Raw genomic sequence first — 55,305 nt, 5'->3', positions numbered from 1 at the left:
CCCGAACATCTACCAAGACACGGACGGCCTCGATTTCGAAGCGATCGCCGACTCACAGCCGGACGTCATTCTCGCCGCCTACTCAGGCATCACGCAAGAAGACTACGACACGTTGACAGAGATTGCACCGGTCGTCGCCTACCAAGAGACGCCTTGGGTGTCATCATGGCAGGACACGGTCCTTTATGACTCGATGGCCATGGGCATGGAGGCAGAAGGCAAACAGTTGATTGAAGACACAGAGAAGCTCATCGCTGACAAGGCGGCTGAAGTACCTGAGATGGAAGGGAAGAAAGCGGCATTCGTCGCCCTCAGCCCGGACGATCTTTCGAAGTTCTACATCTACACGACGGGTGACCCGCGCGGTGCCTTCATCGAAGAGCTCGGCATGGAGTACCCGGCCAACATTACAGACCAGTTCGAAGAAGGCAGCTTCTACCTCGAGCTCAGCTCAGAGAACGCTGACATCTTGAACGACGTCGACATCTTCGTCGCCTACGGGAACGAAGAGACGTTGAAAGCACTTCAAGCTGACCCGCTCTACAGCAAAGTACCGGCCATCGAACGCGGCTCGGTCGTCATGATCGAAGATAACACGCCGCTCGCGGCTGCTGGGACACCATCACCGCTCTCGATCGAATATACGATTGACGACTATGTGAAACTCGTGTCAGAAGCACTCGCGAAAGTCGAGTAATCAAATGAATATGCCGAAGAAGTTACACACGCCGAAACGGTTCGGGCTCCTCCTCGTAGGGTCGCTCGTCCTGCTCGTCGTCTGTATGCTCGCTTCGCTTGCTTTCGGCTCACGGACAGTCGGATGGGATGAACTGCTTGACGGTTTATTCCGTCCGGCTGTTCAGTCGTATGAAGCGGACATCATCCGGCAGCGGGTCGTTCGGACGGTGTTCAGTTTCATGTGCGGGGCGGCGCTCGGCGTCTCGGGTGCTCTCATGCAATCGGTGACGCGCAACCCGATCGCCGACCCGAGCATTCTCGGGGTCAATACGGGCGCGGCGCTGTTCGTCGTCGTCGGGATCGCGTTCTTCAATATCTCGAGTGCGAGCGACTATATTTGGTTCGCGCTCGCCGGGGCGCTCTTGACGGCGGCGTTCGTGTTCGGCATCGGGTCGCTCGGTCGGGGCGGTTCGACGCCACTCAAACTTGTCTTGGCCGGCGCGGCGACGAGTGCGGCGCTCTCGTCACTCGTCATGGCCATCATGATCCCGCGCTCGAACGTCATGGACCAGTTCCGGTTCTGGCAAGTCGGTAGCGTCGGGGCCGGGACAATGGATTCGATCATGACGTTCCTGCCATTCTTTATCGGCGGTATCGTCATCGCCATCTTGGCGGCACCATCCCTCAACATCTTGGCGCTCGGGGAAGAGCTCGCCACAGGTCTTGGTGTCCGCATCGGCACATTGAAATTGATTGCCTCGTTCGCCGGTGTCATCTTGTGCGGAGCGGCAACGGCACTGGCTGGACCGATCGGCTTTATCGGTTTACTCGCGCCGCACCTCGTCCGCTTGGTCATCGGAGCGGATGAACGGTATATCATCCCGATGTCGGCACTCACCGGCGCGATTTTACTCACGTTCGCCGACGTGGCGGGCCGTTTGCTCGGCAGTCCCGGTGAACTTGAGGTCGGAATCGTCACAGCGTTCGTCGGGGCGCCGATTTTGATCGCGTTGACGATGAAAGTGAAGGTGCGTGGCGTATGAACAGTCAATCGATTCAACCCATCATTCAGAACAGTCGTAAGCGCCGGCAACGGACAGTCGTGACGACGCTCGTTTTGTTCGCACTCGCGCTCGCCTTGAGCGCAATAATGCTCATGCTCGGCAACACGATTTATCCGGTCGCGGACGTCGTCCGTGTCTTGTTCGGGGAACAAGTTCCGGGCGCCTCGTTCGCCGTCGGCACGATCCGTCTGCCGCGCATGCTCGCCGGCGTCTTCGCCGGACTCGCGTTCGGGATTGCCGGGACGGTGTTCCAGACGATGCTTCGTAACCCGCTCGCCAACCCGAACGTCATCGGCATCACGACCGGGTCGAGTGCGGCGGCCGTGTTCGGCATCGTCGTCCTACAGGCGAGCGATACGTTCGTCTCCATCATCTCGATCATCGGCGGGCTGTTGACCGTCCTCGCGATTTACTTCTTGTCAAAAGGCGCCGCCTTCTCCATCGGCCGGCTCGTCTTGGTCGGCATCGGGATTCAAGCGATGCTGACGGCGGTCATCAACTATCTGCTCCTCATCAGTCGCCAAAACGATGTCGGGACGGCGATGCGCTGGTTGAGCGGTAGCTTGAACGGGGTGAAGATGGAGACGCTCCCGCCGCTCATGATCGCGGTCGCGCTCTGTCTGCCCGTCATCCTCCGGCTCAGCCGACAGTTGCAGATTTTAGAGCTCGGAGAGATGACGGCGACGTCGCTCGGCGTCAAGACGAACCAGACGCGGGTGCTGCTCATTGTCGCCTCAGTGCTCATGCTCGCACTCGCGACGGCGACGACCGGACCGATCGCGTTTGTCGCGTTCCTCGCGGGACCGATCGCGAAGCGGCTCGTCGGGGACGGTCGCTCGACCATCATCCCGGCGGCACTCGTCGGCGTCATCTTGGTGCTCGCGGCCGATCTTATCGGCCAGTTCGCCTTCACGGCCCGCTACCCGGTCGGTGTCATCACCGGCATGGTCGGGGCGCCGTATTTGATTTATCTCTTGATCCGGATGAACCGGAGAGGGGAGCTATAACGAGAAATGAGCCACATCCGGCGTCGGATGTGGCTCATTTTTTAGTTTAGTAGGCGGTCCAACCACCGTCGATGGCGACGACTTGACCGTTGATGAAACTCGATTCGTCCGAGCCGAGGAAGAGGGCGAGTTGAGCGATCTCTTCCGGTTGTCCGACGCGTGGGTTGATCGCCATCCCGAGTTGCTGGCGACCGAACCCGGCCTGGCTCATGTTCGTCATCGTCGAGCCGATGTTCGTCGCGACCGCTCCCGGTGCGATCCCGTTACAACGGATGTTTTGGTCGGCATACATGAATGCCGTGTTCTTCGTCAATCCGACGACGGCGTGTTTCGACGCCGTATATGCCGCGCCGGCCCGAGCGCCGTACAAACCGCCGGCCGAGATATTGTTGACGATGACACCGTGCCCTTGCTTCGTGAACAAATCGACGGCGATGCGCATCGATTTCATGACCGACACCGTGTTGACGGCAAAGATTTTCTCCCAGCGCTCGTTCGAGATCTCACCGACGGGTTCCATCCCGTCCATGATGCCGGCGTTGTTGACGAGGATATCGACTTGACCGAACGTCTTCACCGTCTCGTCGAGCAACTGCTGGAGCGCCTCTTCAGACGTGACGTCCGTCTGGATGGCGAACGCCTCACCTGAGATGCTTTCAACGACGGCCTGCGCCCCGTCAAGATTCATATCCGAGACGACGACGCGGGCTCCTTCCTTCGCATATAGTTCCGCGATCGCTTTTCCCATTCCTGATGCTGCACCTGTGACAATTGCCACTTTCCCCGATAATCGCATGACTGTCTCCTCCTTTTATTGAACATGTGTTCAATAACTATTATAATAAATTTTAGAAAACGCTTACAATCATCAAAAAATGAGGAACTGTTGAGTAATCAACACTTTAGGTCATGACTGTTGAGAGGAATGTGCGAATCATGAAGCCGGACTTGCGTGTCATCAAAACAAAACGAGCGCTCCATGAGGCGCTCGTCGAATTATTGAAGAATCATTCGCTCGAACAAGTGACGATTTCAGCACTTTGTCGTGTGGCTAATGTCAATCGGGGTACGTTCTATCTTCATTACGGTCGAATCGAGGACGTGTTCGAGGAGTATTTCCAAGAGATCACGGCCGACCTCGCCAAATCGTACGAGGAGCCGTACCGTCATGTGAAGCTGCTCAATCCGCGCGAGCTCGAACCGTCGACAATCCGTATCTTTCATCACGTCCAGACGTACGTCGACTTCTATCGCATCGTCTTCTCGAAAAATGTGCCGCTCGCGTACTATTACATGTTGTTCGACGAAGTGCGCAAGTTACTCCTCCGTGACACGGCGTCACACAAGCAAGACGAGATCGACCATGAGTTGTTCTGTTCGTATCAAGCGAATGCCATCGTCGGGATGATCATCCATTGGGCCGAACACGACTTTGCGGCCACCCCGGACGAGATGAACGAGCAGTTGGCGAGAATGTTAAGACTCAAGTGAAAGCGTCAACAAAATTTCGTTGACATCTCTATCGCTTGAGGTGTATGCTAAAAATCCTGCCCAAAAAGAGAGGCCGGGAACTGGCATCAGTTCATTTCGAGTCAGAGAGGACCATGATCCCATGAACCAACAACAACTAGTCGAGCGTGCCCGCCAAGTGAAAGAGAACGCCTACTCGCCGTATTCGAACTTCCGCGTTGGAGCGGCGCTTCTCATGAAGGACGGTACGGTCATCGACGGCGTCAACGTCGAGAACGTCTCGTTCGGTGCGACGAACTGTGCCGAGCGTACGGCCATCTTCACAGCGGTCGCGCAAGGGTATAAAAAAGGTGACTTCGAAGCCGTCGCGGTGTCAGGTGACACGGTCGACTTCTTGCCGCCATGCAGCATCTGCCGCCAAGTGCTCGTCGAGTTCGGCGACCCGGACTTCAAAGTGTTGCTCACGAACGGCAACGCCGACGTGAAAGAAGTGACGCTTGAGGAGCTCGTCCCGCTCGCGTTCACAGAACTCGAGATGTAAGTAAAAACGCTGAGTCGCGCGACTCAGCGTTTTCTTATTCATTCGGTTCCCACGGATTGAAAAAGTTGTACGCGGGATGTACCCCTTCTAACGTCCGGAACTCATAGTCGCGTTCTTTCGCATAGCGGATAATCGTATCGAGCGCTTTCGGTGTCATCGAGTGATCGTGTGCCAAGATGATGGAGGCGATATTCATCTCGTAATTCGCCTCGAGCCGGTTGAACACACGCTGCTCGATCGGAGCGTTGTCTTTCTTATAGATATGGTCGAGACTGCCGACATTCCAGTCCCAAATCTCGAAACCGGCCTCGTCCATCGCTTGCCAATGCGCAGGCGTCATGCCTGCGTCACTACCGTAAATCGTACGGGCCATGTTCGTATGGATGCCTGTCACTTCATATATGAGACGTTGCACGTCCTTCATTTGACGCACGGCCGTCATCGGCGACGCATAAAACTCCTCGCGCACGTGTGTCATCCCATGCAAGGCGATGAGATGGCCTTCGGCGACGATGCGTCGGATGAGGTGCTCATTGCCCTTGATATTCTTCCCAAGAATGAAGAAGGTCGCCTTCACCCGATGCTTCTTCAAGACATCGAGCAGCGCGCCCGTCTTCCGGTTCGGTCCGTCATCGAGCGTCAAGTAGATGAGGTTGCGGTCGTTATAAGCTTTCGGTTTCGGAATCGCCGCCTGTGTGAGGGAGCTGATTAACAAAAAGATGGACATGAGCAAAATGACGCGTTTCTTCATTCTCATAAAACTCCCTCGAGGCAAAAAACGGGTGACATGGCATCGGTATGAAGCATAGAATATCACAAACAGAAGTCAAAGATGAAGCTAAAAATGCCCCTGACGTGGGAGGTCAGGGGCATCGTTTCGTTAGCGTGAAATCATCTCGCCGTCTTCAGGAATGATGAGTTGATCGGCGAAGTTGTGTGATGCCGCATAAGCACGTAAATCAGGACGCGATAGCTTCCAATGGTTGACCGCTTCCATATGGACCGCGATAATCGTCGCGGCTGGAGCCGCCTCATGCACATGGCGGACGTCCTCTTCGTTCATGACGAGCGACCCGCCTTCGACGAATTGGTTGTCCCCGGCGTTGACGACGATGACTGCTGGTTGATGCGCTTGAATCGTCTTGGCGACTTCGTCATACCAGACCGTGTCCCCGGCGACGTAGAGCGTCTGTTCCGCAGGGTGGGTGAAGACGACACCGCACACGAGACCGGCCATTTCTAAAATCGGTCCGCGACCGTGCTCCCCTGCTGTCTTCGTGAGGCTGATTCCTTCGAACGCTGTCGTGTCGCTCAACACGGTCACGTTCGTGAAGCCGTCGCCTTCGATGACAGTCAAATCGTCCTCGTTTTGCACGAAGAGCGGGATCGCTTTCGGAAGAACTTGTTTGGCGACCTCGTCGTAGTGGTCGAGATGCAAGTGGGTCAAGATGACGGCGTCGATGCCTGTCAGAATGTCGTCAATCGCGATTGGCAGGTCGGCCAATGGATTAGCGTCTTGCCGTTCCGAGTTCGGGAACGGGGGATAGGCGCCCTTCTCCCCGAGGAACGGGTCGATGAGGAACGTCTTTCCGGCGTATTCAACGCGGAGTGTGGCATTACGGATCAGTTGCACGTGCATAGAAAAATCTCTCCTTTTAGCTATAATGTATGTACAGTTTAACAAGCAGCCGTCGTTTCATACATTACACGAATCAAGTGTTTGGACGGATTGGCTTGAATCGTGAAAGGAGTCACCCATGCTCGATCCAACTGACCGCCTCATCATCGAGGCGCTACAGGCGAACAGCCGGATAACGATGAAAGAACTCGGGGCACACGTGCACTTGACCGGGCAGGCGACGGCGACGCGCGTCAAGAAGCTCGAAGACCTCGGTATCATCGAAGGATATACGATTCGCGTGAACGAGGACAAGCTCGGGTTACCGGTCCACGCGATGATCACCATCTTTACGTCGAGCACGTTCCACGACCCGTATCTCCTATTCCTCGAGGAGCACCGGCCGTACGTCCGCAATAACTACAAGGTGAGCGGGGACGGCTGTTACGTCTTGGAGTGCCGATTCCCGTCGAACCAAGAGCTGAACGCCTTTTTGGACGGGCTCAGTAAGTACGTCAATTATAAGTTGTCGATTGTCATTGACCGCTGACAGGCACGCGACCGATCCGGTCACGTGCCTGTTTTGTTTGGCAAGAGGTTGAGTTGATAAATCTGTTCGTCGTCTTCCATCGTGACATAGACGAAGTTCAACTTTCTCAAGAGGGCGATGGAGGCCTCGTTCGTCGGAAGGGCGCCGGCTTTGATTATCTCGGCTCCTCGGTCGGACAAGTGACGAATTAAACCAGACACAACTTCGGACGCATAGCCTTGGCGAGCGTGTCGGGGTGAGATCGTGTAGCCGATCCAATACGTCGTCTCCTCTTGCTGTACATACAAATCGCCAATCAATTCATGCGTCTCTTGTTCGCTGATGGCGAGTTGCATGCCTTGAGCGATAGCCTGATCACCGAGTAAAGAGCGTTCGTATGCTTCGTAAGTCAACCCTTTAAACGATTGGTGCTGCATCCATTCCAAGTCGTTCCGATATGCCATGAACGGTTCAATGTCATGTTGCTCGAACGGTCGGATGAGGCAGCGGGTCGTCGTAAATATCATCATGAATCCCTCCTGTGTCCTCTTAGTGTACCGTGCATCACCAGCAGGGGATAGTCGTAGAAAAGCCCCTCAATCCTCAGATTGAAGGGCGTGTTGTCAGTTCATGAACGACGGTGCTTTATAATTATGGACGAGCTTGATGAGTGTCGATGCGACGAGCCCGATAGCGAGTGGTAACGTGATGACGCCGATGCCTTGCTCGGTGACAATCATATTGCCTTCCTCATAGTAGCCTTTTAGATAGAACAGCCCTGATCCGATCGTCTCGTTTAGTTCGAGCGTCGAGACGTTGAGGTACACCATGATAGTGAACAATGAGATGACACTGATGGAGACGAATAGCGTGAAGAATGATAGCTTAGTAGTCATGGTAGCGCTCCTATACTGTTAGAATGAGTAATTTTAATTTACCATTAAATTACAATAATCGTATAAGCCAAAGGATTCATCCTTTTAAAGTGTTAGTCCCTGTTTCAAGTATGCCTTATACTGATTCGGGTATAATATAGATACAAAATCTTTTAAATAGGGGATATGACCATGGCTGCTATCTCTTTTGAAAAAGCTCGAAACAACTTGAAGCAAGTCTTGAATCAAGTGCACGAAAATAGTGAAACGATGACCATCGTCCGAAAGAATGGTCGCAATGCCGTCATCATGTCCGAGCAAGAATACAATCAATTGATGGAGACGATGTATCTGTTGCAGAGTCCTAAAAATGCCGAGCGGCTCTTTGACTCAGTTCGTCAGCTTCAACAAAAATCAATTTAAAATGGACTCACACCTTTCCCGGTATGAGCCCATTTTTTATTCATACATATCCCATAACCTTTCGGCGTGCTCCCGCATCATCTCTCTCAGTTCAGTCGGCTCTAAGACCTCGACTTCCGCCCCGGCCGCTAGCAATTGTCGCGACAAGAACGGGAGCTCGGCTTCCGGTACGTCCCACTCATTCTTTTCGCCGATATCGGGTAATACGTCTTCAAGTAGACGACGGCCAAGCGGGGTGATGGTGAGCCGAACGGTCACACCGATTCGTTCATCACTCGCCTCGAGGAGCATCGCCAAGTCGTCCGCTTCGAACGTCTCATCAAGTAGGCGCATCGCTTCGATCCGGTCGATGCGATATTGGCGCAGTCCGTACTCCGAGAGGCCGTACACGTACCATTTCAGATCGAGAAGCGCCATCCCGACCGGAGCGACGGTGAACGTGCGTGATCCTTTCGTCGTCGCGTATGTCATCTCGATATTCCGCCGTTGCTCGACCGCCTGAAACACGTCTTTCGTGAACGGGGCCGACGGGACGGTCTTATTCCCGAGCCAAAGGATGTTCTTTTCGAGCCAACCGATTTTCGTCTCGAGGTCGTGCGGCAATTCGTTCACGTACCAATCGGACAGCGTGTCCCGCATGTCACCGAATGGCACGTCCGGAATTTGTTCCATCCATTTGAGGGTGAGGTAGAGCGCAACCGCTTCCTGTTCTCGGAGCTGGAGCGGGGGCAAGAGCCGATTCGGCAACATTTCATAACCGCCACCCGTTCCAGGGACGCTCCAAATCGGATAGCCGAGTTCCTCGAGCGTCAGCATGTCGCGCTGAATCGTTCGAATCGAAGCGCCGGTCTCATGGGCGAGTTCATCCGCCGTAAACCGGCTTCCCCGGTTCAACAATCGAATCAAGTGCAGATGTCGTTTTTTCATCTCATCAATTCCCGTCAAGTTTTGTCGTGTTGATTGAGTAAGCTGAATGTATCACGAATCAAGGAGGAATTCACCATGTCAAACGTCGTCTTATATATCGCGACAAGTTTGGACGGAAAAATCGCCCGCACGAACGACCAACTCGATTGGTTGTTCGAAGTCGTTGGGCAAGGGGACAACGGCTACGCCGACTTCTTCCAAACGGTCGGTGCCGTTATCATGGGGCGTAAGACGTACGAGGAAGTGCTCCGGCTCGAGGACAACCATTACCCGTACGCGAACATCCCGAACTACATTTTGACGCGGAGTCCGGACCGGGAAGCCGAGCACGTCACGTTCACGGACGAGCCGATCGAACAGCTCATCGAACGATTGAAGCAAGACATCGACGGAGACATTTGGCTCGTCGGTGGAGGCGAAATCATCAAGGCCGCGATGGCGCATGACTTGATCGACAGCTATGAGATCGCCATCGCCCCGGTCGTATTAGGCGAAGGGATTTCCCTCTTCCCGGAAGGCACGAAAGAGACGAAGTTGAAACTGACGAGCCAACGCGCGTCGGGACAGTTCGTCATGGTGACATATGAGAAGGCATAAAAAATGATCCGTTACCGTAACGTTTGAGTAATTCCACGTTATGGTGACAGACCAAAAGTTATAAAAATTCAAATGCAAAACGGGATACAAAGTAGAGGATTGGAAGAAAGGTAACGACTAAACCGATGACTCTAGTTGCCTGTTTCAACTGCATGACTAAACCAATAAACCATACCCCGAATAGCAGCAACCAGTAGTAGCTAGACGCGGGTTGAGACCCTTCTGCCATGCCACTTATTCCAAGAGCGAAAATAGTGATCGCGGTAACGACTAATCCAGTGACGATGTTAATGATAATTAAAAACGCTTTATTCAATTTCTTTCCTCCCTTCAATCGCATTTATATCTTGTAAGATTGAAAGATACTTTGTCTACATCACTCAAACGATTTCTTTTTCTTTTTTGAAAATGCCGAGTAACAATAGAGTGAGTCCGATGAAGAAAATAAAGGGGAAGATAAGCCACATGATTAATCCAGCCCAAGCATTTTCGACACTGATTGCATAGGAGAGTCCGATCGAAAAAGCTAAAGCGGGTGAAATGGGAAGCATCAGAGCGATGCCCCATGTTTTAAATTTTGTCTTTCTCGACTCTCCCGTACTAAACCAATAAGCCACAAATGCACCTATACCTGCAATAATATATCAGATCGCAATAGCCATCTGATTACTCCCTCCTCTTTAACGTATTACGAAAATAAACGATTCTTAGGTAAGCTACGACAAGTTCAAACCTATTTATATTTTTCATATAAGCAATCCAACATCCTTTAATCATCTAGTTATTCAGCAAATGATTGTACTCTGACGATGAATAGATTCTAGCACCTCCAACTGAACCCATCAAAAAGCCGAGCTCTTGAAGGACTCGGCTTGTCTTATACATGCTTCCGCTGAAAATCTGAGATGGCCTCGTATTCTTCCGCGAGGTGTCGCGACAAGCGGATGTAAATCGGCAGCAACTCCCGGTAAACGGTCGTCGCCTCCATGTTCGGCTTATGTTCATGCGTCACTTGCGGCACGGCCGTGAAGTCGTCGATGTCGCCGAACGCATACTCGCCGAGCATGACGGCACCGAGACACGAGCTTTCATGGCTCTCCGGAACGACGACCGGCGTATCGAAAATGTCGGCCATCATTTGGCGCCATAGGCTCGACTGGGCAAAGCCGCCCGTCGCGTGAATCCGGTTCGGCGCACCCGTCAATTCGTCGAGCGCGAGCATGACCGTATATAAGTTGAAGATGACACCTTCGAGCACTGAGCGGATGAAGTGCTCGCGCTTATGGTGGATGCTCAAGCCGAAGAACGAACCACGTGCGTTCGAGTCCCAGAGCGGCGCCCGTTCACCCATCAAGTACGGGTGGAACAACAGGCCGTCCGAGCCCGGCTTGACCGTCTCGGCGATGCGCGTCAACACGTCATAGGCGTCCATGCCGAGCCGTTTCGCCGTCTCGACTTCGCTCGCCGCGAACTCGTCGCGGAGCCAGCGCAAGATGATGCCGCCGTTATTGACCGGTCCGCCGATGACCCAATGCTTGTCGGTCAAAGCATAACAGAAGATACGTCCTTTCGGATCCTCGACCGGCTCGCGGACGACCGTACGGATGGCGCCACTCGTCCCGATCGTGACGGCGACGACGCCTGGTTCGAACGCCCCGACACCGAGGTTTGACAACACCCCGTCGCTCGCCCCGATGACGAGCGGGAAGTCCCAGCCGAGCGTCTCAACAACATCCGATTTCAGCGTTACAATCTCCGTCGTCGGCACAAGCTCGGACAGTTGTTCCGGCGTGACCCCGGCGATGTCGAGCGCCTCCGCATCCCAGTCGCAGTTCTTCAAATTAAACAACCCTGTCGCCGAGGCGATCGAATGGTCGATGACGAAACGACCGGTCAGGCGATAGAAGACGTACTCCTTGATTGAGACGAACTTGGCCGCCTGGTCGACCACGTCCGGATGTTCCGCTTTCAGCCAACGCAGTTTCGACAGTGGCGCCATCGGATGGACCGGTGTGCCGGTGCGCATATGGAGCGCGCTCGCATCGAACTCGCGTTTGATCTCTTGCGTATACGGGTTGGCCCGGCTGTCGGCCCAGGTGATGCTGTGGGTGAGCGGGCGCCCGAACGCGTCGAGTGCGATCAAGCTATGCATCGCCGAACTGAATGAGGCGAAGCGGACGGGACCGTCGGCTTTGGCGCGGACGGCGGAAATCGCCTCGAGCACGGCCCCGTAGATGACGACCGGGTCTTGCTCGGCCGTCTCCGTGTCCGGAGTGAGGAGCGGGTACAGCACATTATGTACCGCGAGTAGTTGCTGGTTATGAAATAGGACGGCTTTCGTGCTCGTCGTCCCGATATCGACGCCAATGGTGTACACACACATCACTTCCTAACTTAAATGATAAACAAGCTGATCAAGAAGACGACCGCGAAGCCGGTCAATCCGATAATCGTTTCCATGACGGTCCACGACTTGAGCGTGTCTTTCACGTCCAAACCGAAGTACCGGTTGACGAGCCAGAAGCCCGAGTCGTTGACGTGAGACAAGACGGTCGCACCAGAGGCGATCGCGATGACGATGAGGCCTAGCGCGGCACCGGTGATATTTTGGATTTCGAGAAGCGGCGTGATGAGTCCTGCCGCCGTGACCATCGAGACGGTCGCCGAACCTTGGGCGACACGGACGACGGTCGCGATCAAGAAGGCGAGTACGATGGCTGGAAGCGGTGACCCGGCCATCATTTCCCCGAGCACGTCACCGACACCTGAGTCGATCAATACTTGTTTGAACACGCCACCGGCACCGGTGACGAGGATGATAATCCCGGCCGGTTCGAGCGCTTTTGTCGCGATCTCTTGGACTTCGTCACGCGTATAACCGCGGCGTGTACCGAGGAAGATGAAGGTGAGGAGTGTCGCGAGCGTCAAGGCGACGAACGGGTGACCCATGAACGTAAAGAACGTGCGGATAGCGTTGCCTTCTTCTAATAAGACGGCAGACAACGTGTTCGCGAGGATCAGCACGAGCGGAATCGAGATGAGCGAGACAATCATCTTGAAGCTCGGGAGTTCTTTCGACGTGTCGATCTCTTCGAACTCCATATAGTCCGGGATGTTGACTTGAATCTTGTTCGCAATATACTTCCCGAAAATCGGTCCGGCTAAAATCGCGGCCGGAATCCCGGCGATGACCCCGAACAAGATGACCCAGCCGAGCTCGGCGCCGATCAAGTTGGCGACGGCAATCGGACCTGGCGTCGGCGGGATGAAGCTGTGCGTGACGGCGAGACCCGCGAGGAGCGGAATCCCGTAGTAGAGGAGCGAACGGCCCGTCTTTTTGGCGAGACCGTAGACGATCGGGACGAGAATGATGAAACCGACGTCGAAGAAGACAGGCACGGCGACGATGAAGCCGGTGATGGCGAGTGCCCATTGCGCCTTGTCCTCACCAAACTTATTGACGAGCGTCTGGGCGAGGCGTTCTGCGCCACCCGATACTTCGAGCATCTTCCCGAACATGGCACCGAGACCGACGACGACGGCGACGAAGCCGAGCGTGCCGCCCATCCCGTTTTGAATCGAGACGATGACGTCCCCGAGCGGCATGCCGGCCGCGATCCCGACGAGTAGACTGACGAGAAGAAGTGAGACGAACGCGTGGAGCTTCGTCCGCATGACTAAGAATAAGAGCAAGAAAATCCCTGCGACTGCGATCAATATAAGTGTAGAGCCAGACATTATGTAGTTCCCCCTTTATTTTTCGTGTAACCGTTTACAAATATTTACAAAGGAAAAGGCCACCCCCGACCTTTTCCTTGCCGTTATTTCTTGACGACCGCATGGCCCCCGAACTCGTTGCGGAGCGCCGCGACGACTTTGCCGGAGAACGTGTCGTCCTCGAGCGAGCGATAGCGCATCATGAGCGACATGGCGATGACCGGAGCCGCCGCCTGTAGCTCGAGCGCCGTCTCGACCGTCCATTTCCCTTCCCCTGAGGAATGCATGACGCCGCGGATGTCGTCGAGCTTCGCGTCTTTCGAGAACGCGTTCTCGGTGAGTTCCATCAGCCACGAGCGTACGACCGATCCGTGGTTCCAGACGCGAGCGACCTGTTCGTAGTCGTAATCGAACGGGCTCTTCTCCAAGATGTCGAACCCTTCGGCGATCGCCTGCATCATGCCGTACTCGATGCCGTTGTGGATCATCTTCAAGAAGTGGCCGCTGCCGGCCGGGCCCGTATACAAGTAACCGTTCTCGACCGAGAGGTCTTTGAAAATCGGTTCGATCAATGGCCAAGCGTCGGCATCACCGCCGACCATCGTGCAGGCACCGTTACGGGCGCCTTCCGTGCCGCCGCTCGTTCCGCAGTCGAAGAAGCCGATGCCTTTGGCGCTGAACTGTTCGGCGCGTGCGACCGACAGCTTGTAGTTCGAGTTGCCACCATCGATGACGATGTCACCCGGCTCGAGTTTTTCGAGGAGTTCTGCGAGGACGGTCTCGGTGACGTCACCGGCCGGCACCATCGCCCAGATGATGCGTGGCGTCTCGAGCGAGTTGATCACGTCTTCAAGCGTCGGCACGATCTCGAACTTCGATGTCGCCTCAACGTTGCCGGCGTCCGTTCCGACGACAGTGTAACCGTGGTCGCTCAAGTTGAGCGCCAAGTTGTATCCCATCTTGCCTAATCCAATCAAACCGATTTGCATATCGTCACCTCTAAATCGAATTTTTTTCCATCTCTCCAATATAATATCAAATTAAATTCGATTTTCAATAGAGATTGCGGAATTTTTTTCGTTTATGGTATCTGATTTCGCATCGTTGTAAACTTAAAGTGAGTAAAGCAAAGAGGAGTGGTTTGCAATGGAAAAAACAAGGCTAACAATAACCATCGTAGTGATAGGCTTACTATTTCTTCTTTCAACGATTCCTATATATATGTTTCAACGTGAATTTTACATAAATAATCGTGTGGCAATTCGTAAGTTTTTTTATGGGGTAATATTGTTAGGTGTTGTACTATGGATTTTCGACAATTTCCCATTTGAAACTGTGCCTGAACTAACAATTTTTTTAGTTAGTGTCATCATCATAGACCTAATGATCTTCCAAACTCCTGACATTACTAAGTTTCTTACTAATGAATTAAAGCATGAACAAGTAGAAGAAACATTTGATAAGAACCGTGGAGCTTACGAGGATTTATTGTCGAAGCTAAATAAAATGAATGAAGTAATTGAAGATAACGAAGAATTTTTCCAAACAGAAGTAATGGATTTTACTGACCCAGAAAACTATGTAAGTTTTATTAATGACTATTTAGAAGATTTTATTCAAGAATCTACAGCCAAATCATATATATATTATATAGACCCTGATGTTCCACTCATCCAAGGAATCGAGAGTGCTTACAATGAAGTGTACAAACAATTTCCGTTTACTTACAGTCAATTAGGGATGCGCAAGTCTCATTTCTTCAAAAAATTAGCCGAAGGTTCGAGTATTGAAATTATGAAACAACCTCCTTTTACATTTTCAACCACAAAAAATTTTTTTGGTAGAAATAAGCTAACAGAATCTTCGGAGTCTTATATGTTTTTTGTATACTCCGGTGAGTATCATAGTCTTCTATTTCTATTAGCGTCGAATCAAGAATTTGGAGCAACGGGAGCAAACACTCCAATTATTCAAAATTTACTTCGAACTGCAGATATGTGGATTCAAAAACAGATACTGAAAGGAATTGATGTTGAGGAAAGGGACGATGAATTCAACGTATCAAGTATTGACGTTGAAGATGTTGAATAAAAAATGATAGAATAGGGAAAGAATTAATTATGAAGGAGTGGGGAAATATGACTTCGGCGACAAAGTCTTCAGAGAAAAGAAGGATTGATCAATCGTCTCAGAATATGTCGGATCTCCAGCGTATAAAAGTACCTACTCGTAATCCACATAAGCGCATTGCGAGAGGAAATGTAGAACGCTCCCTTGCGAGAATGAAAGCTAGAGAGCTTGAAGCATTAGGAAAGAGATATTAATAATTATTCGTAAGGCTAAAGTTTTCTTTAATATGGCTATGTTTTTTAACGAACCCCCCTTGCTATATATAGCGAGGGGGGTTCGTTGTATTTTTTTATTAAAAAGGTAGCCCACTAATTGGCACATTATGAGATGGAATACTCGGTCTTTGATTGCGGAATTTTTTTCGAAACGGTATCGTTAAAAGAAAAAAAGGGTGAGACATATGGAAACGATGAATGGCCTGGCCCGCATCCGTGGCGCCTACTCGACACTGAGCAAGAAAGAGCAACGCATCGCCGACTATATCTTGAAACAGCCCGAACGCATCATCCACCATACGATCAACCAAGTCGCCGACGACCTAGACGTCGCCGAGTCGACCGTGTTCCGCTTCTGCCAACGCGTCGGTTTTAAAGGCTATCAGGCGCTGAAAATCGCGCTCGCCACCGATGTCGTCGCACCGCTCCAAGACATTCATGAAGACATCTCGAACGAGGACACACCGCATGAGATTGCTGAGAAAATCTTCACGTCGAACGTGAAGACGCTCGAGGCGACACGACAAATCTTGGATGCGGCCACGCTCGACAAATCGGTCGAACTGCTGTTGTCCGCCCGTCGCATCGAGTTCTTCGGGAGCGGGGGTTCGGCCGTCATCGCACTCGATGCGTATCACAAGTTCATCCGGAGCGGATTGCTCGTCACGGCGAACTTGGAGTCGCACATGCAGCTCATGTCGGCGTCGCAATTGACGAACGAGGACGTCGCCGTCCTCATCTCACACTCGGGTGCCTCGAAAGACACGCTCGATGTGGCGAAAGTGGTGAATGAGCGCGGTGTCCCGACGATTGCCATCACCAACTATGCGAAGTCACCGCTGTCGAAACTGTGTGACGTCGCCCTCTATACCGTATCGCAAGAGACGGAGTTCCGCTCCGAGGCGCTCGCCTCCCGCATCGCCGAGCTCAGTCTGATTGACGCCTTGTTCACCGTCGTCATGATGCGACGTGGGGAAGAGGGAAGAGAATCGCTCCAAAAGATGCGCGAAGCCATCTCGCTCCGGCGCATGTGAAAAGGCTGACCCTCGGGCCAGCCTTGTTCTTATTTCCCTTTGATTTGATCTGCGACTTTCTTGACGACTTTTTCGACACCGCCCGCCGGGGCATCCAAATCGTGATGGAGCGTCTTGTCCGGGATGTCCATGACCGGTTTCTGGCCTTGTGGGGCCGGGTCGCTCAAGTAGACGAAGTCGCCCGCACCGTCCGGCGCGCTGCCGGTCGCCCACTTGCCTTGGCTCGACTCGTTGCCTTCTGACAAGTCCCAGAATTCGAGGCCGTGCTTTTCAGCTTCTTTCTCGTCCTTCGCCGGGAAGCTCGCCGGTACGATGACGCCGTTCTTCTCTTCAAGCTCATCGATTGCTGCCATCCATTGGTACTGGTGGTAACGGTCACGGGCGAGCATCTTACGGAACACTTTGCGGACGCCTTCGTCTTTCGTCATATGATATAGACGAGCGACTTGGAGACGTCCTTGCGTCTCGGCATGTAAGTTCGAGCGCATATCGGCGAGCAAGTTCCCGCTCGCGACGATGTACGACCCGTTCCACGGCACCCCGTTCGAGTTCGTCGGTAGTCCGCCGAGCCCGCTGACGATCAAGTGTTGCGGGTTCATCCCGCCAAGGATTGCTGCTGTCGCCGGGTCTTTCGCTGCCTCGGCCTGGTCGTCCGGTGATGCACCGTCGAGCAGTTGCGAGATGAGGGCACATAGCATCTCGACGTGACCGATCTCCTCGGTCCCGATGTCCATGAGCATATCCTTATACTTCTCTTCCCCGCGACAATTGAAGCCTTGGAATAAGTACTGCATCATGACGGTCATTTCCCCGAATTGACCGCCGAGCACTTCTTGGATTTGACGGGCGAGCTGCGGATCGGGACGATCGACTTTTACTTCGAACTGCAATTCCTTCTGATGGCGAAACATAGAACTCCTCCTTTTTTTGTACAACTGGTAAATGCACGACAAAGTTATAGTTCCACTCTCGAAAAGATTGAAAACCTAAATTTTTGAAAAGATTTGGAAGATACAGGCGGGGGTATTCTTTTGAAAAGAAGTCTTGAAATGACTCGGAACAGGGTTATCGTTCACCAAATCGTGGAATTAATATACACTGAGTCAAAAAAGACAGAGACGAGAGAGGAATTAGCTATGAACAGGATTGATTTCATATCAACCGAGCACTATAACGTGTTCAAACGGTTGGTAAGGCAGCTGACGGACCCGGGGGCCGTCGGGAACGAATACTTTTCTGCCTTGTATGTCATCGCCGGCAACGAGCGCGTCCGTGACGTGTTTCTTCCCTATATTGATTTAGAGGCGGGGAGAATCCGCACCGCGACGATCATCGACAATCATTCGTTCGAGAAACCGACGCTCGTCCTCGTCAAACTCGTCATCCATCTATACAACAATAAAGAATGGGTGCTGCCGGCCGAGTTGATTACGTTGCCGGAGTTAGATTATCAGCTTGCGATGCAGGCGATCACGCTCTGCCGTGACCAACAATTTGATGAAATCGTCATCCCGACAGAGGAAGAGACCTGAACGAGGTCTTTTTTTTGTTTTCTATCCGCAAATGAAGGGTAATTCAACCATGCATTCAAAACACGTGAATCGATATGGAGGAGGGACACGCATGTTACAAGATTTTCCGAAGTCATTTTGGCGCGACGTCGAAGTGAAGACGTTGAAGCCGCTCGACAAAAACGTCCAAACCGAGGTCGTCGTGGTCGGGGCCGGCATCGTCGGGGTACTCGCCGCACTTCAGTTGGTCGAACGAGGGAAGCAAGTCGTCTTGGTCGAGGCGGCCCGTTTCGCGACGGGCACGACCGGTTACACGACGGCCAAAGTGTCGGCTCAGCACGGCGTCGTCTATACCGAACTGGTCAAGTCGATCGGGGAAGAGAAGGCGCGGCTCTATTACGACGCGAATATGGAAGCGCTCCGTTTCCTCGAGGAGCAAGTCGACACGCTGAACATCGACTGTGACCTCGAGCGCCAGCACGCGTACATGTACTCACTCACGTCATCGAGCTCGGCGAAACTGCTCGAGAAAGAAGAAGAGGCGTACCAACAGCTCGGGATTGATGGGGGCGACGCGACGGATGAGGTGAACGGTCTGTTGCCATACGAGGTGAAAAAAGCAACCGTCATGCGCGACCAGCTCCAGTTCCATCCCGTCAAGTACTTACGTGGGTTGATGGACCGCTTCCTCGAGCTCGGTGGGACGCTCTATGAGATGACGCGGGTGACGGGAATCGAATACGGGACGCCGAACCGGCTTGAGACGATCACGGGCTACACGATCGAGGCACAAGACGTCGTCGTCGCCACGCATTTCCCGTTCAACGATTTCAAAGGACTATATTTCGCGAAGATGGAGGTCGAGCGTTCATACGTTGTCTCGGCTGAGCTTGAGACGTTCCCGGAAGGCATGTTCATCAGTGTCGACAAACCGAGCCGTTCAATCCGACATGTCAAACTTGAGAACGGTAAAAAGATGGCCTTGTTCGGTGGGGAGAACCATTTGACGGGTCATAAGCAAGAGACGCAGACCTGTTACGATAAACTAGGGGAGTTCGGGACACGTCATTTCGGTGCCGAGACGTTCACCCATCACTGGTCGGCCCAAGACTTGATTCCGCTCGACAAGGTGCCGTATATCGGCCGGATGACGAACGACACGCCGCACGTCTTTGTCGCGACCGGATTCTCGAAATGGGGAATGAGCCAGGGAATCGTTGCGGCACGCCTCGTCGCCGACTTGATCACGAAACAATCGAACCGCTATGAGGACTTGTACGACCCGACCCGGTCGAAATGGAAGCTCGCGGATGCGGCCCGGTTCATCAAGACGAATGCCGACGTGGCGAAAGAGCTCGTCAAAGGCAAATTGAAGCCGGCGGACAAAGCATTAGAAGAACTCGGTTTCGACGAAGGGGCGATCGTGAAGCATAACGGCGAACACGTCGCCGCTTACCGTGATCCTGACGGTCATGTCTCGCTCGTCGGTTCGGCCTGTACGCACATGGGTTGTACCGTCAACTGGAATCAGGCGGAGCGCTCATGGGACTGCCCATGTCACGGCTCGCGCTTCAAACCGAGCGGGGAAGTGATTGAAGGACCGGCCGTGAAATCACTCCCGTCCAAAGCTTGACATCGAACTGTAAATGTTTCTAGAAAATCATAAAGGTGAACCGTTCAATTAGAAAACGGGGTTCCTACTTCGATTCTGAATAGATTGTTCGACTCTCGTTCTGTTCAAGATATAACGATTGTAAAACAATTCGTTTCAATGCGAGCAGAGTTGGAAAAGAGATACATGTACGCGCGCCACTATACCAGGGGAAGGAGGAAACACCGATGCAAGTAAATCATGGAAAAGCACTAAGTATCAAACTAGGAGCTTTGCTTGTCGTATTTATCGCCATCTTGACGCTCGGGTTTGATGTGCCATGGTATCATGCCGCATGGATTTCGATCGCGGTTGGACTGATCGCCTATGGGGTGGGCGACATGTTCGTGTTACGGAAGTTCGGAAATCTGGTCGCGACGGCGGCCGACTTTGGTCTCGTCTTCTTCTTGACCTGGTTCTTCCTGTGGATTCTCGACTTCGATATCGGGACAGAGACGAGTTTTGTGTTGCTCGCGCTCTATACGGCTCTCGCGACCGCGGTCGTCGAGTTTGTGTTCCACGGTTGGTTGCTCAAACATAAACGAGAAGAGGCACACGCCCATTCGACACGATAAAAAGGAGGAAGGAACATGGCTAAAAGTAAACTTGCCATTCATGAAGTGTTAGAGATTCACGAGATGTTGACATTGAAACAAGCGGGGCTCGTCAAAGGGTATGTGAGCGAACCGCTCATCAAAGACGAGAAACTACAGAAAATCGCTCGCAATCATTTGAAGAACACCGAACAGGCGATCAGTGAACTGAAACAACTGTTGCCGGACAAAGCGTAAGGAGGAGACATATATGGGAATCCAAGAGAATTTGAAACGTGCGAGCAAGCAGCGTGATGAATTGATCGCGACCGATCTGCTCATCACAGCAAAATCGGCCGTCCGTGCCTATGCGGTGGCGGTGACCGAGACAGCATCACCGGAAGTCCGGAAAGTGCTCGTGAAGCAATTGAATCAGGCGATCGAAGACCATGCCGAGATCGCGGAGTATATGATTCAAAACGATATGTATATGGCGTATGATATCGAGAAACAATTGAAGCACGACAAAGAGAAAGTCGAGAAGACGATGGAATTGATCAAGGATTGAACGAAGGGCCGGCGCTTGCGCTGGCCTTTTCGTTTCGGCGAAACGGGTCCTTGGTATCGGATAGAAACGATGAATGAAGGAGGCCGATCCTCATGTCCGTGAATACGATGATGCTCGCCATCGCGCTCGTCCTGATCGTGTCGATGATTGCCGCTCCGTTCCTATTCGTCTTCTACTTCTGGCGCAAAGACCGCCACCAGCGGGGGCACTCCGTCCTCCGGAACTTCCCGATCCTCGGCAAGGTCCGTTACATTTTGGAAAAGGTCGGGCCCGAGATGAGACAGTACTTGTTCTTGAACGACAACGAGGCGAAACCGTTCTCGCGAAACGATTACGAGGCCGCCGTTATTTCCGGGAAATATAAATCGCGCATGATCGGGTTTGGTTCGGAGCGTGACTTCGAGAATGGCGGGTTCTATCTCCAGAACGTGCTCTATCCGACAAATCGGGATGAGCTTCGGCTCCCTCGGCGAGAACGCCATCACCGCGCTGTCGATCGGTCTCGACCGGGCGCGCGGGACGTGGATGAACACCGGGGAAGGTGGGCTGTCGGACCATCATCTGAAGGGCGGGGTCGACCTCATCTATCAAATCGGGCCGGCGCTGTTCGGCGTACGGACGGAGGACGGAGCGTTCTCCGAAACGGCGTTCAAAATAAAGAGCAAGATCCCTCAAGTACGTGCCTTCGAATTGAAGCTCGCCCAAGGCGCGAAGACGTGAGGCGGCCATATCGAGGGGGAGAAAGTGACCGAAGAGATCGCCCGCATCCGGAACGTGAAGGCCGGCGTGACCATCGCCAGCCCGAACCGCTTCTCCGAGTTCAAAACGGATACAGAGCTGTTGGCGTTTATCGAGCGGCTGCGCGCGATCGGTGGCAAACCCGTCGGCATGAAGCTCGTCATCGGCCGACTCTCAGACTTCGAGGCGCTCGTCAACGAGATGACGACGTCCGGTCGACATCCTGACTTCATCACGGTCGACGGCGGGGAAGGCGGGACCGGGGCGACGTACCAAGAACTCGCCGATAAGGTCGGTCTGCCGCTGAAGGCGGCGCTCCCGTATGTGCATCGACTGCTCGTCGAACATGGATTGCGGGACCGCATCAAACTGTTCGCTTCCGGCAAGCTCGTCACGGCCGACAAGATCGCCGTCGCGCTCGCGCTCGGGGCCGACTGCGTCAATATCGCCCGCGGACTCATGTTCAACGTCGGGTGCATCCAGGCGCAAGTGTGTCATACGAACCGTTGCCCGGTCGGCGTCGCGACGACCGACCCGAAATTGCAACGTGCCCTCGTCGTCGACGAGAAGAGCTATCGGGTGACGAACTATATCATTTCGCTCCGGGAGGGACTATATAACATGACGGCTGCAGCCGGTCTCGATACGCCGACGAAGCTGTCACTCGAGCACATCGCCTATAAATACCCGGACGGTCGTGTGAGACGGGGTGAGGAATTGTTTGCACAGACGAAAGACGGATGATCGTGGTCATCCGTCTTGTTGTGTGAGCTGGTGAAACAGTTTCGCATACAGGCCCATTCCGATCAGCGCCGACAGAAAGATGAGCGTGAAGACGGCAATCGGGGAGACGAAGCCCGAGACGAGCACTGTCACCGGCGCGAGGAACTTGCCAATCGTGTTTTGAAGGGTATCGGCCGCGAGGTATTGGCCACGTGACTCGGGCGGTGCGTAGCGGCTGACGAAACTCTGGCTGACCGGAGAGCGGATCAACTCGCCGAACGTGAACACGGTCGTGACGACGAGCAAATACCAGATGTTCGATGAGAAGGCGACGAGGAACGTCCCGAAGCCGGCGAGAAACGTCGACAGCAGGAAGACGCGCCATTCGTCCCACGTCCGGAACACGCGCGTGACGGGAATGATGAAGACGACGAACAAGAGCCCATTATAAGCGACGAGCCAACCGAACAGAACCGTGTTCGAGACGTCGGACATGGCCGGTGCCTGTTCAATCAAATAGACCGGCAGATAGACGTCGAGCTGCATGATCGGGATTAAGGCGAACACCCCGGCAATCAAATAGAGCCGGAACAACGGATCGCACAAAATCGTCGCATACGATTTTCCTTGGGTGCGGAATGTTTTGGCGACCGTCTTCCCGGTCGAGCCCGGCCGTGTCTCACGGGTGAGCGCTGCGAGCAGCACTCCGTATCCGAACAGGGCGACGGCGCAACCGAGGAGGAGCGCCTGACGATGTTCGAAGAAGAGCACGGCCCCGAGGATTGGACCGAGCACGGCGCCGATATTGTTTGACGCCATGAACGTCGCGAATACGTCCCGTAAATGTTCGGTCGGCACGAGGTCGGCGACCATGGCCGAGCTCGCCGGTTTATAAATGGCGCCCATGAAACCGATGCCGATATAGGTGATGTAATCGACGTAGGCGTTCGTCGACAGGGCGAAGGCGGCGAACAAGAATCCTTGTGCGAACGTCCCGACGAGCATGACGGGGCGGCGTCCGATCTCGTCCGCGAGCGAACCGCCAATCAAACTGCCGACGAGGAGGAACAGCGGGGGCACGGCCATGAGCAGACCGGCCAGCTCGACGCCGAGCGCCTGGGCGAAATAGACGGTGATGAACGGGAAGTACATCCAAAACAACAGGTTGAACAGGCCTTCGCCGAACAAGCGGACCTTCAGGTTGAGGTCCCAGCGGTATGATTCCATCGTTGTGCTCCTTTCCAGAGTCTATCTTTACTGTAGGGAGTCGGAACGAGAAAGTATAGACTTATGTTGCGGGATTTGCTACGCTAAGAATAGAAAAAGCGAATATATAGGCGCTTGTTTGCGCTGTATCATAAAACGAACATATGTTTGTAAAATGACCCCCGATGGTTTCATCGGGGGTCATTTTTATTGGGTCGTCTTCTTCGCTTTGAAGCTACGAGCGAAGAATTCTTCGAATCGCTTGTCGTCTTCAAGCAACAATCTTCCGGTCATCGAGAGGCGGCGTGTCGGGTAACCTTTCGACTGGCTCGGTGTGACGAAGTAGTCATCCGGATAGGCGGCCAACGTCGTATGGAGGAGTTCTCGTAGCACAGTCTCATCATCCTCGACCCATTGTTCGGGCGGTCCATCAAGATTGTCTTGTGTGAGTAAGAGGCGCGAGCCGTCTCGAAGGAACGGGTTGAAGCTGATTCGTCGCGTTTCCGGTCCTTTGAACGTGCGGAACTCGTGGGTGATGCCAGTAGGCGTGACTTCGCCGATAACATAGCCGGTCGGCCACGCTTTGCCGCATCCGTCCCACACCGAAAAGATATGACCGGGGTAGACGAGGTTTGCTCCGCCTCGATGGATTGATTCATAGCGATGGTGGTGTCCGAGGGCATAGTACCTGAAACCGAGTCTGGTGACGACAGATGCAGGGAACTGGTCACGGCTACCGTGACTGAGGAAGATGTTCGGATACGGGTCGTCCCGTAAAGGGGTGTGCGCGAACTCTTCCTTTAATCCGGCTTGGTTCGTCTCGCAACTGAGTCCTTAAATTCCGGCACCTAGCGCTTCATCGAAGATGTAACCAGGTTGAAGGAAGCTATGCACATGCTCCATCTGAAGCCAACAGTCGTCGTAAGCGATCCGATTGAGATCATGGTCTCCATATACCACATAGACGGATGCGCCGAGAGCGGTCCACGTCTTTAAATACGGGACAAAATCTTCCGGGTCGCTCACTTCGATGTCGCCGGCGATGAGGACGGCCTTGATGGACTCTTCCCGAATCACGTCAGCGAGTTGGGCGAGTTTCTCCGATTGGACGTCAAAACTCGTCCGTTCGGCCGTGATGGCATTCCCGGTATGTCTCGCGTAGTGTAAATCGGCAATATGGATGAAGCGTGTCATTGGCTGGACCTCCCGAATCTGTTTTATCCTCATTTTCCCATGTGGAGACAGACCTGTCGACAAGATTAAGCTTCTTACTCACCGGGAACACCTAACTGTTGATTACTTAAGGAGGGATTCGATGAAAGCCTTATTCTTGAACTGTTCTTTGAAGGGCGGGGACACGACCTCGCACACGGAAGGGCTCATGAAAGATATCATCCCGCACTTCGATAAGCTCGGGGTCGACTCGGAGATTGTCCGGGTCGTCGACTACAATGTCGCGTTCGGGGTGACGGAAGATGAAGGGGACGGGGATGAGTGGCCGCAAATCTTCGAGAAAGTGAAGGCGGCCGATATCCTCATCGTTGGTACACCGCTTTGGCTCGGCGAGAAGAGTAGCGTCGCCACGCAAGTCATTGAGCGGCTATATGGTGGTAGCCGTTTGACGAACGACAAAGGACAGGCTATCTACTACAACAAAGTCGGCGGTGTCGTTGTGACGGGGAACGAGGACGGAGCGAAGCACGCCTGTGCATCCATCTTATATGGGCTGTCCCATATCGGCTTCACCGTCCCACCGAACGTCGACACGTACTGGGTCGGTGAGGCCGGTCCAGGTGACTCGTACATCGATGCCGGCCGCGATAACGCCTTCACGAGAAAAAACGGTCGTGTTATGGCGTACAACTTGTATCATTTCGCCAATATGTTAAAGCAGACGCCGATTCCGGCTGAAGGGAATATGATGGAGTGAAAAGGCGGCCTCGGCCGTCTTTTTTGTATCAGACAACATCCATTATTGATAATGAGGGAAAGCACATATTTCTGAGAATAGAGAGGCATTTGATACTTTTTGTAATGGGGTCTATAATAAGTATTAGGTTTCGTTTGTTTCGTTTGTTTCATTTATTTCGAAAAAGGAGTGATTAGAATGGAAAAGAAATTGATGGATATGCTCTTTCAAATTATTGAAGATGATCCACAATTCAAAGTTATTGAGACGACTAAAGATTTGACGAGTGAACGTTTACGGCTTCGGGCGTCAATTGGCAGAGCGATAAATCGCTTAAAAGAGATGGAAAAAGAGATAGACCTAGATTTGACTGATGAAGATATTCAACTGATTCACAAGTATGCCCTACCGAAAAATGCGCTTGAGGCCGTTCCTGAACACTTGACTGTTTCAGAAGTGGCGCAACTAATTGAAGTATCTCCCCAAATGGTCCGAAGAAAATGTATGACCGGCGAGATTCTAGCTCATCGTACGTTGAATGGAAAAGGTAAGTGGCGGATTCCTGCCAATCAATTCATGACACATCCTCGCTTTGAAGAGTTGGTCATGAAATATCAGCTTTTGAGAGAATCTAGTGAAAAAGTGGCGTCTGCTATGGTGAAACTTGCTGAGAAAGATGAGAAATCTTTGCAAGATGCATAAGTATATTGTAGATACAAATATATTTCGAGATGCTAGTGCGCCAGGGAATGACGAAGCAACTAAAACTAGACGTAAGCAAGCGAAAGAATTTTTTCGGAAAATGGTGGATGACGAGAAAGCGATTTTGTTAATTCCTGATGAAGTAAAACTCGAACTGATGGTTCAAATGGTTGCAAAAGGTTTGCGAACAAGTGAAATGCGAAAGATTGCTAGGTTAATTAACCAATGCACGCAATCTTCAAGCAAACTAAGTTCAGAAATGGAACAACATCTTCGGCTTATGAGTGCTTTTATTTCTAAGCATTACCGAGAGAAGTTTGAACAAGAAACAGGGGTAAAAGCTGAATACCTTCGAACTTCCGATGCCCGTATTCTATACAATGCATTTTTTGAGGAAGGTATCATTGCTACGCGAAATGTAAAAGATTTTTTGTTGTATTTAGTATTGAATGACTTTGACGAGGAAGTACTATACAACATTGGGAACAGCAATTTTGTGAGAATATCTGCTGAACTTCATGAAACAATCCATCAAGATACTCGTTTCAGCAATTTGCTTTCTAATTTTATCAGATTGGCTGAACTGCAGGACGAGTAAAAGTAGCCTGTCCCGCCGAACGTTGACACGTACTGGGTCGGTGAGGCCGGTCCGGGTGACTCGTACATCGATGCTGGGCGCGACAACGTCTTCACGAAAAAGAACGGGCGTGTCACGGCGTACCACCTCTACGATTTCGCGAACCTATTGAAGCAAACGCCAATCCCGGCGGAAGGTAATGTGATGGAGTAGACTGCAGCAGAACAGCCCCTAGACATGAGGGGCTGTTCTTGTTAGAAGCGCACTTTAGGCTCTAGCTTGCGAAAATGTTCTAACAACCAAATCGAGATGTCATCGATGAAGTCTTCCCCGACCCAGCGTGGCTCCAAGTGTAACCAATTCACAGCCGAGTCCGATTAGGAGGACCATGATCCCGTTCGACAGCCAGGCCATCCTCGCACGCATTATGACTTGATCAACACGGAGCGTGACATAAATGTTCTTCATTCCCTTTTGATAAATCACGATCATCTCGACACCGCTACCATCCTCTGCTGTTCGTCGGAGCCTGAGGAAGGAAATGGGCTCGGGTAGCAGGGATGGCATAGGCCTGAAAGTAGAACAGACCGCCATGTTCGGAAGCATGAAACGCTTGCTGGACGAGACTGATAAAGCAAGCATCCAAATCGCGCCAATCATTTGTCTGTCGACGAAATACTGGCCTGTCTCCGGGCTAATAAAGCTCTTTCGGGATATAAATGTTTATAATCCGGTAGTTTACGTATCATGCCGGCTCCTTCTGTGTCACAAGATATGCTGCTCTTTCATCATACGTCTGCTGAAGCGAAAAGAGTTTTACAGAAATTAGTATATTTAATCACCGAATGTATAGATGTTCCATTCATATCAACGTTTGTTCACAACGAGACGAGCGGATAACTGTCCCAGTACAAAAAAACGTCGCCCGAGTTCGACTCGATCGACGCTTACTGCAATTATTTTTTCTCCACCGCATGCCCGCCGAACTCGTTCCGGAGCGCCGCGACGACTTTTCCGGAGAACGTATCTTCTTCGAGTGAACGTTGTCGCATCATGAGTGACATGGCGATGACCGGCGCCGGCACCCCGTACTCGAGTGCCGTCTCGACCGTCCATTTGCCTTCCCCTGACGCATGCATAACGCCTTTGATCGCGTCGAGCTTCGCGTCCTTATGAAATGCGCTCTCGGTCAATTCCATGAGCCACGAGCGGACGACCGAGCCGTGGTTCCAGACGCGCGCGACTTGCTCGTGGTCATACTCGAACGGACTCTTCTCGAGAATCTCGAATCCTTCGGCGATCGCCTGCATCATGCCGTACTCGATGCCGTTATGGATCATCTTCAAGAAGTGGCCACTGCCACTCGGCCCCGCATACAAATAACCGTTGTCCGTCGACACGTCGCGGAATAACTCTTCGATCTTGCCGAACGCCTCCAAATCCCCGCCGATCATCGTGCAGGCACCGTGCCGCGCCCCTTCCATGCCGCCACTCGTCCCGACGTCAAAGAAGTAAATGAGCTTGTCTTTGAAGTGCTCGGCCCGTCGCATCGACTCCTTATAGTTCGAGTTCCCGCCGTCGATGACGATATCCCCCGGTGACAAGAGCGCATGCAGGTCGTTCAAGACGTGCTCCGTCACGTCGCCCGCCGGCACCATCACCCAGACGACACGCGGCGCCTTCAATCCTTCGATTACTTCTTCAAGCGACTGTGTCGTCTCGAACTGACTCGTCGACACGTTGCCCGGGTCATAGCCGAGCACCCGGTGTCCATTGTCCGTCAAGTTGAGCGCCAAGTTCAGTCCCATCTTCCCAAGTCCGATCATTCCTAGTTCCATATCGGTTCACCCCTCGTTGATTTGGTTTCCTATAAGGGTTACCCGAAACGGAGACAATTCAAAAGGGTTGCTTTGCTTCATCGATGCGGTAGGCAAGGAGCGAGCTGACTAGCAGACGTTTTCAAGTGACCATATGGCCGCTTTCAAAAACCAGGACGTCTTTCGACTCGAGGGGTCGGGTGGAAAAGCAAGCGACGGCATCTATTACTGGAAGCCGGACGCGGCGTCACTCGAAGACGTGAAATCGTATCTCGGACAATTGATGGCACAGTGACGGCTCGCCTCATCCAATCGGATGGGGCGTTTTGATTTGTGTCATAATAAAAAGAAAAGGAGTGGCCCGAGTGCTCGACCGCCTGATCCGCCTCATCATCGATGTCCGCCATCGGTTCAAGGACCACCACATCAACGATTACAGTGCGACGCTCGCTTTCTTCTGGTTTCTCGCCATCTTCCCGACGTTCGTCCTCTTGTTTGCCGTCATGGCGTGGCTTGACATCGACGACGCCTTGTTGATTGAGCAGATTGAGATTCTCATCCCGGGTTCGAGCGTGCGGGACATGTTGTCGATCGTCTATGACGTGAGCGGCAACATCAACGCCGGGCTCGTCTCGATCGGGGCCATCATTGCCGTCTGGTCGGCATCGAACGGGACGGCTCGCCTCGTCAAGCTGACCGTGTTCGCCTACGGGGAGACGGAGGCTCGGAGTTACGTCGTCCGCCGATTGATTGGTTTCTTCACGCTCATCGCCTTCAGCATCGGGGCGGTCATCTTGATCGTGTTCCACATCTTTGGCCGTGAGTTCGTCGAGCTCATGTACACGTGGTTCCCGCGGCTCGAGGATTTTGACCGGCTGGCGACAATCACACGCTACACGGTGTCGACCGTCATCCTCATCTTCGCGTTCTCGCTCTTCTATAAGATTGCCCCGCAGCAACACGTCACATTCACGGAGACGCTCCCCGGTGCCGTCTTTGCTGTCATCTCCTGGCAGATGCTCTCGACCGCCTACAGCATCTACGTCGACAGGTTCTCCATGTTCGGTGACACGTATGGCACGATCGGCATCGTCATCTTACTTCAGATTTGGCTATATTTGACGGCGGCGACGATACTGCTCGGGGCGGAAATCAATGCAGCCTGGCCCGACCATAGGCGTGATACCTATCATCAGACACATTTTCCGTGAAAATTGAAAAGATATGGGTAGAATTTTTTGGGAACGCACTATAATACAAGGCATGAAGTGGGAAAACATCTGTATCAAAATCTGAGATTTTTGAAAGCAGGTGCATAGATGGCGAGACACAAGAAGAAATCAAACTGGAAAAAAGTGTTGATGATCACGCTCGGCGTCTTGACGGTCTTCCTCGTCGCCGGCGGCTTGTTCGTCTGGTCGATGTATCGGGACGTCAACGAGACGGTGACGAAAGTGAACGACAATTTGGAGATCAGCGAGGAGCGGAAACAAGTCGAGACGATCGAGCAGAAAGAATCCATTTCGGTCTTACTGCTCGGAATTGACCGTCGCGACGGTGAGCAAGGGCGGAGCGACTCGATCATCGTCATGACGCTCAATCCGGAGACGGATGAAGGGGCGATGCTCAGCATCCCGCGGGATACGTTGACAGAGATCGTCGGGAAAGGCATGAACGACAAGATTAACCATGCCTACGCGTTCGGCGGGGCCGAGATGGCGATGGATTCAGTCGAAGCGCTCCTCGACATCCCGATCGATTACGTCGTCGAGGCAGACATGGAGGCGTTCACCGAGATCGTCGACGCGCTCGGCGGCATCACGGTGACGAACAACTTCGCGTTCTCGTCGGACGGCTACTCGTATCCGGTCGGGCAGGTCGATTTGAATGGTGCCTCGGCGTTATCGTACGCCCAAATGCGCTACGATGACCCGAACGGGGACTTCGGTCGTCAGGAGCGGCAGCGCGCCGTCGTCGCGGCCATCGTCGAGAAGGGACGTTCCAACTTCTCGGTCGATAAAGTGACGAAATTGCTCGACGTCGCCGGCCACCGGGCCAAGACGAACATCGAATTCAACGAGCTCGTGACGCTATCGACGGACTATATGAAGGCATTCCGGAACGCCAGCACGCTAAGAATCGAAGGAGTGGGCGGATTGGAGTCGGACGGCATCTACTACTGGCATCCGGATGAAGCCTCGCTCGCCGACGTCCAAGCCGAACTGCAACGTTTGATGAACTGAGTCGTCCTTTGGGACGGCTTTTTTTGCGTTTGAAATGTGCTTATTGGTGGGAGTGATAAAGAGACACAGAGGAGGGGTTATATGCTTTGGGAAACTGTTGAACCGATCATCAACCGATTAGAGGACGACCATACAGCAGAAGATTGGCAAGAGCTGTTCGGTAAGTGGGACGGGCATCACTGGCACGACGGGGAGAAGGTGAGCGAGAAGACGAGTATCCTCATAATGGACGCGAACGCCGTCACGACGGACGGGCACCCGGACTTGGACGCACTCCATGAGCTATTAAAAAAACACGTTCAGGCGTCGATCAGCGATTTGTATCTCGTCTCGCTCTTCCCGTATGCGGCGAAACCGACCGACACGGCCGTCAACCCGCGCATCCGGCTATATGAAGACCTCGGACGCTTCACTCATGAGTTCGAGCTCATGTATGACACCGAGCCCGACGTCTATAACGAGCTGCAGTTCAATCTGCTCGAAGAGACGGACGCCTTCATCGAGCGGCTCGCGCAAGGGGCGACGAAGCTGCGCGTCCACGTCCAGTCGTTCCGCGGCATGCCGGAGGAGAGTATCAAGCGTGTCATCGAACTTTGGCACGCGGTACTCCATCACTATAAACCGCACGGGCAGTTGGTACTCGCCTATGAAGGGGATGTGCAAGACATTGGCTCGTACGTCAACGTCGCCGACGCCATCTGTCACTTCGACCTCGCCTCGCACACGATGCTCGCCTTAGCGCAAGGTGATGCCAAACGGCTATCCGACTGGGCGAAGCGGATCGAGGCGCCGGGATTCGGGAAGACATACTTCAACTTCTTATCGATTCATGAGCGCGACCCGTTCGAGAAGAATTTGATCGAGCCGAGCGTCGACATGATTCTTGCCGCCCATAGTATCCTGTTCTCGCTGCAAGGTATCCCGGCCGTCGATTACCGGACGCTCCTTGGCATCTCGTCACCGATCGACCGTGACGCGCTCATCCACGAGCTGAAGACGGACCCGTACCGCCTGCAAGTGTTCTCGGGCATCATCAGCCAGTTGAACGTCAAACGGACGCATCCGGCGTTCTCGCCGTATGCCGAGCAGCGGATTGACACGTCCGACAAGCGTGTCTTCACGGTCGAACGAAAGAGTGAAGGAGAGACGCTCATGCTGTACACGAACGTGAGCGAGGAATCGGTCACAATCCGGACGCGTGGGACGAATTTGTTCACGGGCGAACCGGTCGAGACGATCGAACTCGGCGCTTACGGCTACGCCTGGATTAAACGATAAAACAAGCAGGTCCCCATCGAATTGGATGGGGACCTGTTTTCGGATTAGCGATAACCGTTCGGGTTGTTCGCTTGCCAGTTCCAAGCGTCGCGGCACATGGCGCGGATGTCATGTTTCGCTTCCCAGCCGAGCACGCGCTTCGATTTCGATGGGTCGGCAAAGCACACGGCGATGTCACCTGGACGGCGCGGTGCCACTTTGTATGGGACGGCCTTGCCACTCTCGGTCTCGAACGCTTTGACGAGGTCGAGGACGCTGTAGCCGGTCCCGGTCCCGAGGTTGAACGCCTCGGCGCCGGTATGGTCCATGACATAGTCGAGCGCCTTCAAGTGACCCTCGGCCAAGTCGACGACGTGGATGTAGTCGCGGACACCGGTCCCGTCCGACGTGTCGTAATCGTCACCGAACACGCTCAACTCGTCCAAGCGGCCGACGGCGACTTGTGTGATATACGGCATCAAGTTGTTCGGCATGTCGAACGGGTCCTCACCGATTTGGCCCGACTCGTGGGCACCGATCGGGTTGAAGTAACGCAATAGGGCGATGCTCCATGACGGGTCGGCGACGGCGAGATCACGCAAGATTTCCTCGATCATCAGTTTCGTCCGACCGTACGGGTTCGTCGCACTGAGCGGAAACGACTCGTCGATCGGGGTCCGTTCCGGCATACCGTATACGGTCGCCGAGGAGCTGAAGACGATCCGTTTCACGTCGAACGCGTCCATCACGTCAAGCAGGACCGTCGTGCCGACGACGTTGTTCTCGTAATAACGGAGCGGCTCCGACACCGACTCGCCGACGGCTTTCAATCCGGCGAAGTGGATGACGGCGTCAATCGTATGTGCCAAGAAGATTTGTTCGAGCCGTTCGCGGTCGAGCAGGTCACCGAGATAGAACGTGACCGATTTCCCGGTCAACGTCTCGACCCGGTCGAGCGCCTCGCGGCGGCTGTTCGACAAGTTGTCGAGGACGATGACGTCGTAGTCGTTTTCAAGCAGTTGAAGGACAGTGTGTGTGCCGATATAGCCGGCACCGCCTGTGACGAGAATGGTATGCATAGGATGGACCCCTTCCTGAATAGGTTTTGATTATTTTTCGGTCACTCGGATTCGTGTCGACACCCCATCCGTACTGGCGAACAGGCGCAGCGAGTACTTCGGGCTCTCGAAGACGATCGCGTCTTCCGTCTCGTACACCGGGGTGCCGAGCTGTTGGAATGCCTCTTTCGTCGTCGGGGTGTTCATCCAGTCGATGGCGTGGACCGCCTCGTCTTGGATGACGAAGAAGATGCCGGTATAAAACGCATACTCATTTAACGCGTCCTCGTCACGGCCGAACGGCTCACCTAGAACGTCATACAGTTCGGTCTCACTGAACGACAAGTACTCGTCGACGGTCGCCCGTTCGAGATAGATTTGATCGACACCCGACTTTAAGAAATTGAGCACTTGTTGGTCGCTGAGTGTGAATGATTTCCATACCGGCGTCGTCGAGGCGAGCGGTGCCCACGCCGTCACGTCAGCTCCGAGATCAAGCAAGACGTGGTCGTCTCGTTCTTCGAGGACGTCATAGCGGTCGCCGATGTCCCCGACGTACGTCACATCCGTCCCGTTCGGTTCACTCAGGAGCGAGACGTTCTTCTCGGTGAGCCACACCTCGGTCGGTTCCGGCATCTCGGCGACCGGTTCCGGTTTTGGCTCTGCCGTCGGCGTGTTGACGTCTACTTGCTCACTCGGCTCAAAGAGTGCTGCTACATACGGATACCCGATATAGCCACCGCCTACTAGTAACCCGATCAAGGCGCAGACGCCCAGCCGTTTGGCTCCGGACTTCTTTCGGGGTCGGGCCGGTTCGATTGTCCGTTGATATTTCGCTCGTTCCGAGCGGTATGGTACTTGTATTTCAGCAGTATAACGTTTCTTTTCGCCAGACGAATTGATTTGATGTTCAACAGGTGAGTAAATTGATGCGATGATAGTTTGCTTATCCAGTTCAGGTGAAACAGGTGTGGACACTGCTTCGACACTTTGCTTTTTAGACGCAACGACTGTGTCAATTCGTTCTAATAATTCGACATAATATAACAGGAAAGCGTGACACCGTTTTCCTTTTTTAACCCATGAATTAAAGTCGTTCGCCGATAAAGTATCAGTGGATAAAAAAGACAGTGTTTCCCCAGTTAATTCTTGAAATGAGACAACAAGTGGTTTCCCATTATGTAAATTTTTTTGAATTTTTGCGCGTAATACGGTCCGTTTTGAGCTGTCATGCTTGGCATATAGCTGAAGTAAGCGCTCACTTTCATGCACAGTATCTCTCTCCTTTTACAAAAAGTCCTTAATTAAAATTTTAGCAGATATAGGATTTAAAGATACAATTATTTGAAGCGAATATTCAGTAGACTGAAGGATTGAAACTAAGGGTATAAGTAGTAAACTTATATCTTTATTCCCCATCTAAAAGGAGAGTAATTTATGATTGATATTCATTGTCATTTTCTTCCCGGAATCGATGATGGGCCAAAGAGTATGAATCAGGCAATTGAAATGGGCGATTATGCTAATGGAGAAGGTGTATCTGCGATTATAGTCACGCCTCATGCTTTCCATAGTCACTTTGATACCGCTGATTTAGATGTTTACAGTGCGGTCACCATGCTTCAACAGGAATTACGAAAACGAGACATTGCTCTTGAATTGTATGCGGGTCAAGAGATTCGGATATTTGGTGAGTTACTAGACGCTCTTGAAAAAGGAAAAGCGTTACCACTTGCTGAATCGCGGTATGTTTTAATTGAGTTTCCAAGTGATTTTATACCTGCTTATACGGAATCTCTTTTTTTCAATCTACAAATAGAGGGATATATTCCGATCATTGCCCATCCCGAACGCAATAGACAATTCGCAATGAATCCGAAGCGATTATTCAACTTTGTCTCCTCTGGCGTTTTGTCCCAGATTACAACAAGCAGTTTAACTGGTCTTTTCGGTAAAAATGTACAAAGTCTTGCCTATGCTTTTTTACGCAATAATTTAAGTCACTTTGTCGCTTCAGATGCTCATAATCTTGAAAATCGTTCGTTTCATTGGATTGATGCTAAAAAACTCATTATTTCGGAATTAGGAGTCGAGAAGTGGGAAAGGTATACAATGAATGCAGAAGCCATTTTAAAAGATGAATATATTAACTTAGAACCCCCAACATTGCCCGTGAAAAATTGGATGGGGAAATGGAAGTTATGATGCGTAGAAACGTATTATTGATAGATGCTGGTGAGTGTCCTGTCCTTCTAAGCAATTAACAGACCCTTAATTAAAAGTCTCCTTATTAAAGATTTATGTCTGAACTCATCACATTTAAAAATTCAAAAACATGAGTGTTAGTACTTGAATGGACATAAAAACAGGCACGCCCCTTCTTTGTAGCCAAGGGACCGTGCCTGTTTGTTTAGTTCACTTGACGCAGTTCGATACGTTTGACGTCTAGTTCAACCTCACTCGACAGTTCAAATGCCACGGTGCCGCTCTGTAACTCAATTGCATCAAACACGACCATGTTGAGCGTTGGCGCAACCCCGTCATTTTGGAGGGCCATACCTCGAATTTCTTGGTCATCAATCGTGAGCGTGAGTGGGGTCTCGTCTTGGTTTTCGATATAGGCGATAACTTGATAACGTCCGCTCTCAGGAATGTCGAGTCGCAGGTCTAATGGGCTATCAGGTGTCATCGATTCATTCAGCTCGACAGCAAGTGCTCCTGTCTGGCCTGAGGGGAGCGGGAGAGCTTCATCTGTCGAGACCGGTTCACCGAACACCGGGACATTGTCCTCCCACGTGAACGGCTGCATCCGCACGTTACGCGTCCAACCGCTCCCTTCGGCGCGGGCAGCGTGATAGACGATCCAGTCCTCGCTTCCGTCAGGGGATGTCACGAACGAGGCGTGGCCGGGACCGAAAACGTCTTCATTCGATGAGAATACAGGTTCTTCTTGTTTGGTCCAGGTATCAGGATCCATCAAGTCGGCATCACTAGGCGCCGACAATAGGCCGAGCTGGTAAAAGTCGGTCCAACTGCCACTCGCTGAATAGACGATATGGATTTGATCCTCTTTCATCAGGATTTGAGGCCCTTCGTTGATTAACGGTGGGGCACCGAGCGACTCCCAGTCATAGGTCGGACGAGACAACTCGACCCGCTCGCTCGAAATCGTCATCGGGTCGGACATCTCGGCGATATACAGGTATTGGCTGACGTTGACGTCGCCTTCCCAACCCGACCAGACGTAATACAGGTCATCGCCGTTCTTGAGAATCGTGCCATCGATGGCCCACTTACCGGATGGGTCCTCGATGACACCTTTTTCTGTGTAATCGGAGAACGGGTCCGCGGTCGCCGACTCGAGCACGTACATCTTGTGCACCTCGCCCGGCATGACGGCCGCATAGTAGACGTACCAGCGGTCGTTCACGAAATGGATTTCCGGGGCCCAAATGTCCCGTTCGCCTTTCGTCGGTTGCCAGATGACTTTCGACTCGGCTGTCGCCAGTTCGGTTGGGGCATCGGTGCGCCATAGTGTGACGTTGCTGCCGGTCGTCTGCGTGTATACGTATGACCCGTCATGCTCATATAAGAACGGATCAGCCCCGTCCGGTAAAATCGGGTTCATGAACGTATCACTCTCGGTCAATTGGTCCGCCCGTGTGAGCGATCACCCGACGAGTGCGATGACGATGACGCCGACTAGGACGGCAATGATCCACATTGATTTTCGATTCATAAGCTCCTCCTTTAGAAGAAAAGGTGCCCTTGAGAGGCACCTGTGATGGATTAACGGATGTCGTGATGCCACTGGTCATTGATTTAGCGGATCGTCTCGAGCGGGACTTCGGTTCCTGGTCATACGTCAGCAACCCGTTGATCTCTTGTTCGACATCTGTCAGTAGCGTATAGCAATAGCCGTGGAGCGCGCGTGACGCATAGACGGCTTCCATGATGCGGTCATGAAAGGCAACGGCGTCTTCTTGCCGGAGCGAATGATGGTCGGCAAGTTCTTGGCAGACGACGGATATCGGATGATGAATGTGATGATCACGGAAGACGAAGTGCCGAAAGCATTGCTGATTGCGAGCGACACGCTGGCCATCGGTGCTCTGCGTACCCTCCATGAGAAAGGGGTACGCGTCCCGCAAGACGTCTCGATCATCAGCATCAACGACATCAGCGTCTCGAAGTACGTGTATCCAGCCTTGTCGACGATTCATGTCCATACGGAGATGATGGGGGAGACGAGTGTCGAGCTTTTATTAGAGCGATTGAACGGTCGAAAGATCGGCAAGAAAGTCGTCTTGCCGACAGAATTGATTCTTCGCAACAGCAGCCGGGTCTAATCCGTCACACATTTTGTGTGACGGTTTTTTTGATGGGATTATAGATCGTGAAGTGCGGGAACAAGTAGCATAGTTGCTATTCTAATCAAAGTAGGTGAGCCAGTTGAGAGAAGGAACGATTGAAAACAAGAACGGCATGCGCTTGTCGGCCATTTCGTACGGGTGTGCCATGACCGAGTTGACGGCACCGGACCGTGACGGAAACATGGGTTCCGTCATTTTGAAGTACGCGCGTCCCGAACAATACCTCGAGAACCCGGTCTATCTTGGCTCCGTCGTCGGACGGATCGCCGGACGGATCCGCAATGCAGAGATCGATGGGGTGGCCTTGACCCCGAGCGAGGACCCGCATCATATCCACGGCGGGGACGAAGGCATCACGTTCCGACATTGGGACATGGACGTCGAGGGACAAGCGATCACGTTCACGTATGTAAGCCCGGACGGTGAAGAAGGCTATCCCGGCAACGTCACGTTCAAAGTCGTCTATGAGTTGACGGACGACAACGAGCTCGTCGTCACGATGACGGCCCAGACGGACAAACGGACGTGGGTGAACTTGAACCATCACAACTATTTCAATCTCGGCGGACGGCCGACGATTCACGACCATGTGTTGACGCTCCCGGCCGACCACGTCGCGAAGCTCGATGACGAGTCGCTGCCGACGGGCGAATTGTTAGAAGTGGAGGCGACACCGTTCGATTTCCGGGACGGGAAGCCAGTCGGGGAGGCGATTACGTCAGAGGACGAGGCGATTGTGAAGGCTGGGGGACTTGATCATCCGTTCATCTTGAAGGACGGGGTGACCCGGCTGCACGACCCGGTGAGCGGTCGCGTCATGGACGTCGAGACGAACCAGCCGGTCATGGTCGTCTACACGGCCAACTTCCTCAGTGAAGAGACACCGGTCACGCTCGAGGGAAGGCAGAAGTATAGTGCCATCTGTCTCGAAGCGCAGGCGTTCCCCGACGCACCGAACCATCCAGACATCGCCACATCGATTGAACTGAACCCGGGAGAGTTGTATCACTCGAGGACGGTTTATCGGTTTGGGATCAAATAATCAGGAGACCTCACTGCGTAGAGATACGTGGTGGGGTTTTATTCGCTTTTATTTAATTATCATTTGAATCGATGATATGCCATAATTTAGCTAAAGTCATAAATCATGATTTTCTTCAATGCTTACGCTCAAACATTCATTGATTAGATGATCAAACAATGAGGGGAACATGCTCATGAGAATTGAAATAGATTATATTGGATTGATTCAAACAGCAAAAATTGATGTCAATTCAATCACCGTGATTGCAGGAAATAATAATACTGGGAAAAGTACCGTAGGAAAAGTTTTGTACGCCGTGGCGACAGGTTTAAACTTGCTTGAACCTTCAAAGGTTCTTAAAGAAAAAGCGGAAACGATTGCGAATCGACTCCGTCGGATAAATCGAATTGTGCCAATTGATGAAGAGACGGATAGTAAAATCTCTGATTTATATGTCCTTTTAATTTCTGGATTGTATATGGAAGCGGATGAAGAGTTATCTAAAGAAAAGTGGCTTTCTATAGTAAACTCAGAAGCAAGTCGAAACTATACAAAAGAAGTAGAATTGAAATTCAATGCCGCGATTCAATCGAAAGTGGATGGACTATTCGATAATATGCTTGCAAAGGACAGAGGAAATCAGGAATCTATAGTAAATTTAAAAAACGATTTGCTATGGCTTCTCAATAAGTCGATTGATGATGATGACTTTAAATCGAATATTATGCAAAAAGTTTTTGATATAGAGTTCTCGCAACAAATTACAAATGTGAATTTCATGGACGATGATGCGTCGATCTCAATTCAACAAATCAATCAACCTGAAATTCGATTGATTTTTAACAAACATAAATTGAGACCAGATTTGAGTCAAATCCATACAAATCGAATCTTTTCAAAAGCGATTTATATTGATGATCCATTTATTCTAGACGATAAATTCGCTCTCAGTCCCGGATTGTTAAAAAAGAAAAACGCTTCGCTCTCCCATCGGGGACTTGTACGTGAACTCCTCATGCCTACTGAGGGATTAGAAGATGAAAATCTATTTGCCTTGGATGCGCGCGAAGAAAAAATTGATCGGTTATTTACCCAGGTTTTTAATGACGGAAAACTTATTTATAAAAATCGCTCTCTATATTTTAAGGAAAGTAATCACGCACCGCTAATCAACTTCGAAAACCTATCCACAGGAATGAAGTCTTTTTCAATTCTTTACATGTTGATTCAATCAAATAGCTTTGAAGAATGTGAGTATATCATTTTAGACGAGCCGGAAATTCATCTCCACCCGGATTGGCAGCTCAAATATGCTGAACTGATTGTCCTTGTTTCAAAATCATTTAATCTTAAGTTGATTATTGCCTCACATAGTCCTTATTTCATTGAGGCAATTGAGCTATATTCAAAGAAACATGATTACTACGACGATTTGAAATTTTATCGAACAGTTCGTGACGAGTCGACGTTAAATTACACAATTGAGGACGTAACCAATGACTTACCTCTGCTTTATCAAGATTTGGCTAACGCATTTTACAGCTTAGAAGAATTGCGAGATGAGTTAAGCGATGTCGAGTGAGCGAATTCGTGTATTCAAAAACAGATTAGACAGTGAGTTTGATGTTAGTACGATTTCGAACTGTTCATGGGATGATGCCCAATCCGTTACTCTTGTCTCCAACGTGAATCTTCCTGTTTATAACTTTGATTCAATTGTTCAACGCGTCACTGAACAAACAGGACGTTTTCTCACGCCAAGTTCGGTAGATGGCTTGTATATTGACGATGTAAATCTAATTTTCATAGAGTTTAAAAATCAAATTTGGTCAAAAATCAAATCGTCAGATGTTCAACTGAAGGTTCACGAATCCATCGCGTTGTTAAAACTGAAATATGGTTTAAGGGATGAAGATTTTCATGGGAGTACGGTGTACATCGTTCATCGTCCAAATCCGGATACCCCTTCAACACATCGGCATTTTCACAGTTTGCGAACCCCTGACAAATATAAATTCATTGAAGCCGTATTCAATCTGAATGTGATTCGATATAGAGCGGACGATTTTGAGAAAGAGTTGATGGAGCAAAAAGTGTTACCCTTGACTCGCTTGTAAAGGGATAGCGCAATTTGCTTAGACGCCAGGCGTTCCTGGACGCGCCGAACCATCCAGATGTGGCGACGTCAATCGAGTTGAATCCCGGGGGAGTTGTATCACTCGAGGACGGAATATCGGTTTGAGGTGGAATAGAAGTAGATTATTTATGTGACCACTACGTAGTATTGCGTGGTGGTTTTCTAATGCCAACATTGAAACCCTCGTGTGCGGTCTTTCAGCCCAGGCACTTCCGCGGGCGACCATTGATTTTGGCGAGCGCGGCCATGATCTTTCCTTGGCCGACCGTCGCGAAGTCCGATCCTTTCTGGAAGAACTCGCGCAGGAGGCCGTTGGCTTTCTTGTTGTGGCCGGTTCGAGATGGTCAACCCGACGTCTATGTGCCTGCGTGTTTCTACCGGTTTCCGGCGCTTAGCCTTCTGGCGGAGCGCCCGAGCCGTCTCGCAATGGACCGGATGGACATCCCGAGCTCTAGATAGGTCTCTATTTTCATGCGTTCGGCTGTGGTAAGATGGGTGTAGCTCATAGCGATTCCTCCGTCTGAATGTTTGTGTGGTAACTTCATTCTAGACGAGGCCGTCGCTATGGGCTTTTTTACGTTCATTTCGGGGTGTTGCACTTAATTTTATAATTTCCCAGTAAAAAACTATATATTCTATGCAACAATCAAAGGGTTCTGATAGTTTTCCGGGGCTGTCTTTTTTAGGTTCCGGCGACCGCAATGTTGAAATTCAACCGTTCGAAATAATTTAAGTTTGAAATACGTATATACAACGTATATACTTTATATAAGAAATAGTACGTGAAGGAGTTGAATCGAGTGCTACAAACTAAGCGTAAAATCAGTCATCGTGAGGCTAAGCTACAGAGTTGGGGCAACAGTAAGGCTATTCGACTTACAAAAGATATTCTCGAGGAAGCCGGTTTTAATACAAAGGATGATGTTTTGCTTGACGTGGAGGTCGAACCTAATCGGATTACTTTCGTCCGAAAAAATGAGCTAACACCATTTCAAAAATTGTTTGTTGGCTATAACGGCGAAAAACCTGAATCTGAGGAGCTTTGGGATGAAGTAGAACCAATTGGAAAAGAAGATTGTTGAGCAAGTGAAGCGACATAACATCTACTAGCCTGTACTTAATCCTTATCGGAAAAGTACAGGTAATTTTTGATTGGGGGAATGAGGATGACAAAGTTTTATAAAGTTGGTGATATTATAAAAGTTGATATGTCACCATCAAAAGGCCACGAGCAACAAGGTTATCGTCCTGCTTTAGTTGTTTCAGAAGAAACTGTACATAAACAGACAGACTTAATTTGGATTTTGCCAATCACGAATACAGATAAAGGTTTTCCGACTCATGTACCAGTGAACGGACGCACAAAAAATAACAAGACTGCCGATGCAAGCAATCGAACTACCGGGTATGTATTGTGCGAGAAGATAAAAGCCATCGATCCGTTAGCTAGAAAGGTTAAATTGACTGACGAAGCCGACCGTGAATTGATTGAAGAATGTAAAGCAATTATAGACGCGATTACTTATATAGGATAACAAAAGAGTTCCAGCCAATTCGGTCGGAGCTACTTCACTTATGTCTCTACAGACATTTCAAGCATCGCCACTTCATCGTTCGGGAAAAGGCTCAGGAAATTGATAGACGAAGCGCCTTGAAGTGCTTGTCTATGAATTGGGTCGCGTCCCATGCCAATAGAGATAAACATCATTCTTGAATTGAAACCAATGTAGAAGAGGACTCGTATGTGCATTAACACCAATTAAAGGAGTTCTGACCATGAAACGTGAACAACACATCCGCCGCCTCGTTGACTATGCGAAACGAAGTCAACGTTGGGCCATTCTGCTCGCCATCGCTTCCTTCTTGATCACCGGGACGCTCATCCAGGCGGTCGACCAATCTGACTACCTCTTGTTCGGACTCGGATTTCTCGGCATCGTGCCGCTCCTCGTCCGGGAATGGCGTCTCGGGACGATTCGGGCTTCGTTCAACGACAATGCGACGTATCAACGGCTCGTCCGGTTGCCATTCTGGTTGACGCTAATCGGGTTGGTTATTTTTTACTTGCTTCTCGGTTGGTACGATTTCGGTTCGCCTGGCCCATCGATCTTCTTGATGATTGCCGTTTTCCTTGGCGGGATGTACTTGCTCCATCGTTATTTCGAGCGAATCATCTTGAAACTCGAGCCGGATTATATCACCGACCGCGAGCTGCATCGCGAGCTGAAATGAAAAAACGAGGTCACCCAGCGCGGGGAGACCTCGTTTTTGTGTTCACAAGTATCTCTCGTTCATGACCCGTCCCCGAATCGGTTTGGCCGGTGAACCGTAAGCGACGACGTGGTTCGGGATGTCCCTCACGACCGTGGCGCCGGCTCCGATGACCGTGTCGTGACCGATATGGACGTTATGGATGACCGTCGCACTCATGCCGATGAACGAGCGGGTGCCGACATGGACGTTGCCGCCGAGATGGGCACCCGGGGCGATTGAGGCGAACGGTTCGAGCACACAATCGTGATCGACCGATGCCATCGTGTTGATGATGCTGTGCGGACCAATGACGGCGTTCGGATTGATGACGCTTCCGGCCACGACAGCCGTTCCTTCACCGAGTTTCACGTTCTTGCCGATGATGGCGCTCGGATGGATGGCGTTGACGAACTCGAAGTCTGGATTATAGTGTCTCACTTTTTCAGCGATCTGTTCTCGTTGTACATTGTCACCGATGCCAACGATCCCTTTTTTGACAAGCATTTTTGAATCGGCGAAACCTAAAATCGGATAGCCTGCAATGAACTTCCCGAAGAGGGCCGGACTATCATCGTAAATTCCAGCGATCCGATAGATGCCCATCAACTCGAGAATATCAATCAACACTTGCGCGTGACCGCCTGCACCAAATATGACAATCCACTCCACGATTGATCACCCCTTTTTGCCGAAAACTGTCGAAAATATGATTCTGTACGTATGTTATTGCCGATTCTCTCTATTTCAAACAAAACGAAAAGGAAGTAGCGAACATAGTTTGAGATCAAAGCATATTTGAAAGTGTAACGTGTCGCTTCATATATTGGAGTCTTTTCAGAAATTCGAGACAGCGCGATTTGGATTGCAAAAGCATTCTCAAGTTTTCCGTTTTGTTGTTTTTCGGACGGGCTATCTTCCTAACGTAGTCTAATCGATGGGAGGAGTGCTCGCCATGCCTTTGAAGCTGATGTATATCACTAATCAACCCGAGATCGCCTTGCTCGCGGAACAGAACGGGGTCGACTGGGTGTTTGTCGACTTGGAATTGAACGGGAAGGAAGAACGCCAAGGTCATCTCGATACGGTCATCTCGCGGCATGCGATGCGCGATGTGAGCCGGTTGCGTGCCGTCTTGAAGCATGCCGAGCTGCTCGTCCGCGTCAATCCGATTTTCCAAGGGTCACGCTTTGAGATCAATGAGGTCATCAATCGCGGGGCCGACGTCGTCATGTTGCCGTACTACAAGACGGTCGAGGAAGTCATGACGTTCATCGAACTCGTCGACAAGCGGGCGAAAGTCTGTCTGTTATGTGAGACGAAAGAAGCCGTCACCTGCATGCCGGACGTGCTCAAATTACCGGGCATCGACTACATCCACATCGGATTGAATGACCTTCATTTGAGTTACGGGCAACATTTTTTGTTCGAGCCGCTCGCCGACGGAACGGTCGAGACGGTCACGCGTCACATACGGTCGACGGGCATTCCGTACGGATTTGGCGGCATCGCCCGCATCGGGGAAGGGAAGCTCCCTTCCGAGAAAGTGCTCGGGGAGCATGTCCGGCTCGGCTCGTCGCTCGCCATCTTGTCGCGCAGTTTCTGTAATATCGGCTCAATCGGAAAATTTGACCCAAAACAGGCACAAATGTTCCAAGAAGGGGTATGGAAAATTAGAGTGTACGAGCAACAGCTCGAACACACGACACCGGAGTGGTTGGAATTGAACCGGTTGAGCCTCGTCTCGACTGTGCACGCCATCACGACGGAAATCCAGAACCGGAAGGGGATTTTATCTTGAATTTGCTGTCGACAGGAGTGCGTTTGACTCCTGAACAACTCGCAAAACTTGAACAGCTCGGCTATACGGTGACGACGCTCCGCGAAGAAGCAGACGTGACGGAGATTGACGTCTCCGAAGTCGAGGGTTTGATTTGCAACAACGTGTTCCAATATTGCCATGTCGACGATTTTAAACGGCTACGGTTCGTCCAAGCGATCAGTGCCGGACTCGACCGTCTGCCGCTCGATGAGCTCGAGGCACGAGACATCCGCGTTTATAATGCCGGTGACACGTATGCCGTACCGATGGCGGAATGGGTCATCTGGCAACTGCTCGACTTTATGAAACACGGGGCGGCGTTTCGGGAGAAGCAGGCGAACCGGCATTGGGAGAAGGAGCGCCGATTGCGTGAATTGACTGGGAAGACCGTGGCGCTACTCGGGCTCGGGCATGTCGGCGAGGCGGTCGCGACCCGGCTCCGGGCGTTTGACATGACGGTCATCGGCGTCGGCCATCGCGAGAAACAGGTCCCGTTCGTCGACCGCTACGTCTTGATGGATGAATTGCACGACGTCTTGGCCGTGAGCGACGTCGTCGTCATCGCCTTGCCGCTCACTGACGACACGTATCACGTCATTGACGAAGGCGCGATCGCGGCGATGAAAGAAGATGCCGTCCTATTGAACGTCGCGCGCGGGTCGATTATTGACGAGGAGGCGCTCATCGCGGCGCTCGAGGAGGGCAAGTTTTTCGGGGTCGCCTTGGACGTCTTCGAGACCGAGCCGCTGCCGTCCGATCACGCGCTCTACAATTTCGAATGGGTGACGCTCACGCCGCATAACTCTTACGTGTCAGACCGGGTGAATGCGCGTTTATTTGAAAACATGATGAATCATTTGAAAATCGAACAAGTGAACCGCTGACAAAGGAAGTGCAGGGACGAAAAACGAATAAGGGAACGAGAGGACGATAACGTATAGAGACGGATGGTGAGACATGGATGAAGGTGTTATGGTTGATCAATATCCCGTTGCCCGAGGCGAGTCATCTATTAAATGAATCCTCGACCCCGTATGGCGGTTGGCTCGTCAACACCTCGAAATATTTATCGGATCGTGATGACGTCGAACTGTCGGTCGCATTTCCAAGTAAACAAGCGAAACGCAGGATAAGGTTAGACGGCGAGAAAATCACATACTTTCCGTTCGCGCCCATTAAAAAAGTGACTGACCCCGTCATTCAAGACCATCGACGATTCGCGGCGATCCTCAAGGAAGTGTCACCAGACCTCGTCCACATTTTCGGGACCGAGATGCCGCACACGTTGGCGATGGTCAACGCATGCCGTAAACATGGCGTGAAGACTGTGATTTCGATTCAAGGACTTGTCTCGGTCATCGAGAAACATACGTTTGCCGGATTGCCACATGACGCCATCCACAACAAGACGTTTCGCAACTGGGTTCGTCACGACCATGTGAGTGGATTGCGTAATACGTTCCAAGTGCGCGGGGAGGCCGAGCGGGAGGCCATCCGAAAAACGGACTACGTCATCGGCAGGACGACTTGGGACCGGGCATGCGTCTCCCAAATCAATGAGAAAGCCACGTACTTTCATTGCAATGAGACGTTACGGGAATCGTTTTACCACGGGACGTGGGAGCGGGAGAGATGTGAGACCCATTCGATTTTCTTGAGCCAAGGCCAATATTCCATCAAAGGGTTGCATTTCATGTTGGAAGCGATGCCGTTAATTTTACAAAAGTATCCGCATGCACGTCTCTACGTCGGCGGGAGCGATTTGACGGATCGATCCGGGTGGAAGAATAAGCTGTTCGCCACACATTATGGCAATTATATTCAATCGCTGATTGACCAGTATAATTTAAGTGAACATATTTCATTCACCGGAACGTTGGACGAGCAAGCGATGTGCCAACGTTATCTCGAGTCTCATGTATTTGTCTGTCCGTCCACCATCGAAAACAGTCCGAATTCATTGGCGGAGGCGATGCTACTCGGGGTGCCGTCCGTCGCGTCTTATGTAGGCGGGACGAGTGACATGCTGGCCGATAAAAAAGAAGGGTTCTTGTACCAACATGATGCCCCTTACATGCTGGCCTATTATGTCTGTAAGCTTTTCGAGGATGATGCGTTAGCGAAACAGTTATCCATGGCCGCACAGCGACGGGCCAAAGTCACCCACGACCAAGAAGTGAACCTGAAGCGCCTGTTGCAGATTTATCATGACATGTTCACTCCATAATTCTAAGTCGAAAGACGAACCGATTGCGACGCTGCAATCGGTTTTTTCCGTTTTTTATACTTCACGAAAAGATTATTAACGGCTCATCCCATTTGTGAGTTACCGGAAACGGCTTACGGGAACAACGAGGATAGCATCCTCCCATCACGAAACGACAACTTAAGAAGGAGTGACCCACATGCCAAGCCTCACCCCGCTCGTCAGTCTGGTCATACCCGTCTATAACACAAGCGTCTACTTGAGACAGTGTCTCGACAGTCTCGTCCACCAGACGTATCCTCATCTCGATATCATCTGCATCGATGACGGCAGTACGGATCACAGTCTCGATATTGCGTTGTCCTATGACAAAGATCCACGGGTTCGTGTCATCAGCCAGACGAACCGGGGATGCTCGTCTTGCCGGAATCGTGGCCTCCACTTGGCATCGGGCGAGTATATCATGTTCATCGACAGCGATGACTGGCTTGATTTAGATGCGATTCGCTTATTGGTCGAACACGCAGAGGCTGAGCGCGCCGACGCCGTCATGGGGACGTACGTCCGGGAATACGACGACCGTTCCCTCCCGAAACGAATCTTTGAAGCGGATTATTTGTCGTATGACGCGGAAGAAACGAGACGGTATGTCCATCGCCGGCTGTTCGGGCTAGTCGAGGAGGAGCTGGCCCGTCCGGAGACGGTAGATGCGCTCAATTCGAACTGTATCACGCTCTATCATCGTGACCTCATCAAACATCTATCGTTTGGCGGTCCATACGGCACGTTCATCGACTTGTATTTTCAAATCCAAGCGCTCGAGCATTGTCAACGCTTCATTTATATCGACTATCCCGTCTACCATTATCGAAAAACAAATGCCAAATCGGAGACGAGTGTATATAACGACAATCTTATTGCCTCACGCCTGCAATTCTTTCATATTTTGATGCGCTATATCGAGACGCACCAGCTCGGAGAGGAGTACAATCACGCCCTCTATAATCGAATCGCCCTCAGTATGATCGGCATCGGCTTGAACGAGCTCGCGGCACCGAAGTCCCTCTTTGCCCAGGCCGAGTCGCTGAAACGAGTGCTCCGGCAAGAAGAGTATAAACGCGCCTACTCGCAGATGGACATGCGTCATTTCGACATGAAATGGCGGACGTTCTTCCAGCTCTGCAAACACGAACAGGCCGTGCCGCTCGTCTTGATGTTGCGTGGGGTCGATTATCTTCGAAAACGTGTGTGAGGAGGAGAGAGTGATGAAACGAGTGCTCATGGTCGCCTCGGTCGTCTCGATGATCGAGAGCTTCAATCGCGACAACATCCGGATGCTGCAAGAGATGGGGTATCAAGTTGACGTCGCCACGAACTTCGAGTGGGGCAGCATGTATTCGCCTGAGAAAATCGCCCGCATCAAACAAGATTTGACGGCGAACGGCGTCACGTTGTATCAAATCGATTTCGAGCGCGACATCAAGAAGATGAACGGACACGTCCGGGCCTATCAACAGTTGAAGGCCGTCATGACGGCGAACCACTATCACTTCATCCACTGCCACTCGCCGATCGGCGGGGTCGTCGGCCGGCTCGTCGCTCGTCAGACGCACACGCCGTGCATGTATACGGCGCATGGCTTCCATTTCTTCAAAGGCAGCCCGTCACTCAACTGGATGCTCTATTATCCGGTCGAGCGCACACTCGCCCGTCTGACGGACACGATTGTCACCATCAACGAGGAGGACTTCTCGCGGGCGCAGACGTTCAAGACGTCGCACACGTTCCGCATCCCCGGCATCGGTGTCGATACGAAGAAAATCGAGGCGGTCACGATCGACCGGCCACTGAAACGTCGTGGCCTCGGCATCGACAATGATACCGATTTCGTCTTGCTGTCGGTCGGGGAGTTGAACGAGAACAAGAATCACGAGACGATTCTCCGCGCCATCGCTTCGCTCCACGAACCGACGCTCCGTTATTGGATCGCGGGGACAGGTGACAACAAGGGAAATCTCGAGCGGCTCATCCGTGAGCTCGGGCTCAAACGGCAAGTCACCTTGCTCGGCTTCCGGGACGACGTCATCGAAGTGATGAAGGCATCCGACTGTTTCGTCTTCCCATCGAAGCGGGAAGGGCTCGGCATGGCCGCGCTCGAGGCGATGGCCGCCGGGCTCCCGCTCATCACGTCAAACGTCCACGGCATCAACGACTATTCGATCGACGGGGTGACTGGTTATAAGTGTTCGCCGGAAGACGTGGCCGGATTTGCTCGGGCCATCCGGACGATGCAACTCGATTTCGATTTATCCCACCAGATGGGGCTCCATAACAGCGAGTCCGTCAAGGCGTTTGACGTCGACCGTTCCAAATCGGAGATGCGGCGCATCTATGCCCAATTTGTGCAAGATAAGCCGACATGATAGTTCATGAAAAGATGGTAACCATTTCTTTTCAGTTATCAGATGGCGGCGGGTAAGGAGTATAGACATAGAACGACCTCAACGTCATCGCAATTGGAACTTTGAATGAAGGAGGGCTTACGTGTGAACAGTCAAACGATGTTACTTTCCGAAATATTCGGGGTGTTCAAGAAAAATGTGCTGCTGTTATTGTTGATGACTCTCATAGGCGGTGGTGCAGCCTATTATTTGAGTCAATATGTGATCGCACCCACCTATGAAGCCTCGACACAAGTGTTGATTGTACCGAAGGAAGAGGCCGGTACGAATGTGGTCGACAGCTCACAAGTTTCGTCTTCATTGTCTCTTGTGAACACGTATCGTGTCATCATGCGCAGTCCGGCCATTTTGAACGAAGTGCAAACGCGAGTGGCGGAAGCGCCGCAAGACATCAGTGAGATTCTGTTAGTCGAAAGTGAAGAGGAATCGCAAGTCATCAACATCGTCGTTCAGTACGGCGATCCAATCGTCGCCGCTGAAATCGCGAACGTCATCACGCGCGTGTTCGCTAGCGAGATTCCAGAGTTGATGAACATCGACAATGTACGCATCTTATCAGAAGCCGTCGTACCGGGCGACCCGATTGCGCCAAACATTCTCATGAATACTGCGATCGGCTTGATTGCCGGGTTTATGGTCGGAGGTGTACTCGCCCTCATCCGCCATACGTTCGATAAACGGATTCACAACGAGCGGGAGGCCGAATTGATTCTGGCCATGCCGGTCATCGGTTCGATTCCGGTCATTGAACGTCGTGATATGAACCCAAAAGTCGTCAAACCAAAAACGAAGGCTGCCAACACGCCGAAAGGAGACGATCCACATGTTCCACCTGTCAAAAAGACAAGACAAACGTCGTGATTCCGGGCGCAGCCTCATCACGCTAGCGAACCCTACCTCCCCGATTGCCGAACAGTACCGAACGATTCGGACGAATCTCCAGTTCACGGCGCTCGGGGCGACGTTACAGACGATTGTCGTCACATCGGCGTCGGCCGGTGAAGGCAAATCGACGACGGCCTCGAACTTGGCGATCGTCTACGCCCAGCTCGGGAAACGGGTGCTCCTCATGGACTGCGACATGCGTAAGCCGACGGTACACTTCACGTTTCAACTCGCAGGTCAGACCGGCCTGTCTACGGTCCTTGCGAAACGGACGACGTTCGACCGCTCGGTTCAAACAACGAAAGTACAGAACCTTCATTTGTTGGCAGCAGGCCCGATCCCGCCGAACCCGTCAGAGCTGCTCGCCTCGCCGATGATGAAACAGCTGTTGGACGAGGTGAAAGAAAAGTACGACTTGATCATCTTGGATGCGCCGCCGCTCATGCACGTGGCCGACAGCCGGCTTTTAGCGAGCGAGACGGACGGGACGATCCTCGTCGTCGGGTGTGACAACTCAAACCGGGACTTGGTATTAAAAGCGAAAGAACAGCTCGTTTTATCTGGGGCCCACATGTTAGGGATTGTCATGAACAAGCGTGAACGGGCCGGCAAGGATGCCTACTACGCCTACACGTACGAATGAAGCAAACGTTTGGATTGCGGGAAGCAAGAGGAGGAACTGAAATGAAAACCCCACTCGTCTCAATCGTCATCCCCGTCTACAATGGAGCGGACTATTTGAAGGAAACCATCGAAAGCGCCCTCGCCCAGACGTATGAGCGGGTGGAGGTGCTCGTGATCAACGACGGCTCGACAGACGGAGGCGCGACGGCAGAGATTGCCCGTAGCTTCGGAAACAAGATCCGGTACTTTGAAAAGCCGAACGGCGGTGTATCGACAGCGCTCAATCTAGGTGTCGAGAAGATGCGGGGCGACTGGTTCTCATGGCTCAGTCATGACGACCTGTATGAACCGGACAAAGTGAAGGATCAAGTCGAGGAGCTTCGAAAGCTCGGGGACGCGGCCCACCACTACATCTTGTCTTGTGGAACGTCGTTGATTGATGAAGCCGGTGCGCCGATCTATCGTCCGAGAAGACGGTTGAGCGGTGTGTATACGGATGAGGCAATGTTTGATTATCTGTTGCTGAAAGCGTGTTTGAGCGGCTGTGCGTTACTCATTCCGAAACGAGCGCTCGAACAGGTTGGGGGCTTCCCAACGACGTATCGATACATTCAAGACTGGGTGTGTTGGGTCGACTTGGCGCTAGCAGGCTATCAGTTCAAAGTGACGACGGCCCCGCATTCGAAGACGCGAATCCATGCGAAGCAACAAACCAAAAAAATCGCCGACCTCGCGCCGATCGAGACGGCCCGCTTTTTTGAACGGTTGCTCGTGCGACTCGATGCCACGAGCAGTAAGACGACGCCGCAAATCAAAACGGTGTTCAAGGCGGTGTACCGCTCGACTGACCCGGAAGTGAGGGAGGAGCTGCTTCAACGCTTTGACGGTCACCGTCATTTGAGCCGGATGGAACGGACACGATTGAATGTGTCAGCCGTCATGTACCATCGGATGTTGACGCTTTACCGGGGCATGATGAATCTTCGCTATCGCTGAACGTGAGAAGGAGGAGTTGAGATGTGGATCTATCTGATCAATATGTTGCTTCTGATCGCATGGGCGGCCCTCCTTTTGCGTGATGACGGCATCAAGCACGGAAAATTATTGTTTGTGACGATCGCGACATGCCAATGGATTCTCTTGTCCGGGTTTCGCCACTTCAGCGTCGGTGCCGACACGATGCAATACAAATGGATGTTTGACGAGACGAAGCGAATCTCATGGGAACGGCTAGGGGACAACTTTATCCACATCTTGTTCGGCGACGGAGACGGACGCGACCCAGGTTACTACTTACTGCAAAAAACGATTCAACTCGCGACCGAGAACTACCAATGGTACCTTTTGACGGTCGCCCTCTTGTTCCTCATTCCGTTCGGGGTTTGGATTTATCGCAATTCGACGGAGCCGCTCCTCAGCTTTCTGATTTTCTCGACTTTGTTCTATGCGTTCTTTGCCATCACGGGGATCCGCCAAACGATTGCGACGGCGATTGCCGTCTTGATCGGCTATTTCTTTATTCAAACGAGACGCTTTTGGCCGTTTTTCGGGGTCGTGCTTCTTGCGGCGACGATTCATCAATCCGCTCTCGTCTTTCTCCCATTCTATTTCGTTGCCACCAAGACGATCACGTCGCGTTATTTGTTGTTCATGGGCGCGTTGATTCCATTCTTGTTCGTCTTTCGCGTCCAACTGTTCGAATTTTTCCGCACCGTTAGCGGATACGATGAATACGATTACTACGCAGGGGCCGGTACGCTCAACTTCTCCCTCATTTTAATTCTCATCACCGTCGTGTCGCTTTGGCGTCGTGAACAGATGATCGCGGTCAACCCGAACGTGACCCACTATTTGAACGCCTTATTGCTCGCGCTTTGCTTTCTCCCGCTCACGTTCATCAACCCTTCGATGATGCGAATCGTCCAATACTTTTCGATCTTCGTCATGCTGTTGATTCCGGAATTGCTCCGCTCGTTCGAACGTCGCGAGCGTCTGCTCGTCTATTACGTGGCCATCACGATGCTGTTGCTCTTGTTCGTCCGCAACGAACCGCTGTATATGTTCTTTTGGCAACAAAAGTAAGGGGAGGGGAATCGGGTGACGACGAAAGTGGAGTTTGATGAACAAAAAAGTTCACGTCAAATTAAAATCGGCGTCCTCATGTCTTACGTCGCCATCGGATTCAACATTCTCGCCGGTCTGTTCTATACACCATGGATGATTGCGGAAATCGGGAAGGCGAACTACGGGCTTTATATGCTCTCCTTGTCCCTCGTCAGCATCTTTGCCATGGACTTCGGCCTAGAGGCGGCGGTGTCACGGTTCCTGTCAAAATACCACGCGCTCGGTGATGCAGCAGGGGCGTCCCGTTTTCTCGGAGTCGCTTTCAAACTGTTCCTCGGGATCGCGGTACTGATCGGCCTCGTCTTGATCGGGGTCTACATGATGATCGACACGATTTATGCGAGCCTTTCACCTGCTGAAGTGGAGACGCTCCAAGTGCTCTACATCATGGTCGGCTTTTACATCATCGTCTTGTTCCCGACGAAACCGTTCAACGGGATTATGATTGCGAACGAACGGTTCGTCGTCCTCAACTGGTTCAACTTGATGGAGAAAGTGTCGACCGTCGTCTTGATGGTCGGGGCACTCTTGTTCGGCTTCGGCTTGTATGCGCTCGTCTTCGTCAACGCGCTCGTCGGGTTGTCCATCATCATTGGAAAAGGGCTTTACTTGCTCCGTAAAACGGAGACGGCGATCGACATTTTGCATAACAGCCGGTCGATGTACCGTGACATTTTCACGTTCTCTTCTTGGACGACCGTCATCGCGATCGCCCAACGTTTCATTTTGAACATCACCCCGACCATTCTCGGGGCGTTGGCGAGCAGTGCCTCGATCGCCTTGTTCTCGATCGGGATGGTGATTGAAGGGTATGTCTGGACGATCTCTTCAGCCATCGGTTCGCTGTTCCTGCCGAAAGTCACGCGGATGACGACGCATCATCGTGAGTCGGAATTAAATCAGCTGTTGATTCGTGTCGGACGCATTCAGTTGTTCATCGTCGGCTTGATTATCGTCAGTTTTGCGACGATGGGACGTGAGTTCATCGGGCTGTGGGTCGGGCCGGACTTCTTTCCGTCCTACGTGGTCGCGTTACTGCTCATTCTTCCTGGGTTCATCACCTTGACGCAAGAAATCGCCTACGCGACGTTGATCGCGGTCAACCAAATCAAGTACCGGGCGTTCGCCTCGCTCATCGTCGCGACGGTCAGCGTGGTGTTATCACTTCTCTTGTCGCCGCATTACGGGGCAATCGGTGCCGCCATTGCCATCTTGGTCGGTAATTTGATCGGCACGGTGGTGTTTATGAATGTGGTCTATGTCCGCGTCTTGAAATTGAATATGCGAAAATTCTTTTATGAATGTCACGTAAAGATTGCACCGGCCTTGATTTTCCTAGGCGTGACGGGTCTGTTGGTGCAGCAATATTTTCCTGTCGAGTCGCTCGTTCACTTCCTGTTTAAAGCGATCTTACTAGGCGGCGCCTACTTTCTCTTCTTATGGATGTTCACGTTTCGGGATGACGAAAAAGAGTTGTTGCGCGGCTTGGTCCGTCACGTGCCGAAGACATCCTGAACAGGGTGTCTTTTTTCGTGAAGCACAAACAGCAGACATGTCATCTTTCAAAAAAATGATACACATTTCTTTCCTATTCTCATACCGAGGCGGGTAACACGATAGTATCAACCTCATTGCAATGGTTTCCGACACAACTTTCCCATCACCTTTAGCAGCAACTGACATCATGACAAAGGAGAGGATTTGCAATGTTCACCGACAAGACGTTATTGATCACCGGGGGCACAGGCTCTTTCGGCAACGCCGTCATGCAGCGCTTCCTGAAAACGGATATAAAAGAGATTCGAATCTTTTCACGAGACGAGAAGAAACAGGATGATATGCGAAAACTCTATCATGACGATAAGCTCAAGTTTTATATCGGGGACGTACGTGATATCAATAGCGTCCGCAACGCGATGTATGGGGTCGATTACGTGTTCCATGCGGCCGCGTTGAAGCAGGTCCCTTCCTGCGAGTTCTTTCCGCTAGAAGCGGTCAAGACGAATGTGCTCGGCACGGACAACGTCTTGAACGCGGCCATCGAACAACACGTTCAAAAAGTCATCTGCCTGTCGACCGA

At 51.8% G+C, this 55,305-nt stretch carries 62 protein-coding genes and 3 pseudogenes (2 of these 65 cut by a window edge); 43 read left to right on the top strand and 22 right to left on the bottom strand.

Going from position 1 to position 55,305, the window contains the following annotated elements; translation table 11 throughout:
- The 3 genes in view from DPV68_RS12190 to DPV68_RS12180 are tightly spaced (at most 10 nt apart) and all read left to right on the top strand, a layout consistent with a single transcriptional unit that may run on beyond the window.
- Positions 1-697: the 3' portion of an iron-siderophore ABC transporter substrate-binding protein gene (locus DPV68_RS12190; protein ID WP_114167071.1), read on the top strand. Its footprint begins 338 nt before the window's first position; the window shows 697 of its 1,035 coding nt (coding positions 339-1,035); the start codon falls outside the window, past its left edge; it ends in the stop codon at positions 695-697.
- 10 nt (positions 698-707) lie between these two features.
- Complete coding sequence (locus DPV68_RS12185) at positions 708-1,721, top strand: FecCD family ABC transporter permease (protein WP_370447077.1); 1,014 nt, start codon at positions 708-710, stop codon at positions 1,719-1,721.
- Entirely contained in the window at positions 1,718-2,749 is a 1,032-nt protein-coding gene (locus tag DPV68_RS12180) for a FecCD family ABC transporter permease (protein WP_114167069.1), read from the top strand. Before DPV68_RS12185 ends, DPV68_RS12180 begins: the two co-directional genes overlap by 4 nt.
- 46 nt (positions 2,750-2,795) lie before the next feature.
- Here DPV68_RS12180 and DPV68_RS12175 read toward each other — a convergent pair whose 3' ends face one another.
- Positions 2,796-3,545, bottom strand: coding sequence for an SDR family oxidoreductase (locus DPV68_RS12175; RefSeq protein ID WP_114167068.1), 750 nt, complete (start codon positions 3,543-3,545; stop codon positions 2,796-2,798).
- A gap of 137 nt (positions 3,546-3,682) precedes the next feature.
- On the opposite strand from DPV68_RS12175, the gene DPV68_RS12170 reads away from it, so the two are divergent.
- Both DPV68_RS12170 and DPV68_RS12165 read left to right on the top strand, forming a co-directional pair.
- Positions 3,683-4,240 carry a TetR/AcrR family transcriptional regulator gene (locus DPV68_RS12170; protein ID WP_114167097.1) on the top strand — a complete coding sequence of 186 codons (558 nt, stop codon included), beginning with the start codon at positions 3,683-3,685 and terminating at the stop codon, positions 4,238-4,240.
- 121 nt (positions 4,241-4,361) lie between these two features.
- Complete coding sequence (locus DPV68_RS12165) at positions 4,362-4,760, top strand: cytidine deaminase (protein ID WP_021066236.1); 399 nt, start codon at positions 4,362-4,364, stop codon at positions 4,758-4,760.
- A 34-nt stretch (positions 4,761-4,794) separates the two neighbouring features.
- On the opposite strand, the gene DPV68_RS12160 is transcribed toward DPV68_RS12165, so the two are convergent.
- Positions 4,795-5,511 (bottom strand): polysaccharide deacetylase family protein, encoded by a 717-nt coding sequence (locus tag DPV68_RS12160; RefSeq protein ID WP_114167067.1) that lies wholly within the window; start codon positions 5,509-5,511, stop codon positions 4,795-4,797.
- 129 nt (positions 5,512-5,640) lie between these two features.
- Positions 5,641-6,399 (bottom strand): MBL fold metallo-hydrolase, encoded by a 759-nt coding sequence (locus DPV68_RS12155; protein ID WP_114167066.1) that lies wholly within the window; start codon positions 6,397-6,399, stop codon positions 5,641-5,643.
- Positions 6,400-6,517: 118 nt separating this feature from the next.
- Between DPV68_RS12155 and DPV68_RS12150 the strand changes: the two genes are divergently transcribed.
- Positions 6,518-6,928 carry an Lrp/AsnC family transcriptional regulator gene (locus DPV68_RS12150; protein WP_114167065.1) on the top strand — a complete coding sequence of 137 codons (411 nt, stop codon included), beginning with the start codon at positions 6,518-6,520 and terminating at the stop codon, positions 6,926-6,928.
- A gap of 20 nt (positions 6,929-6,948) precedes the next feature.
- On the opposite strand, the gene DPV68_RS12145 is transcribed toward DPV68_RS12150, so the two are convergent.
- Together DPV68_RS12145 and DPV68_RS12140 are read right to left on the bottom strand one after the other, a co-directional pair.
- Positions 6,949-7,434 (bottom strand): GNAT family N-acetyltransferase, encoded by a 486-nt coding sequence (locus DPV68_RS12145; RefSeq protein WP_114167064.1) that lies wholly within the window; start codon positions 7,432-7,434, stop codon positions 6,949-6,951.
- 96 nt (positions 7,435-7,530) lie between these two features.
- Positions 7,531-7,803: a hypothetical protein gene (locus tag DPV68_RS12140; RefSeq protein ID WP_114167063.1), complete on the bottom strand. Its 273-nt coding sequence runs from the start codon at positions 7,801-7,803 to the stop codon at positions 7,531-7,533.
- Positions 7,804-7,974: 171 nt separating this feature from the next.
- Between DPV68_RS12140 and DPV68_RS12135 the strand changes: the two genes are divergently transcribed.
- Positions 7,975-8,205, top strand: coding sequence for a type II toxin-antitoxin system Phd/YefM family antitoxin (locus DPV68_RS12135; protein ID WP_114167062.1), 231 nt, complete (start codon positions 7,975-7,977; stop codon positions 8,203-8,205).
- Between the two features lie 36 nt (positions 8,206-8,241).
- On the opposite strand, the gene DPV68_RS12130 is transcribed toward DPV68_RS12135, so the two are convergent.
- The gene (locus DPV68_RS12130) at positions 8,242-9,132 is read right to left on the bottom strand and encodes a helix-turn-helix transcriptional regulator (protein ID WP_114167061.1); all 891 of its coding nucleotides are present in this window, start codon (positions 9,130-9,132) and stop codon (positions 8,242-8,244) included.
- Between the two features lie 75 nt (positions 9,133-9,207).
- Here DPV68_RS12130 and DPV68_RS12125 point away from each other — a divergent pair, with 75 nt between their 5' ends.
- Positions 9,208-9,729 (top strand): dihydrofolate reductase family protein, encoded by a 522-nt coding sequence (locus tag DPV68_RS12125; RefSeq protein WP_114167060.1) that lies wholly within the window; start codon positions 9,208-9,210, stop codon positions 9,727-9,729.
- Positions 9,730-9,787: 58 nt separating this feature from the next.
- Here DPV68_RS12125 and DPV68_RS12120 read toward each other — a convergent pair whose 3' ends face one another.
- The 5 genes from DPV68_RS12120 to gnd (DPV68_RS12100) all read right to left on the bottom strand — a co-directional run bounded on the left by DPV68_RS12120 (position 9,788) and on the right by gnd (DPV68_RS12100) (position 14,435).
- Positions 9,788-10,045, bottom strand: a complete 258-nt coding sequence (locus tag DPV68_RS12120; protein ID WP_034818065.1) for a hypothetical protein — start codon at positions 10,043-10,045, stop codon at positions 9,788-9,790.
- Between the two features lie 64 nt (positions 10,046-10,109).
- Positions 10,110-10,346 carry a hypothetical protein gene (locus tag DPV68_RS12115; protein ID WP_232819633.1) on the bottom strand — a complete coding sequence of 79 codons (237 nt, stop codon included), beginning with the start codon at positions 10,344-10,346 and terminating at the stop codon, positions 10,110-10,112.
- 260 nt (positions 10,347-10,606) lie between these two features.
- Positions 10,607-12,112 (bottom strand): gluconokinase, encoded by a 1,506-nt coding sequence (gene gntK / locus DPV68_RS12110; RefSeq protein WP_198662306.1) that lies wholly within the window; start codon positions 12,110-12,112, stop codon positions 10,607-10,609.
- A gap of 11 nt (positions 12,113-12,123) precedes the next feature.
- Positions 12,124-13,467: a GntT/GntP/DsdX family permease gene (locus DPV68_RS12105; protein ID WP_114167058.1), complete on the bottom strand. Its 1,344-nt coding sequence runs from the start codon at positions 13,465-13,467 to the stop codon at positions 12,124-12,126.
- 83 nt (positions 13,468-13,550) lie between these two features.
- Positions 13,551-14,435, bottom strand: coding sequence for a phosphogluconate dehydrogenase (NAD(+)-dependent, decarboxylating) (gene gnd / locus DPV68_RS12100; RefSeq protein ID WP_114167057.1), 885 nt, complete (start codon positions 14,433-14,435; stop codon positions 13,551-13,553).
- A gap of 157 nt (positions 14,436-14,592) precedes the next feature.
- On the opposite strand from gnd (DPV68_RS12100), the gene DPV68_RS12095 reads away from it, so the two are divergent.
- Together DPV68_RS12095 and DPV68_RS12090 are read left to right on the top strand one after the other, a co-directional pair.
- Complete coding sequence (locus DPV68_RS12095) at positions 14,593-15,537, top strand: type II toxin-antitoxin system SpoIISA family toxin (RefSeq protein WP_114167056.1); 945 nt, start codon at positions 14,593-14,595, stop codon at positions 15,535-15,537.
- Positions 15,538-15,976: 439 nt separating this feature from the next.
- On the top strand, positions 15,977-16,825 hold the full coding sequence (locus DPV68_RS12090) for a MurR/RpiR family transcriptional regulator (RefSeq protein WP_114167055.1): 849 nt from the start codon (positions 15,977-15,979) through the stop codon (positions 16,823-16,825).
- A 29-nt stretch (positions 16,826-16,854) separates the two neighbouring features.
- Here DPV68_RS12090 and DPV68_RS12085 read toward each other — a convergent pair whose 3' ends face one another.
- Entirely contained in the window at positions 16,855-17,736 is an 882-nt protein-coding gene (locus DPV68_RS12085) for a manganese catalase (protein WP_114167054.1), read from the bottom strand.
- Positions 17,737-17,961: 225 nt separating this feature from the next.
- Between DPV68_RS12085 and DPV68_RS12080 the strand changes: the two genes are divergently transcribed.
- The 6 genes and pseudogenes from DPV68_RS12080 to DPV68_RS12055 all read left to right on the top strand — a co-directional run bounded on the left by DPV68_RS12080 (position 17,962) and on the right by DPV68_RS12055 (position 22,570).
- Positions 17,962-18,357 carry a hypothetical protein gene (locus DPV68_RS12080; protein ID WP_114167053.1) on the top strand — a complete coding sequence of 132 codons (396 nt, stop codon included), beginning with the start codon at positions 17,962-17,964 and terminating at the stop codon, positions 18,355-18,357.
- 91 nt (positions 18,358-18,448) lie between these two features.
- The gene (locus DPV68_RS12075; RefSeq protein ID WP_114167052.1) at positions 18,449-19,969 is read left to right on the top strand and encodes an FAD-dependent oxidoreductase; all 1,521 of its coding nucleotides are present in this window, start codon (positions 18,449-18,451) and stop codon (positions 19,967-19,969) included.
- A 206-nt stretch (positions 19,970-20,175) separates the two neighbouring features.
- A complete protein-coding gene (locus tag DPV68_RS12070; RefSeq protein ID WP_114167051.1) occupies positions 20,176-20,562 on the top strand; it encodes a DUF2512 family protein in 387 nt (128 codons plus the stop codon).
- 15 nt (positions 20,563-20,577) lie between these two features.
- Positions 20,578-20,778, top strand: a complete 201-nt coding sequence (locus tag DPV68_RS12065) for a spore coat protein (RefSeq protein ID WP_114167050.1) — start codon at positions 20,578-20,580, stop codon at positions 20,776-20,778.
- A 13-nt stretch (positions 20,779-20,791) separates the two neighbouring features.
- On the top strand, positions 20,792-21,088 hold the full coding sequence (locus DPV68_RS12060; RefSeq protein ID WP_114167049.1) for a spore coat protein: 297 nt from the start codon (positions 20,792-20,794) through the stop codon (positions 21,086-21,088).
- Between the two features lie 92 nt (positions 21,089-21,180).
- Positions 21,181-22,570, top strand: a pseudogene (locus DPV68_RS12055) (FMN-binding glutamate synthase family protein).
- Positions 22,571-22,576: 6 nt separating this feature from the next.
- Here the strand turns inward: DPV68_RS12055 and DPV68_RS12050 are convergent.
- From DPV68_RS12050 to DPV68_RS12040, 3 genes are all read right to left on the bottom strand, one after another.
- Entirely contained in the window at positions 22,577-23,776 is a 1,200-nt protein-coding gene (locus tag DPV68_RS12050) for an MDR family MFS transporter (protein ID WP_114167048.1), read from the bottom strand.
- Positions 23,777-23,962: 186 nt separating this feature from the next.
- Positions 23,963-24,358, bottom strand: a complete 396-nt coding sequence (locus tag DPV68_RS12045) for a hypothetical protein (protein WP_114167047.1) — start codon at positions 24,356-24,358, stop codon at positions 23,963-23,965.
- Positions 24,359-24,589: 231 nt separating this feature from the next.
- Positions 24,590-24,949: a metallophosphoesterase gene (locus DPV68_RS12040; RefSeq protein ID WP_157964185.1), complete on the bottom strand. Its 360-nt coding sequence runs from the start codon at positions 24,947-24,949 to the stop codon at positions 24,590-24,592.
- Between the two features lie 121 nt (positions 24,950-25,070).
- Here DPV68_RS12040 and DPV68_RS12035 point away from each other — a divergent pair, with 121 nt between their 5' ends.
- From DPV68_RS12035 to DPV68_RS15090, 4 genes and pseudogenes are all read left to right on the top strand, one after another.
- Positions 25,071-25,685, top strand: a complete 615-nt coding sequence (locus tag DPV68_RS12035) for a flavodoxin family protein (RefSeq protein WP_114167045.1) — start codon at positions 25,071-25,073, stop codon at positions 25,683-25,685.
- Positions 25,686-25,862: 177 nt separating this feature from the next.
- The gene (locus DPV68_RS12030; protein ID WP_114167044.1) at positions 25,863-26,366 is read left to right on the top strand and encodes a helix-turn-helix domain-containing protein; all 504 of its coding nucleotides are present in this window, start codon (positions 25,863-25,865) and stop codon (positions 26,364-26,366) included.
- The gene (locus DPV68_RS12025) at positions 26,359-26,964 is read left to right on the top strand and encodes a PIN domain-containing protein (protein ID WP_157964184.1); all 606 of its coding nucleotides are present in this window, start codon (positions 26,359-26,361) and stop codon (positions 26,962-26,964) included. The genes DPV68_RS12030 and DPV68_RS12025 overlap by 8 nt, the downstream gene beginning before the upstream one ends.
- A 9-nt stretch (positions 26,965-26,973) precedes the next feature.
- Positions 26,974-27,156 (top strand): annotated as a pseudogene (locus DPV68_RS15090) (flavodoxin family protein); the annotation flags it as partial.
- A gap of 743 nt (positions 27,157-27,899) precedes the next feature.
- On the opposite strand, the gene gnd (DPV68_RS12005) reads toward DPV68_RS15090, so the two are convergent.
- Positions 27,900-28,781: a phosphogluconate dehydrogenase (NAD(+)-dependent, decarboxylating) gene (gene gnd / locus DPV68_RS12005; RefSeq protein ID WP_114167040.1), complete on the bottom strand. Its 882-nt coding sequence runs from the start codon at positions 28,779-28,781 to the stop codon at positions 27,900-27,902.
- Positions 28,782-28,914: 133 nt separating this feature from the next.
- Here gnd (DPV68_RS12005) and DPV68_RS14875 point away from each other — a divergent pair, with 133 nt between their 5' ends.
- From DPV68_RS14875 to DPV68_RS11990, 4 genes are all read left to right on the top strand, one after another.
- Positions 28,915-29,055, top strand: coding sequence for a hypothetical protein (locus tag DPV68_RS14875; protein WP_157964183.1), 141 nt, complete (start codon positions 28,915-28,917; stop codon positions 29,053-29,055).
- Positions 29,056-29,125: 70 nt separating this feature from the next.
- Positions 29,126-29,971 (top strand): YihY/virulence factor BrkB family protein, encoded by an 846-nt coding sequence (locus tag DPV68_RS12000; protein WP_114167039.1) that lies wholly within the window; start codon positions 29,126-29,128, stop codon positions 29,969-29,971.
- A gap of 108 nt (positions 29,972-30,079) precedes the next feature.
- Positions 30,080-31,003 carry an LCP family glycopolymer transferase gene (locus tag DPV68_RS11995; protein ID WP_114167038.1) on the top strand — a complete coding sequence of 308 codons (924 nt, stop codon included), beginning with the start codon at positions 30,080-30,082 and terminating at the stop codon, positions 31,001-31,003.
- A gap of 81 nt (positions 31,004-31,084) precedes the next feature.
- On the top strand, positions 31,085-32,281 hold the full coding sequence (locus DPV68_RS11990) for an alpha-amylase family glycosyl hydrolase (RefSeq protein ID WP_114167037.1): 1,197 nt from the start codon (positions 31,085-31,087) through the stop codon (positions 32,279-32,281).
- Between the two features lie 44 nt (positions 32,282-32,325).
- On the opposite strand, the gene galE is transcribed toward DPV68_RS11990, so the two are convergent.
- Positions 32,326-33,339: a UDP-glucose 4-epimerase GalE gene (gene galE / locus DPV68_RS11985; RefSeq protein WP_114167036.1), complete on the bottom strand. Its 1,014-nt coding sequence runs from the start codon at positions 33,337-33,339 to the stop codon at positions 32,326-32,328.
- A 30-nt stretch (positions 33,340-33,369) separates the two neighbouring features.
- Positions 33,370-34,296 carry a hypothetical protein gene (locus DPV68_RS11980; protein WP_157964182.1) on the bottom strand — a complete coding sequence of 309 codons (927 nt, stop codon included), beginning with the start codon at positions 34,294-34,296 and terminating at the stop codon, positions 33,370-33,372.
- Positions 34,297-34,755: 459 nt separating this feature from the next.
- Here DPV68_RS11980 and DPV68_RS11975 point away from each other — a divergent pair, with 459 nt between their 5' ends.
- Positions 34,756-35,523 (top strand): tyrosine-protein phosphatase, encoded by a 768-nt coding sequence (locus DPV68_RS11975; RefSeq protein ID WP_114167034.1) that lies wholly within the window; start codon positions 34,756-34,758, stop codon positions 35,521-35,523.
- A gap of 205 nt (positions 35,524-35,728) precedes the next feature.
- Here the strand turns inward: DPV68_RS11975 and DPV68_RS11970 are convergent, their stop codons facing one another.
- Entirely contained in the window at positions 35,729-36,946 is a 1,218-nt protein-coding gene (locus tag DPV68_RS11970) for a glycoside hydrolase family 43 protein (protein WP_157964181.1), read from the bottom strand.
- A 334-nt stretch (positions 36,947-37,280) separates the two neighbouring features.
- Between DPV68_RS11970 and DPV68_RS11965 the strand changes: the two genes are divergently transcribed.
- From DPV68_RS11965 to DPV68_RS11950, 4 genes are all read left to right on the top strand, one after another.
- Positions 37,281-37,667 carry a substrate-binding domain-containing protein gene (locus DPV68_RS11965; protein ID WP_114167032.1) on the top strand — a complete coding sequence of 129 codons (387 nt, stop codon included), beginning with the start codon at positions 37,281-37,283 and terminating at the stop codon, positions 37,665-37,667.
- A 94-nt stretch (positions 37,668-37,761) separates the two neighbouring features.
- Entirely contained in the window at positions 37,762-38,733 is a 972-nt protein-coding gene (locus DPV68_RS11960) for an aldose epimerase family protein (protein ID WP_232819632.1), read from the top strand.
- Positions 38,734-38,908: 175 nt separating this feature from the next.
- Complete coding sequence (locus DPV68_RS11955; protein ID WP_157964179.1) at positions 38,909-40,297, top strand: AAA family ATPase; 1,389 nt, start codon at positions 38,909-38,911, stop codon at positions 40,295-40,297.
- Entirely contained in the window at positions 40,287-40,832 is a 546-nt protein-coding gene (locus tag DPV68_RS11950) for a hypothetical protein (RefSeq protein ID WP_114167029.1), read from the top strand. Before DPV68_RS11955 ends, DPV68_RS11950 begins: the two co-directional genes overlap by 11 nt.
- Positions 40,833-41,049: 217 nt before the next feature.
- On the opposite strand, the pseudogene DPV68_RS15230 reads toward DPV68_RS11950, so the two are convergent.
- Both DPV68_RS15230 and DPV68_RS15200 read right to left on the bottom strand, forming a co-directional pair.
- Positions 41,050-41,184: pseudogene (locus tag DPV68_RS15230) on the bottom strand (IS30 family transposase); the annotation flags it as partial.
- 42 nt (positions 41,185-41,226) lie between these two features.
- Entirely contained in the window at positions 41,227-41,358 is a 132-nt protein-coding gene (locus tag DPV68_RS15200; protein WP_157964178.1) for a helix-turn-helix domain-containing protein, read from the bottom strand.
- Positions 41,359-41,652: 294 nt separating this feature from the next.
- Between DPV68_RS15200 and DPV68_RS11935 the strand changes: the two genes are divergently transcribed.
- The 3 genes from DPV68_RS11935 (at position 41,653) to DPV68_RS11925 (ending at position 43,084) form a co-directional block, all read left to right on the top strand.
- Complete coding sequence (locus DPV68_RS11935) at positions 41,653-41,934, top strand: AbrB/MazE/SpoVT family DNA-binding domain-containing protein (protein ID WP_114167027.1); 282 nt, start codon at positions 41,653-41,655, stop codon at positions 41,932-41,934.
- Positions 41,935-42,018: 84 nt separating this feature from the next.
- A complete protein-coding gene (locus DPV68_RS11930; protein WP_198662305.1) occupies positions 42,019-42,387 on the top strand; it encodes a type II toxin-antitoxin system PemK/MazF family toxin in 369 nt (122 codons plus the stop codon).
- Positions 42,388-42,628: 241 nt separating this feature from the next.
- A complete protein-coding gene (locus tag DPV68_RS11925; protein ID WP_114167025.1) occupies positions 42,629-43,084 on the top strand; it encodes a hypothetical protein in 456 nt (151 codons plus the stop codon).
- A 42-nt stretch (positions 43,085-43,126) separates the two neighbouring features.
- On the opposite strand, the gene DPV68_RS11920 is transcribed toward DPV68_RS11925, so the two are convergent.
- Positions 43,127-43,774, bottom strand: a complete 648-nt coding sequence (locus DPV68_RS11920) for an acetyltransferase (RefSeq protein WP_114167024.1) — start codon at positions 43,772-43,774, stop codon at positions 43,127-43,129.
- A gap of 298 nt (positions 43,775-44,072) precedes the next feature.
- Between DPV68_RS11920 and DPV68_RS11915 the strand changes: the two genes are divergently transcribed.
- The 11 genes from DPV68_RS11915 to DPV68_RS11865 all read left to right on the top strand — a co-directional run.
- Positions 44,073-44,903 carry an aldolase/citrate lyase family protein gene (locus tag DPV68_RS11915; RefSeq protein WP_198662304.1) on the top strand — a complete coding sequence of 277 codons (831 nt, stop codon included), beginning with the start codon at positions 44,073-44,075 and terminating at the stop codon, positions 44,901-44,903.
- Entirely contained in the window at positions 44,816-45,808 is a 993-nt protein-coding gene (locus DPV68_RS11910; protein WP_114167022.1) for an NAD(P)-dependent oxidoreductase, read from the top strand. Before DPV68_RS11915 ends, DPV68_RS11910 begins: the two co-directional genes overlap by 88 nt.
- Before the next feature lie 77 nt (positions 45,809-45,885).
- Positions 45,886-47,151, top strand: coding sequence for a glycosyltransferase family 4 protein (locus DPV68_RS11905; protein ID WP_114167021.1), 1,266 nt, complete (start codon positions 45,886-45,888; stop codon positions 47,149-47,151).
- 178 nt (positions 47,152-47,329) lie between these two features.
- The gene (locus DPV68_RS11900) at positions 47,330-48,382 is read left to right on the top strand and encodes a glycosyltransferase family 2 protein (protein WP_114167020.1); all 1,053 of its coding nucleotides are present in this window, start codon (positions 47,330-47,332) and stop codon (positions 48,380-48,382) included.
- A gap of 13 nt (positions 48,383-48,395) precedes the next feature.
- The gene (locus tag DPV68_RS11895) at positions 48,396-49,553 is read left to right on the top strand and encodes a glycosyltransferase family 4 protein (RefSeq protein WP_114167019.1); all 1,158 of its coding nucleotides are present in this window, start codon (positions 48,396-48,398) and stop codon (positions 49,551-49,553) included.
- A 123-nt stretch (positions 49,554-49,676) separates the two neighbouring features.
- Positions 49,677-50,453 (top strand): YveK family protein, encoded by a 777-nt coding sequence (locus DPV68_RS11890; RefSeq protein ID WP_198662303.1) that lies wholly within the window; start codon positions 49,677-49,679, stop codon positions 50,451-50,453.
- The gene (locus tag DPV68_RS11885) at positions 50,416-51,120 is read left to right on the top strand and encodes a CpsD/CapB family tyrosine-protein kinase (protein WP_114167017.1); all 705 of its coding nucleotides are present in this window, start codon (positions 50,416-50,418) and stop codon (positions 51,118-51,120) included. The genes DPV68_RS11890 and DPV68_RS11885 overlap by 38 nt, the downstream gene beginning before the upstream one ends.
- A gap of 41 nt (positions 51,121-51,161) precedes the next feature.
- Positions 51,162-52,097 carry a glycosyltransferase family 2 protein gene (locus DPV68_RS11880; protein ID WP_157964176.1) on the top strand — a complete coding sequence of 312 codons (936 nt, stop codon included), beginning with the start codon at positions 51,162-51,164 and terminating at the stop codon, positions 52,095-52,097.
- Positions 52,098-52,118: 21 nt separating this feature from the next.
- A complete protein-coding gene (locus tag DPV68_RS11875) occupies positions 52,119-53,183 on the top strand; it encodes an EpsG family protein (RefSeq protein ID WP_114167015.1) in 1,065 nt (354 codons plus the stop codon).
- Between the two features lie 15 nt (positions 53,184-53,198).
- Entirely contained in the window at positions 53,199-54,740 is a 1,542-nt protein-coding gene (locus DPV68_RS11870; RefSeq protein ID WP_114167014.1) for an oligosaccharide flippase family protein, read from the top strand.
- A gap of 191 nt (positions 54,741-54,931) precedes the next feature.
- Positions 54,932-55,305, top strand: the 5' end (the start) of a protein-coding gene (locus DPV68_RS11865; protein ID WP_114167013.1) for a polysaccharide biosynthesis protein. It continues 652 nt past the right edge of the window; only the first 374 of its 1,026 coding nucleotides appear in the window; its start codon is at positions 54,932-54,934; the stop codon falls past the right edge of the window.

It is taken from the genome of Exiguobacterium sp. TNDT2 (genome assembly GCF_003331145.1).
Classification (GTDB): Bacteria; Bacillota; Bacilli; order Exiguobacteriales; family Exiguobacteriaceae; genus Exiguobacterium.
This window is presented reverse-complemented; position numbering and strand designations above follow the sequence as displayed.

Excerpts from the sequence above, each read along its gene's own strand:
- DPV68_RS11950 (WP_114167029.1), top strand. The coding sequence starts at position 40,287 with ATGTCGAGTGAGCGAATTCGTGTATTCAAAAACAGATTAGACAGTGAG.
- DPV68_RS12130 (WP_114167061.1), bottom strand. The coding sequence starts at position 9,132 with ATGAAAAAACGACATCTGCACTTGATTCGATTGTTGAACCGGGGAAGC.
- DPV68_RS11970 (WP_157964181.1), bottom strand. The coding sequence starts at position 36,946 with ATGAACCCGATTTTACCGGACGGGGCTGATCCGTTCTTATATGAGCAT.
- DPV68_RS12155 (WP_114167066.1), bottom strand. The coding sequence starts at position 6,399 with ATGCACGTGCAACTGATCCGTAATGCCACACTCCGCGTTGAATACGCC.
- DPV68_RS11975 (WP_114167034.1), top strand. The coding sequence starts at position 34,756 with ATGATTGATATTCATTGTCATTTTCTTCCCGGAATCGATGATGGGCCA.
- DPV68_RS11925 (WP_114167025.1), top strand. The coding sequence starts at position 42,629 with ATGAAACGTGAACAACACATCCGCCGCCTCGTTGACTATGCGAAACGA.
- DPV68_RS11895 (WP_114167019.1), top strand. The coding sequence starts at position 48,396 with ATGAAACGAGTGCTCATGGTCGCCTCGGTCGTCTCGATGATCGAGAGC.
- galE (WP_114167036.1), bottom strand. The coding sequence starts at position 33,339 with ATGCATACCATTCTCGTCACAGGCGGTGCCGGCTATATCGGCACACAC.
- DPV68_RS12070 (WP_114167051.1), top strand. The coding sequence starts at position 20,176 with ATGCAAGTAAATCATGGAAAAGCACTAAGTATCAAACTAGGAGCTTTG.
- DPV68_RS11930 (WP_198662305.1), top strand. The coding sequence starts at position 42,019 with ATGACAAAGTTTTATAAAGTTGGTGATATTATAAAAGTTGATATGTCA.
- DPV68_RS11965 (WP_114167032.1), top strand. The coding sequence starts at position 37,281 with ATGAAAGGCAACGGCGTCTTCTTGCCGGAGCGAATGATGGTCGGCAAG.
- DPV68_RS12040 (WP_157964185.1), bottom strand. The coding sequence starts at position 24,949 with ATGACACGCTTCATCCATATTGCCGATTTACACTACGCGAGACATACC.
- DPV68_RS12165 (WP_021066236.1), top strand. The coding sequence starts at position 4,362 with ATGAACCAACAACAACTAGTCGAGCGTGCCCGCCAAGTGAAAGAGAAC.
- gntK (WP_198662306.1), bottom strand. The coding sequence starts at position 12,112 with ATGTGTGTGTACACCATTGGCGTCGATATCGGGACGACGAGCACGAAA.
- DPV68_RS12135 (WP_114167062.1), top strand. The coding sequence starts at position 7,975 with ATGGCTGCTATCTCTTTTGAAAAAGCTCGAAACAACTTGAAGCAAGTC.
- DPV68_RS12185 (WP_370447077.1), top strand. The coding sequence starts at position 708 with ATGCCGAAGAAGTTACACACGCCGAAACGGTTCGGGCTCCTCCTCGTA.
- DPV68_RS11875 (WP_114167015.1), top strand. The coding sequence starts at position 52,119 with ATGTGGATCTATCTGATCAATATGTTGCTTCTGATCGCATGGGCGGCC.
- DPV68_RS12090 (WP_114167055.1), top strand. The coding sequence starts at position 15,977 with ATGGAAACGATGAATGGCCTGGCCCGCATCCGTGGCGCCTACTCGACA.
- DPV68_RS12105 (WP_114167058.1), bottom strand. The coding sequence starts at position 13,467 with ATGTCTGGCTCTACACTTATATTGATCGCAGTCGCAGGGATTTTCTTG.
- DPV68_RS15200 (WP_157964178.1), bottom strand. The coding sequence starts at position 41,358 with ATGAGCTACACCCATCTTACCACAGCCGAACGCATGAAAATAGAGACC.
- gnd (WP_114167040.1), bottom strand. The coding sequence starts at position 28,781 with ATGGAACTAGGAATGATCGGACTTGGGAAGATGGGACTGAACTTGGCG.
- DPV68_RS12050 (WP_114167048.1), bottom strand. The coding sequence starts at position 23,776 with ATGGAATCATACCGCTGGGACCTCAACCTGAAGGTCCGCTTGTTCGGC.
- DPV68_RS12030 (WP_114167044.1), top strand. The coding sequence starts at position 25,863 with ATGGAAAAGAAATTGATGGATATGCTCTTTCAAATTATTGAAGATGAT.
- DPV68_RS11990 (WP_114167037.1), top strand. The coding sequence starts at position 31,085 with ATGCTTTGGGAAACTGTTGAACCGATCATCAACCGATTAGAGGACGAC.
- DPV68_RS12160 (WP_114167067.1), bottom strand. The coding sequence starts at position 5,511 with ATGAAGAAACGCGTCATTTTGCTCATGTCCATCTTTTTGTTAATCAGC.
- DPV68_RS11955 (WP_157964179.1), top strand. The coding sequence starts at position 38,909 with ATGAGAATTGAAATAGATTATATTGGATTGATTCAAACAGCAAAAATT.
- DPV68_RS11885 (WP_114167017.1), top strand. The coding sequence starts at position 50,416 with ATGTTCCACCTGTCAAAAAGACAAGACAAACGTCGTGATTCCGGGCGC.
- DPV68_RS12085 (WP_114167054.1), bottom strand. The coding sequence starts at position 17,736 with ATGTTTCGCCATCAGAAGGAATTGCAGTTCGAAGTAAAAGTCGATCGT.
- DPV68_RS14875 (WP_157964183.1), top strand. The coding sequence starts at position 28,915 with ATGGCCGCTTTCAAAAACCAGGACGTCTTTCGACTCGAGGGGTCGGGT.
- DPV68_RS11900 (WP_114167020.1), top strand. The coding sequence starts at position 47,330 with ATGCCAAGCCTCACCCCGCTCGTCAGTCTGGTCATACCCGTCTATAAC.
- DPV68_RS11995 (WP_114167038.1), top strand. The coding sequence starts at position 30,080 with ATGGCGAGACACAAGAAGAAATCAAACTGGAAAAAAGTGTTGATGATC.
- DPV68_RS12145 (WP_114167064.1), bottom strand. The coding sequence starts at position 7,434 with ATGATATTTACGACGACCCGCTGCCTCATCCGACCGTTCGAGCAACAT.
- DPV68_RS12140 (WP_114167063.1), bottom strand. The coding sequence starts at position 7,803 with ATGACTACTAAGCTATCATTCTTCACGCTATTCGTCTCCATCAGTGTC.
- DPV68_RS12065 (WP_114167050.1), top strand. The coding sequence starts at position 20,578 with ATGGCTAAAAGTAAACTTGCCATTCATGAAGTGTTAGAGATTCACGAG.
- gnd (WP_114167057.1), bottom strand. The coding sequence starts at position 14,435 with ATGCAAATCGGTTTGATTGGATTAGGCAAGATGGGATACAACTTGGCG.
- DPV68_RS12180 (WP_114167069.1), top strand. The coding sequence starts at position 1,718 with ATGAACAGTCAATCGATTCAACCCATCATTCAGAACAGTCGTAAGCGC.
- DPV68_RS12095 (WP_114167056.1), top strand. The coding sequence starts at position 14,593 with ATGGAAAAAACAAGGCTAACAATAACCATCGTAGTGATAGGCTTACTA.
- DPV68_RS12075 (WP_114167052.1), top strand. The coding sequence starts at position 18,449 with ATGTTACAAGATTTTCCGAAGTCATTTTGGCGCGACGTCGAAGTGAAG.
- DPV68_RS12035 (WP_114167045.1), top strand. The coding sequence starts at position 25,071 with ATGAAAGCCTTATTCTTGAACTGTTCTTTGAAGGGCGGGGACACGACC.
- DPV68_RS11905 (WP_114167021.1), top strand. The coding sequence starts at position 45,886 with ATGAAGGTGTTATGGTTGATCAATATCCCGTTGCCCGAGGCGAGTCAT.
- DPV68_RS12025 (WP_157964184.1), top strand. The coding sequence starts at position 26,359 with ATGCATAAGTATATTGTAGATACAAATATATTTCGAGATGCTAGTGCG.
- DPV68_RS12150 (WP_114167065.1), top strand. The coding sequence starts at position 6,518 with ATGCTCGATCCAACTGACCGCCTCATCATCGAGGCGCTACAGGCGAAC.
- DPV68_RS12175 (WP_114167068.1), bottom strand. The coding sequence starts at position 3,545 with ATGCGATTATCGGGGAAAGTGGCAATTGTCACAGGTGCAGCATCAGGA.
- DPV68_RS11880 (WP_157964176.1), top strand. The coding sequence starts at position 51,162 with ATGAAAACCCCACTCGTCTCAATCGTCATCCCCGTCTACAATGGAGCG.
- DPV68_RS12125 (WP_114167060.1), top strand. The coding sequence starts at position 9,208 with ATGTCAAACGTCGTCTTATATATCGCGACAAGTTTGGACGGAAAAATC.
- DPV68_RS12080 (WP_114167053.1), top strand. The coding sequence starts at position 17,962 with ATGAACAGGATTGATTTCATATCAACCGAGCACTATAACGTGTTCAAA.
- DPV68_RS12060 (WP_114167049.1), top strand. The coding sequence starts at position 20,792 with ATGGGAATCCAAGAGAATTTGAAACGTGCGAGCAAGCAGCGTGATGAA.
- DPV68_RS11915 (WP_198662304.1), top strand. The coding sequence starts at position 44,073 with ATGTATATCACTAATCAACCCGAGATCGCCTTGCTCGCGGAACAGAAC.